We start from the raw sequence: 56,249 nt of genomic DNA, 5'->3' as shown, positions 1-56,249 counted from the left end.
GCGCAAGCGGAAGCAGCTCATGCGGCTCAGCACCTCGCATCTTTACCTGCAAGATTATTTCATCACCCGCCGCGTGATGGGGCCTAACACAAGCTACGATCCGTACCGAGCCGACGACTGCGTCGACGAGCTCCGTCAGCAGCCCGCGGTCAGATGGCACGAGGCGCTCTGCGTTGTCGAGCCGCAGCACAATGGGGTGACCTACGGCCCGACTGAAGTCTGCAGCAATATCACACAATTCTTTCGCACGATTAAGAACTCGGATTGATGCTAGTTGATCATCACAGCCCAGAATGCCACCTTTGGAGACGTCACCGAGCACCTTCTTACCGATGTCAATGACTTCCTTTCCGAGCTTCGATTCGGCATAAGTAAGAGCACGAGCGAGAATCGCGCCACCAATCTCACCGCCGGTAACCGTCGTCGCCCGATTCGCGATTGACTTCACGACGGTCCAAGCGGTACCCAGGTCGGGCGCTTCGGTCAGGTACTGCGACATGCAATCACTGATTGCGTCGGCGAGAGCCGTTTGTAAGGAACCTTCTACCGACTTCAGGACGATTGGACTCGATACTAAAGGGGCATCGGGCCAGACGGTCAAGCTCGAGAGGAAACTTGACTTTCCGATACCGGAATCACCCACGACGAGCACGAAACCAGCAGGCGTAGACACGACAGCGTCTCGGTCGTTTTCGCGGCCGTGTATGGCGATCTCATTCATGCCTCGTATTGTCCCCTGACCACGTTGAGAAGCACCATGATGGGCATCCACTCGTGGATGTGTCCGAGCGCGTCGAGTGTGACCCGGGTGAGGATCCCTAACAACCCTTCTCGCATGCTGTGCCCTTGACGCTTCTGCGCGCCCACCTCATTGAGGCGGAGGACTTCAGATTGCTTGCGGTGTCAGCACGGGCGCCGACCCGCTCATACTTGTATTCGTGATCAGCGACATCCCATGGGGAGAATTTCTCAGCGACCTAGTAGCTCCATCCGTGGCAGTGCTCGCGGCACTGGTGGGGCTTGTCGTGACTCTTAGTCAGCTCACGGCTGGAGGAAGACTCCGGAAAGAAGCCGACTTTTGGAAGCAGGAGGCTGTAGACGCTGAACTTGCTCAAGATAAAGCCGTGTACCAAAGCCTTCACCGGCTCGCGGTCGGGAAGCTTGTAGCAAGAAACGGTGTACCACTCCGACGCATAACGATGGTTCTAGGGGCACTTGTACCCGGCCAGCTCCTTCTCATCACTGGAAGCCAGCAGTTGGTACTGCATCCAGGTCTTGCATCTAGCGTCCTGCTTGCCCTGGGAGCAGTCGCTGGAGTCGCAGGCATGTTTATTGCACTTGGGGAGTATTCTGTCTTAAATTTCGCTCGACGCGATGTGCTCCTTTCTTTCCTAGACGGGCGCAAGATGGTTGCCGACTTCGATGTATGGCCTGATCGGACGCGCGCGGTTGCGGTACTCGGCCGGCGAGGAGTGGTGGAGGTTCTACTTGTCTCCGTGTCGACATCCGCAGTAGTGCTCGTGGTGACGGCATCCCTCGTTGAACTGTTGAACGAGGCTGCTGTCATCCCGCCCTGGCTTGATACGTTAGGCATGCTGGCTTACATATCGATCGTGTACCTTCTCTTTGCAATTGCTGGCTCAGAAAGTTTCAAGCGATCAGAGGCGTGGATACACCCACGCCCGTTAACAGCGGCAGCGAACGTTCCGGCCCCTCCGGCTGTTCCTACTGAGAACAAGGGCCTCCTCTAAGGCTGTACTTCCCAAGCCGCCTGCTTGCCGCAGATGACTCCGCTCTGTCCCACTGAGGGATCCTGCTGCGGACGCGTGGAGTGGTGGCCAGTCGACTAACCACCACTCCACGCGTCCGCAGCAGGATCCTCCACCGGGCACCGTTGGATTGTGCTGTGGTCGTCGTCCCGTGGACGGGGCTCGGCACGTAAGTTGGTGTGATGCGCGCGATAAATGTGGACGAGCGAGATTCGGCCTGGGAGCGGGACGATGCTCGCTATCGCGTGTACGTATTCGAGGGAGCCGGCAACGCAGTCACCACTGTCGACATTTTGGACGCGACGGTTGAAGAAGCGTTGGAGACTGCCACCGCGATGTCGAATGATGATGAACAGTGACCGAAGGCGGTTATGTGGGGGGCGGCATAGCGCTCCTCAGGAAACGCTCTAAACCCGCCTGATGAAGTTCGGGCACCTACTCGACCGATCGTAAGTAGGTGCCTTGTTGTTGCGGGGACAGGATTTGAACCTGTGACCTCTGGGTTATGAGCCCAGCGAGCTACCGAACTGCTCCACCCCGCGGCGCATGGATGAGATTACGCACCCCACGAGGAAGACACCAATCAGGGTCACGCTAGGACCCGGAGCGAGCGTTTGAGCTGCTTCCCGCGGAGCCGGTGGCGTCCAGGGACAGCGAAAACCTCCCTCGCCCGGAAGCGCACCTCGAGCAGAAGGTGGACCTACACGGCTTCTAAAATTAGGGGCGAGTTTCAACGCCCGTCTAGCGCGGTCTCCGGGTTCCTGGCGACTCCCGCATCCTTCAGCACCCGATGGGGTGGCTGCGATATCTGGACTACCTCGGCTCCACATCGGGACGACTGATACAGCGCCGGAGACTCTTGTGAGTGAGCACTCACTCCACTAGCCTTCCTCCTATGGAAAAGCAGGGAGTGCGTGCGAGGCCTTTGTCGGTCGAGGACAGGCAGGACATGATCATCGCCGCCGTCATACCGCTCCTTCTGGAACGCGGTCGTGACGTGACCTCCAAGCAGATCGCGGAGGCGGCCGGAATCGCAGAGGGCACGATCTTCCGCGCTTTCGGCGACAAGGAGAGTCTCATCGCCGCCGCTGTGGATCGTTACTTCGATCCACTCGAGCTGCACGAGGCGTTGCGCGGGATAGATCCTGCGCTGCCACTCGAGGACAAGCTACGCGCGATACTCCTGCTGATGACGGAACGCTTCCAGGGCGCCATCAGGATGATGGCGGCGATCGGCGGGGAACGCCCGGCAACCGCCGGGGACGAGCGCCACGAGTTCGCGCAGCTCATCGGGCAGCTGTTGGAGCTCCACGACGACCAGCTGAACATCCCGCCGGAGCGCGTCGCGCACTTCATCCGGCTCATCGCCTTCGCCACGGCGATCCCGCAGTTCAGCGAGAGCCTGGACTTCTCGGTCGACGAGCTCGTGATGCTGCTCAAGCAGGGTATCGCCGGACGCGCGACGGCCGAAAGGAACTGATGATGCTCGCCAAGCTCATCGGCCGATACCTCCGGCCGCACCGGAATCTGATCATCGCCGTGGTCGTGTTCCAGCTCGTGCAGTCGATCGCCTCGCTCTACCTCCCGAGCCTCAACGCCGACATCATCGACAACGGCATCGCCGCGGGCGACACCGGCTACATTCTCACGATCGGCTCCGTGATGCTGGGGATAACCCTCCTGCAGGTCGCGGCCGCCATCATCGCCGTCTATTTCGGGGCCAAGGCCGCGATGCGGTTCGGCCGCGATCTGCGCGAGGCGATCTTCGTGCACGTCGGTGGGTTCTCCGAGCGTGAAGTCGCGCGCATCGGGGCACCCTCGCTCATCACCCGGACGACCAACGACGTGCAGCAGGTACAGATTCTCGTCCTCACAACCTGCACTCTTCTCGTATCCGCACCGATCCTCGCGGTGGGCGGCGTGATCATGGCCCTGCAGCAGGATGTCGAGCTGTCGTGGCTCATGGCCATCGCGATCCCGGTCCTGCTCGTGTCGATCGGCCTGATCGTCGTGCGCATGGTGCCCCTGTTCAGCCAGCTGCAGGTGCGCATCGACACCGTGAACCGGGTGCTGCGCGAGCAACTCACCGGCATCAGGGTCGTGCGCGCCTTCGTCCGTGAAGACCTTGAGACGGCACGCTTCGAACGGGCGAACGCGGATGTGACGCGCACGGCGCTCAGGGCGGGACGCCTGTTCGCCCTGGTGTTCCCCGTCGTGATGCTCATCATGAACGTCGCGAGCGTCGCGGTGCTGTGGTTCGGCTCCTTCCGCGTCGACAACGGAGACATGCAGATCGGAGCTCTCACGGCGTTCCTGAGCTACCTCATCCAGATCCTGATGGCGGTCATGATGGCCACCTTCATGGCGGTCATGATCCCCCGAGCCGCCGTGTCGGCGGTCCGTATCTCCGAGGTGCTGGACACTCCCACCTCGGTCGTACTGCCCGAACGGCCGGTCACCCAGTTGCATGGCACCGGCCTCGTCGAGCTGCGCGACGTCGAATTCAGCTACCCCGGCGCCGAGCAGCCCGTGCTGCACAACCTCAGTTTCCAGGCCCGGCCCGGTGAGACCACCGCGATCATCGGCAGCACCGGCGCGGGCAAGACGACGCTCGTGAACCTCTTGCCACGGCTCTTCGACGCCACGGGCGGTGCGGTCCTCATCGACGGGGTCGACGTGCGCGACCTCGACCCCGATCTCTTGTGGGGCCGCATCGGCCTCGTTCCACAGCGCGCCTACCTCTTCTCGGGAACCGTGGAGAGCAACCTGCGGTACGGCAACCCGGCCGCCACGGACGAGGAGCTCTGGGCCGCCCTCGAGACCGCCCAGGCCGCGGAGTTCGTGCGCCAGATGCCGGAAGGCCTCGGAGCACCGATCTCCCAGGGCGGCACCAACGTCTCGGGCGGCCAGCGCCAGCGCCTCGCCATCGCCCGCGCCCTCGTGAAGAAGAGTGAGATCTACGTGTTCGACGATTCCTTCTCCGCCCTGGACACGGCGACGGATTCCAGGCTCCGCCAGGCACTCGCCCGGTCGGAGCGATCCGCCACCAAGATCATCGTCGCCCAGCGCGTCTCAACCATCGTGGACGCCGACCAGATCCTCGTGATCGAGGACGGCGAGATCGTCGGCCGCGGCACTCACGACGAACTGCTGGAGACATCCGAGACCTACCGGGAGATCGTCGACAGCCAACTCCGAGCGGAGGAAGCAGCATGACCGTCCGAGAGACCCAGGGCAGGGCGGAGACCCCGATGCGACCTCCCGTGCGCCGGGGGCCCGGTGGTGGAGGCCCCTTCGGCGGCATGGGGATGCCCGTCGAGAAATCGATGAACTTCGGGCCGTCAGCCAAACGGCTGGTCGGACGGCTGCGCCCGCACCGTGCGAGCGTCATCGGCGTCATCGGCCTCTCCATCGCGAGCGTGACCCTCAGCGTGATCGGCCCCCGGATGCTCGGGCATGCGACCAATATCATCTTCGAGGGCATCATCTCGAAGCAGTTGCCGGACGGTCTGACGCAGCAACAGGTCATCGACCAGCTCCGGGCATCCGGTGACAACCAGCGGGCCGACATGCTGAGTGGGATGAACCTGGATCCCGGACATGGGATCGACTTCGATGCCCTCCAGTCGGTTCTCGGTATCGTGCTGCTGCTGTACGTGTTCGCCTCCGCGTTCTCCTGGCTGCAGGGCTACATCCTCAACGCGATCGTGCAGAAGACGGTCTACAAGCTCCGGGAGGATGTCGAGACCAAGGTCAACGCCCTGCCCCTGACGTACTTCGACAAAGTGCCCCGCGGAGAACTGCTCAGCCGGGTCACCAACGACGTCGACAACATCGGGCAGAGCATGCAGCAGACGCTGGCGCAGCTGATCACGAGCCTGCTCACCGTCATCGGGGTGCTGTCCATGATGTTCCTGATCTCACCGGCCCTCGCACTCATAGCCCTCGTCACCATCCCCCTCACCCTGCTGATCACCACCGCCATCGCCAAGCGCTCGCAGAAGCTCTTCGTGGCGCAGTGGACGCACACCGGCGCCCTCAACGCACAGGTGGAGGAGGCGTACTCCGGCCACGCGCTCGTGAAGGTCTTCGGCAGGCACCGCGAGGTCGAACAGCGCTTCCGCGCCAAGAACGAGGAACTGTTCACCGCCAGCTTCGGTGCCCAGTTCATCAGCGGCATCATCATGCCCGCCATGATGTTCGTCGGCAATCTCGTCTACGTCGCGATCGCCGTCGTCGGTGGCCTGTTCGTCGCCAGCGGCTCGATGTCCCTCGGGGACGTCCAGGCCTTCATCCAGTACTCCCGGCAATTCACGCAGCCGCTCAGCCAGCTCGGCTCGATGGCGAACCTGCTGCAATCCGGCGTCGCCTCGGCCGAGCGCGTGTTCGAACTCCTCGACGCCGACGAGCAGCGCCCTGACCCGCAGCCGGCGATGACGCCGGGGACCACCTCGGGCCGCCTCACGTTCGACGACGTCTCCTTCCGCTACGAGGAGGACCAACCACTCATCGAGAATCTGTCGCTCGTCGCCGAACCCGGCCAGACCATCGCGATCGTCGGCCCGACAGGGGCAGGGAAGACGACGCTCGTGAACCTCATGATGCGCTTCTACGAGATCGACTCCGGACGGATCACTCTCGACGGCACCGACATCGCGACGATGGCCCGTAAGGACCTGCGCTCACGCATGGGCATGGTGTTGCAGGACACCTGGCTGTTCGCCGGCACCATCCGCGACAACATCCTCTACGGCCGCCCGGACGCGACCGAGGAGGACATGCTCGATGCCACCCGCGCCACCTACGTGGACCGCTTCGTGCGCTCCCTTCCCGACGGCTACGACACCGTCCTGGACGACGAAGGCGGCAACGTCAGCGCCGGGGAGAAGCAGCTACTCACGATCGCCCGCGCGTTCCTCGCCAGACCCAGCGTGCTCATCCTGGACGAAGCGACGAGTTCGGTGGACACCAGGACCGAGGTGCTCGTACAGCACGCCATGAAAGCGCTGCGCCGTGACCGGACGAGCTTCGTGATCGCCCACAGGCTCTCCACGATCCGTGATGCTGACCTGATCCTCGTCATGGAGGCGGGTGCGATCGTCGAGCAGGGAACGCACGCTGAGCTACTGGGCGCGGGAGGCGCATACTTCGCGCTCTACAACTCCCAGTTCGCGGCCGCCACGGAGGAGGCCTAGAGCTCAGCCCCGTGCGCCGGTACTCTCCCGCACCACGAGCCGTGTCGGCACGAGCTCCCGCCCCGGCTCCGTCGAGTTCTCCCGCATCTGCTTGAGCACCTTGTCCACGCAGCGCCGGCCCACCTCCGCGAAGTCCTGGTGCACCGTGGTCAGGGGCGGGCTAAAGGAGGTGCTGTCGGGGATGTCGTCGAAGCCCACGATGCTGACGTCCTGCGGCACCCGGATGCCCTTCTCGTGGAAGGCCCGCAGCACCCCCAGCGCCATCTGGTCGTTCCCCACGAACACCGCGGTGCAGTCGGAGGACGCCAGCTTGAGTCCTGCGAGGTAGCCCGAGTCCGCCGACCAGTCCCCACGCAGCAGCGGCGGCTCCGAGCGACCCCGCGCGGCCAGCGTGGTCCGCCACGCGTTGACCCGCCGCTCGGAGGCGAAGGACGCCGACGGGCCCGCAACATGCCACACCGTCGGATGCCCCAGGTCCAGCAGGTGCTCCACGGCCTTCCGGGCGCCGTCGGCCTGGTCCGTGTCGATCACGCTGTACCCGTCGCTCGCATCGGAATCCACCACCACGGCGTGGACGCCCGGCGGCAGGGACACGGTGGCGGCGTCGAGCAGGTGGACCTCCATGATCACGATGATCGCGTCCACCGCCAGCTCGTTCAGCCGTGAGAAGGCCCCCCGCACACCGGCCTGCGTCGGCGCGGAGACGGGGATCAGCGTGATGGCGTAGTCCTCCTCCGCGGCGCGGGCGGCGATGGCCTCGAGGGTGCGGACGTTCCCGGTGGTGGAGAGCGTGAACAGGATGACGCCGAGCGTCCGGAAACTCCCCCGCTTCAGGGCCCGTGCAGCGCTGTTAGGCCGGTACCCGAGCTCGTCCATGGCCTTGATGACCTGCTGCCGCGTGGACTCGATGACGCCCGGGCTGCCGTTGGACACCCGCGACACCGTCTGGGCCGAGACACCGGCCAGGCGTGCGACGTCGGACATCGAGACGCGCCGGTCCTCACGGGTGAGGTGTTGACGCGGTGGTGAGGACATGTGACCATCGTAACAACAATGTTTGCGTAAACATCGAGCTTCCAGCCCTGCTATGTTTACGCAAACATCAGTCCCCAGTCAGAAGGATCCACCCATGACGACGGCGTCTCCCCCACCGGCCGTGCTCGGCACGCAGCCGAAGCCCGCCAAGCGAGCGCAGAAGCGCCCCCAGAAGCGTTCCTGGTCCGGCTGGCTGTTCATCGGCCCGTTCATGGCGGTCTTCGCGCTCGTCTTCCTGGCGCCGATCGCGTACTCGATCTTCCTCAGCTTCTTCCGCAACCAGCTCGTGGGCGGCAACGGCTTCGTGGGCTTCGCGAACTACTCGCAGGCCCTGCAGGACCCCCAGTTCTGGTCCTCGCTCTTCCGCGTGACCCTGTTCCTCGCGGTGCAGGTGCCGGTGATGCTGCTGATCGCCCTCCTGGTCGCCCTGGCACTGGACAGCGGCCGGCTCTACGGGAAGTCCTTCTTCCGCATCTCGATCTTCCTGCCGTACGCGGTGCCCGCCGTCGTCGCCAGCCTCATGTGGGGCTTCATGTACGGCACGCGCTTCGGCCTGGTGGGCAACATCAACAGCGCTCTCGGCATCAACCTGCCCAACCCGCTCTCCCCCGAGCTGATCCTCGCCTCGATCGGCAACATCGTCACGTGGGAGTTCATCGGCTACAACATGCTGATCTTCTACTCCGCCCTCCGCGTGATCCCGAAGTCCCTGTACGAGGCCGCGGAGATCGACGGCGCCAGCCAGTTCCGCCTCGTCACCGCCATCAAGCTACCCGCCATCCGCGGAGCCCTCGTGGTGGCCGGCATCTTCTCCGTGATCGGCAGCTTCCAGCTCTTCAACGAGCCCGCCATCCTGCAGAGCCTCGCGCCGAACTCCATCTCCACGTTCTTCACCCCGAACCTGTACGCCTACTCGCTGAGCTTCTCCGGCCAGCAGTACAACTACTCCGCCACCGTGGCCATCATCATGGGCATCATCACCATGGTCATCGCCTACGCCGTGCAGCTGCGCGGCATGCGGAAGGAAAGCTGACCATGAGCGTCGCCGTCGAACCCACCCGCACGGACAAGCACGGGACCAGGCAGAAGACGAAGCCCGGCTACGTGCGCATGAAGAGCACGCGCCGCGGCGTCGACAACCCGCGCCGCAGCGTCCTGCTGACCGTCCTCACCGGGATCGTCCTCGTCTACAGCCTCATCCCGCTCGTCTGGCTGTTCATCAACTCGTCCAAAACCCAGGCCGATCTCTTCACCTCGTTCGGCCTCTGGTTCTCGGGCGACTTCGCCCTCTTCGGCAACATCGGCGACACCCTCGCCTACGACGACGGCATCTTCGGCCGCTGGTTCCTCAACACGGTGCTGTACGTGGTGCTCGGCGCCGGCGGGGCCACGTTCCTCGCCGTCCTCGGCGGGTACGCCCTCGCGAAGTTCAGCTTCCCGGGCAAGAAGGCCGTGTTCGCCGTCGTCATCGGCGCGGTCGCCGTCCCCGGCACCGCCCTGGCGGTCCCCACATTCCTCATGTTCAGCGAGATGGGCCTCACCAACACCCCGTGGTCGGTGATCATCCCGTCCCTCATCTCGCCGTTCGGCCTGTACCTGATGTGGACGTTCGCCTCGGAGGCCATCCCCACCGAACTGCTGGAATCGGCCCGCATGGACGGCGCCGGCGAGTTCCGCACGTTCTTCCAGATCTGCCTGCCACTGCTGGGACCGGGCATCGTCACGGTGCTCCTGTTCACCATGGTGGCCACGTGGAACAACTACTTCCTGCCGCTGATCATGCTCAAGGACCCCGCCTGGTACCCGCTGACCCTCGGCCTGAACGCCTGGAACGCGCAGGCCTCCACGGCCGGCGGCGAGGCCATCTTCAACCTCGTCATCACCGGCTCGCTCCTCACCATCCTCCCGCTGATCGCAGCGTTCCTGCTGCTGCAGCGCTACTGGCAGTCCGGCCTCAGCGCCGGCGCCGTCAAAGAGTAGACCCCCTCCCGAACACCCCCTTCCGAAAAACGATGAAGTGAAAAGGAACCCCATGAAGAGCAAAATCTCCCCGGCGGTGCTGCGCGGTTCGGCACTGGCCCTCGCGGCAGCCCTCGCCCTCACCGCCTGCGGTGGCGGCGGGAACGACGCCGGCGGCTCAGCACCCGCGGAGGTCAGCGCCGACGACGTCCAGGCGGCCCTCGACAAGGGTGGCGACCTCACCGTCTGGGCCTGGGAGCCCACGCTGGAGAAGGTCGTCGAGGACTTCGAGGCCGAGCACCCGAACGTGAACATCGACCTCGTGAACGCCGGCACCGGCAACGACCAGTACACGGCGCTGCAGAACGCGATCGCCGCCGGCTCGGGCGTGCCCGACGTCGCGCAGGTCGAGTACTACGCGCTCCCCCAGTTCGCCCTGGCCGAATCCGTGCAGGACCTCACCGGCTACGGTGCCGGCGACCTGCAGGACACCTTCAGCCCCGGCCCGTGGAGCTCCGTCCAGGCGAACGAGGGCATCTACGGCCTCCCCATGGACTCCGGGCCCATGGCCCTGTTCTACAACACGGAGGTCTTCGAGAAGTACGGCGTCGAGGTCCCCACCACGTGGGACGAGTACGTCGAAGCGGCCCGCGCACTCCACAAGGCCGACCCCAACGTGTACATCGCCAACGACACGGGCGACGCCGGCTTCGCCACCAGCCTCATCTGGCAGGCCGGCGGCAAGCCCTACACGGTGGACGGCACCGACGTGAAGGTCGACTTCTCCGACGAGGGCTCCACCAAGTTCGCCGAGACGTGGCAGCAGCTGCTCGACGAGGACCTCCTGGCCCCCATCAGCTCCTGGAGCGACGAGTGGTACCAGGGCCTCGGCACCGGCACCATCGCCACCCTCGCCACCGGCGCCTGGATGCCCGGCAACTTCACCTCCGGTGTCCCCGCGGCCGCCGGCAAGTGGCGTGCGGCACCGCTCCCCCAGTGGGAAGAGGGCGGCACCGCGAGCGCCGAGAACGGTGGCAGCTCGCTGACCATCCCGGCCGCCAGCGAGCAGGGCGCCCTCGCGTACGCCTTCCTCGACTACGCCAACGTGGGCGACGGCGTCCAGACCCGCATCGACGGCGGCGCGTTCCCCGCGACGTCCGCGGCCCTCGAGTCCGACGAGTTCCTGAACTCCGAGTTCGAGTACTTCGGCGGCCAGAAGGCCAACGAGATCTTCGCGGAGTCCGCGCAGAACGTCCCCGAAGGCTGGTCCTACCTGCCCTTCCAGGTCTACGCGAACAGCATCTTCAACGACACCGTGGGCCAGGCCTACGTCTCGGACACCCCGCTCAAGGACGGGCTGAAGAGCTGGCAGGACGCGAGCATCAAGTACGGCACCGAGCAGGGCTTCACCGTCTCGGAGTAGTACCACCAGACCCGGACCGGGCGGGAGCTCGCGCGCATCCGCCCGGTCCGTTCCACTTCCCGCTGTACCCCTTTTCCGCTGTACCCCTTTTCCGCTGTACCCGCCGTCTTCCGCCCTGCCCACCGGCAGGCCCCGGACGGCGCCGGACGCACCATCGGTGCCCCAGGAAACACCCCAAGGAGCTGTCCCGTGTCTATCCCCACCACCCACCGCTGGCTGCGCTGGCCGTCCGAGCCGAACCGCCGGCGCATGGCCTTCGGCGCCGACTACAACCCCGAGCAGTGGCCGCGCGAGACGTGGGACGAGGACGTGCGCCTCATGCGCGAGGCCGGCGTCAACGTGGTGTCGCTCGCGATCTTCTCCTGGGCCCGCCTGCAGCCCGAGCGGGACACCTGGAACTTCGCCTGGCTGGACGAGATCATTGACCTCCTGCACGCCAACGGCATCGCCGTCGACCTCGCCACCGCCACCGCCTCCCCGCCGCCGTGGCTCGCTACCGAGCACCCCGAGATCCTGCCCGTCACGGCCGACGGCGGCATCCTCTGGCCCGGCGCGCGCCAGCACTGGCGCCCCACCAGCCCCGTCTTCCGCGAGCACGCCCTGAAGCTCGTCACCACGATGGCCGAGCGCTACAGGGACCACCCCGCCGTGTGCGCCTGGCACATCTCCAACGAGCTCGGCTGCCACAACATCTACGACTACTCCGACGACGCCGCCCGCGCCTTCCGCACCTGGCTCACCGACCGGTACGGCAGCATCGACGCCCTCAACGACGCCTGGGGCACCGACTTCTGGGCCCAGCGCTACACGCGCTTCGAGCAGATCCTGCCCCCGCGCCAGGCCGCCTCGCACCCCAACCCCACGCAGCAGCTCGACTTCAAGCGGTTCTCCTCGGACGCCCTCAAGCAGTACCTGCGCGAGGAACGCGACATCCTCAACAGCATCACCCCGGACATCCCCGTCACCACGAACTTCATGGTCATGGGCGAGACCAAGGGCATGGACTACGCCGACTGGGCCTCCGAGGTGGACTTCGTCGCCAATGACCACTACTTCGTGCCCGGCCCGCAGGCCGTCGACGAGCTCTCCTTCTCCGCCAACCTCACCGGCAACATCGCCGGCGGCAGGCCCTGGTTCCTCATGGAGCACTCCACGAGCGCGGTGAACTGGCAGCCCGTCAACACCCCGAAGAAGTCCGGCGCCCTGCGCCGCGACTCCCTCACCCACGTGGCCCACGGCGCGGACGCCGTCTGCTACTTCCAGTGGCGGCAGTCCAAGGCCGGTGCCGAGAAGTTCCACTCCGCGATGGTCCCCCACGCCGGCGAGGACAGCCCAATCTTCCGCGACGTCGTGGCCCTCGGCCGCGAACTCGGCGAGCTCTCCGCCGTCGTCGGGTCCCGCCGCAGCGCAGCCCCTGCCGCGATCCTCTTCGACTGGGACTCCTGGTGGGCCTCCGAACAGGACTCCCACCCGTCCGACCGCCTGCGCTACAAGCAGGAGGCCCTCGACTGGTACTCGGCGTTCCTGGCCCTCGGCATCCGTGCCGACGTCGTCCCCTCCGCCGCCGACCTCACCGGCTACGGCCTCGTCGTCGCGCCCATCCTGCACACCGTCCCCGCCGCACTGAAGACGCGCCTGGAGGAGTACGTGGGCGACGGCGGGCATCTTGTGGCGAGCTACTTCAGCGGCATCACGGACGAGAACGACCACATCTGGCTCGGCGGCTACCCGGGCGCCCTCGCGGACCTGCTCGGCGTGCGCGTCGACGAGTTCGGCCCCCTGCTCGACGGCGTGGACGTCCAGCTGGACAACGGCACCACCGCGACCCTCTGGGCCGACCGCGTGCAGCCCCGCGCCGACGGCGTCGAGGTCCTCGCCCGCTACACCACGGGCGAGCACTCCGGCGACGCCGCCGTCACGCGCCGCACGGTCGGGTCCGGCAGCGCCGCCTACGTGGGAGCGCGGCTCGGCGCGGAAGGCCTCGAGCCCGTCCTCGCGGACCTCGCCGCCCGCGCCGGCATCGCCAGCGAGCTGCCCGCCGAACTGCGCGGCGCCGTGGAGCAGGTGCTGCGCACCGGTGACGACGCCGACTACGTCTTCCTCATCAACCGCACCGACGCGCCCGTGGACATCACCGGCGTCGACGGCGACACCCTCACCGGCGAGGAGTCCAAGCTGGCTCCCCGCTCCGTCGCCGTCCTCACGAGGAAGGCCCGCACCACCGTCTCGTAGTTCAACCCTTGCTGGAAGGAACCCGTTCAATGACGAATCGATCCAGGCGTGCCACTCAGGCCGCCGCCACGGGGGTGGCCGCCGTCCTGGCCGCCGCCTCCCTGATCGGGGGTGCGGCACAGGCCGCGCCCCCGGCTCCGCCCGCAGCGCCCGCCGTGCCCGACGGCGCCCTCACCCTCACGCCCGACCCCTCCTACCAGGGCGAGGAGTTCGAGGGCTGGGGCACGAGCCTCGTCTGGTTCGCGAACGCCACCGGCGACTACCCCGACGAGATCCGGAACCGCCTCGCGGAGCTGGTCTTCGGCCCCGAGGGCCTGAACCTCAACATCGCCCGGTACAACATCGGCGGCGGCAACGCCCCCGACGTGAAGGACTACCTGCGCCCGGGCGGCGCCGTCGAGGGCTGGTGGAACGCCCCCGAGGGCACCACGCGTGAGGACACCGACTGGTTCGACCCCGAGGACCCCGCCGACTGGAACTTCGAGGCGGATGCCACGCAGCGCTGGTGGATCGACCGCATCAAGCAGGACATCACCCACTGGGAGGCCTTCAGCAACTCGCCGCCCTGGTTCCAGACCGTCAGCGGCTACGTCTCCGGCGGCTTCGACGCGAACAAGGACCAGCTGAAGACCGAGAGCATCGACGACTTCACCTCCTACCTGGTGCGCGTGGTCGAGGAGCTCGAGGACGCCCACGGCATCACGGTGGACACGCTCGACCCGTTCAACGAGCCCAACACCAACTACTGGAGCACGCGCCTGAACGCTGGTGGAGAGCCGGTCGGCGGGCGGCAGGAGGGCGCGCACATCAGCCCGCAGCTCCAGCAGCAGGTCATCAGGGACCTCGCCCCGAAGCTCGACGCCGCCAGTACGGATGCCACCATCTCCGCGATGGACGAGACCAACCCGGGCACGTTCGCCACCAACTGGAACACATACCCCGCGGAGGTCCGCGACCTCGTGGACCAGCTCAACGTCCACACCTACGGCACCGGCCAGCGCACCACCGTCCGGGACATCGCCAAGGGCGAGGACAAGCCTCTGTGGATGAGCGAGGTCGAAGGCTCCTGGGGCAACGGCCAGAGCTTCACCAGCATGGAACCGGGCCTCGGCATGGCCAAGCGCATCACGGACGACCTCCGTGAGCTGGAGCCCAGCGCCTGGGTGTTCTGGCAGCCCGTGGAGGACTACGACAACATGAAGCCCGGCGGCGAGTCCGCGGCCGGCGCCAACTGGGGCAGCATCCAGATGCCGTTCGACTGCACCGACGCCGACACGCTCGAGAGCTGCCCCATCTACACGAACACCAAGTTCGACACCGTGCGGAACTACACGCACTACATCCAGCCCGGCGACCGCCTGGTGCAGGTGAACGACGACGACACCACCGCGGCCATCACCGGCACCGGTGCCGCCGTGGTCCACATCAACGAGTCCACGGACGCGAAGCCCGTGGTCCTCGACTTCTCGAAGTTCGGGTCCGTCGCCAAGGGCGCCACGGTCACCCCCGTGGTCAGCGACGTCAACGGCGCGCTCGTGGAGGGTGCGCCGGTCGCGATCGAGGGCGGCTCCGCCGTCGTCACAGCACCCGCCGAGTCCGTCACCACCTTCGTGGTCGAGGGCGTCTCCGGCATCGCGGAGGACGCGGCAGCCCTCCAGGACGGCAACGTGTACCGCCTCCAGGGCGTGCAGAGCGGCACGTCGATCGAGAGCCGCGGCGGCACCGCCGTCATCAGCGCCACCGACCCCGCCGACGCTGGCCAGCTGTTCCGCTTCACCAGCCTCGGCGAGGACAACACCAACCGCGAGCGCTACTCCATCACCACGCTCGACGGCGCCTCGCAGCTCGCCGACGAGGGCGGCGCCGCCGTCCTCACCCCCGCAGGAGCGAACCCGCGCGCCGAATGGATCGCCTCGACCACCGGCGACGGCACGTACACCTTCGTGAACGCCGCGACGAACCTGCTGCTCGAGGTGGGCGGCGGATCGACCGCCGAGGGCGCCCCCGTGACCCTCTACCTCGCGAACTCCGGCGCCAACCAGCGCTGGACGCTGATCGACGAGACAGTCCTCTCGGTGCAGGCCGCCACGGCGTTCACCGTCCCCGGCACAGCCCCCGTGCTGCCGGAGACCGTCACGCCGGTGTACCGCGACGGCGCCCGCGGAGCGATCCCGGTGGAGTGGAAGATCCCGAACGACAACCGCTGGAAGAAGCCCGGCACCGTGAAGGTCAAGGGCACCGCGACCGACGTCACCGGCACGCAGTTCCCCGTGGAACTCACGGTCACCGTGGACACCCTCGTGTCCACGCAGCCGGCCCGCGCCAAGGCCGTCGTCAACGGGCTGCCGGGCCTGCCCGCCACCGTGACCGCCGTCGGCAGCCAGGGCGGCACGGTCGAGCGTCCGGTCACGTGGAGCGCCCCGGTCGGCTACCCCGCCCCCGGCGTGTACGAGCTGTCCGGCACCGCCGACGCCGGGAACGGCAGCACGCTCCCGGCGACCGTCCGCATCCAGGTCACCGAGGGCACGCTGGACAACGTGGCCGACGACGGCGGCACCACTGCGAGCGCCACGTTCACCGAGCCGGGCTACGGCACGGCCGGACTGTTCAACGGCGACACCCGCGACAAGGCGTGGTCCAACTGGCGCTCCAGCGCCAAGAACGCGGCCGACACCCTGACCGTGACGCTACCCGAGGCACACACGCTGGGCGGTGTCGTGGTGCACTTCTTCCGCGACGGGTCCTCGGACAGCTATGCGCAGACCCTGCAGTTGCAGGTGCAGGGTGCGGACGGCGCCTGGAGCAACGCCGGCGGTGCTGTCGGCGTCCCGGCCGGCTCGCCCGCGCCGGCGGTGACCCTGCCGCTGGACGGCGTCACGGCGTCGAGCGTCCGCGTGGTCATGACGGCCCGCCCGAACACCCACATGGTGGTCAGCGAGATCGAGGTCCTCGGCGCCGTTCCCGCGGAGTCCTCGGATGCGGCCCTCGCCGGCATCAGCGTGGGCGGCACGCCGGTCGCCGGGTTCGATCCCGCGGTCACGAGCTACGCGGTGCCGATCAAGGGCAAGACGCCCGTCGTCTCCGCCCTCCCGTCGGATCCCTACGCCACCGTGTCCGTGACGCAGCCCTCCGGCAGCAACCGGACCGCCGTGCTCACCGTGACGAGCGAGGACGGGTCGGCCACGGCCACCTACCGCGTGGACCTCACCCGGTAGCACGTCCGCACGAAGCACGAACGGGGCGTCCGCAGCAGCGGGCGCCCCGTCGTCGTCCTACCCCTCACCTCTCACGGATCGGGCTGGGACCCCGTCCCGGCGTCGTGCTCCACCGGACGGTGACCGGCGACAGCGGCACGGAGGTCGCCCTCCTCGTGGCCGCCTTTCGCGCCGAACGGCAGCATCGCCAGGAGGGGGTGGACGATCGCCAGGACGACGAGGCCCCACGCGAGGCCGAGGACGGCGGAGCAGAGGGTGTTCACGAGCCAGGCCAGGAAACCGCCCACCACCGGGATGCCGGCGAAAGGATGCTCGAGGACGTGGACCAGGTCATAGGGTGCGTGCCACCCGAGGTCGTAGGCCCCCTGGAGCATGATGTGGCCGCCCACCCACAGCATGGCGACGGTCCCGACGAGGGTGATCGCGGCCAGGACACCGGGCATCGCCGTGACGAGCAGCGCACCGAACCGCTGGGAGCCCTCCGACTCCTTGGTGGTCAAATGCAGGCCGATGTCGTCCATCTTCACGATCAGGGCGACGGCGCCGTACACGAGCACCGTGATCGCGATCGCCACGGCGATGAGGATGAGCGCCCGGGACACCAGTGACTCGTCGGCCACCTCGTTCATCGAGATGACCATGATCTCGCAGGAGAGGATGAAGTCGGTGGTGATGGCGCCCTTGGTGACCTTGGCCTCGGCCTCCGGGCCGCGTTCCACGGCCGGCGCCTTCTCGGCCGCGTGGTGGCCGCGCAGCTTGTGCCAGACCTTCTCGGCGCCCTCGTAGCAGAGGTAGGTGCCGCCCAGCATGAGGATGAACGGGATGATCCCCGGGATGAAAGCGCTGACGAGCAGCAGCGCCGGCAGGATGATCACCAGCTTGTTCCGCAGCGAGCCCCAGAAGATCCGCTTGATCATCGGCAGCTCACGGGACGGATGCGCCCCCGCCACGTACTGGGGGGTCACGGCGGCGTCGTCGATCACCACGCCGGCAGCCTTCGCGCCCGCCTTCGCGGCACCGGCGGCGACGTCGTCGATGGAGGCGGCCGCGATGCGGGCCAGTGCCGCGACATCGTCCAGCAGGGCGACGAGACCGCCGCTCACAGCTCGCTCCAGCGGTGCTCGGGACGCGGATGCGGGGCGGGGATGCCTTGACCAAGGCGCGGAATCGGCATGCTGGGAGTATACGGGCCGGACTCAGCTGACCGCCTTCGCCACTAGGCGGCGCAACTCCTCCTCCACGTCGCCGTTCCACGCGGTGATCGCGAAGGCGTTGGGCCAGAACACGCCGTCGTCCAGGTTCGCGGCGTCGTTGAAACCGATCGTCGAGTAGTGCGAATCGAACTTCGCCCCGGCCTGGAAGAACGTCACCACCTTCCCGTCGCGGGCGTAGGCCGGCATGCCGTACCAGGTCTTGGGCTCGAGCTCCGGGGCGACGGCGGACACCAGCGCGTGGAACTTCCCGGCGATCTCACGCTCCGGTTCCGGCATCTCGGCGATCTTGTCCTGGATCGCCTGCTCGCCCGCGGCGCGGTTCTTGCCGCGCTTGGCCTCCGCCCGCAGCTCGGCGGTCCGCGCCTTCATGGCCGCTCGCTCCTGCTCGGTGAACCCCTCGGTCGCGTCGGTCTGACGTGCCATGGCCTGCCTCCCTCGATGGTGTCCGCGGGTCGATGCCCGACGATGCTCCCACCCTAGGGACGACGTCCGCCCGTGGGTAGGGCCTGCGGTACCCGACCGGCGGACGGGTACCGCAGGCCGATAGCGCCCCGGGCACCGCTGCGCAACACGGCCGCGGTTCCCCGCGCGACGCAGCCCCTCGAGGGCTGATGCACAGTAGGCTTACGATGCCGGATGCGATGAGCGGGCGAGGCTTCACCCGAAGCGGCCGCCCCGTCGTCCCGGCAGGTCTCACCGTCCTTTCGGACGCACCGCTCTATCGGCCGCTGACGATTCCTGCGCAGCGCCGATGCACCGCACACCTATTGGGAGAACATTCATGACCACGTCCACCACGCCCCACGCGGGCGCACGCACCAATGTCCAGAAAGCAGCCCTCGCCGTCGGCGCGGTCTTCCTGCTCGTCGGGATCCTCGGCTTCATCCCCGGCATCACCTCGGACTACAGCACGATGATGTTCGCCGGCCACGAGTCGGAGGCGAAGCTCCTCGGCCTGTTCCAGGTGTCGATCCTGCACAACATCGTCCACCTGCTCTTCGGCGCGGCCGGCCTCGCCATGGCCCGCACCATCAGCGGCGCCCGCTCGTACCTGCTGTACGGCGGCATCATCTACCTCGTCCTGTGGATCTACGGCCTGGTCATCGACCAGAACTCCGCCGGCAACTTCGTGCCCCTCAACGGCGCGGACAACTGGCTGCACTTCCTCCTGGGCGTCGGCATGATCGCCCTGGCCCTGCTGCTGACCCGCGACAACACCCGCAAGACCGCACGCGCATAACCCTCCCGCCGGCACTCCGGCCGGACGCCCCGCCGCACGCCGGCGGGCAGCACGATGAGAGAGGCCCCGGACCCCGCGCCCGGGGCCTTTCCCGTGCTTCCACCGCGTCATCGAATTAGGACACGCGGTTATGACCTTATTTCTTGCACTGCTGGTTAGGAGAACCTAACCTAAGAGAGTGCCCCCGACGATCCCCGCCTCCGCGCCAGCCCTCTCCGTCGCGGACCTGGGCGTCTCCTACGGGAGCCGGCGGGTCATCGGATCCGTCTCCTTCGATCTTCTACCCGGCACGGTCACGGCCCTCATCGGCCCCAACGGCAGCGGGAAGTCCACGCTGCTCCGCACCATCGCACGCCTGCACGCCCCCGACGCCGGGACGGTGATGCTCGACGACGGCGCCGACCTCCTCGCGCTCTCGCCCCGCGAGTTCGCCCGCACCATCACCCTGCTGGCCCAGAGCCGACCCGTGCCCGGCGGACTCACCGTCCGGGAGGTGGTCGGCTTCGGCCGCCATCCCCACCGCAGCCGCTGGACGGGACAGGACCCGCAGGGCACCGCCGCCGTGGAGAAGGCCCTCGACCTCACCCGCACCGCCGGGCTCGCGGACCGCCCCGTCGCGGCACTCTCCGGCGGGCAGGTGCAGCGCGTCTGGCTGGCGAGCTGCCTCGCCCAGGACACCGGGGTGCTGCTCCTCGATGAGCCGACGACCTACCTCGACCTCCGCTACCAGGTGGAGATCCTCGACGTCATCCGCGACCTCGCCACCGATCACGGGGTGACCGTCGGCGTCGTCCTGCACGACCTCGACCAGGCGGCCGCCATCGCCGACCAGGTTGTGCTGCTCGAGGACGGGGCCATCATGGCGCGCGGCACCCCCGTGGAGGTGCTCACCTCCGAGAACCTGTCCCGCGCCTACGGCGTGCGCGTCGACGTCACGGTCTCCGGTAACACGGTCTCCACCCGCGCCGTCGGGCGCCACAACGCGGCCCCGGTTCCCGCCGCCTCCTGATCCCCCCGCGCACCCCGCGCTCCCGAGAGAAATGAAGACGATGATACAACCGAAGATCCTCGCTGCCCTCGCAGCGGTGGCCCTGCTCTCCCTGACCGCGTGCGGCACCACGGAGGAGGCCACCGGCAGCACGCCCACCGAGGACGCCGCGGCCGGCGGGAGCATCACCGTCACGGATGCCCGCGGCAAGGAGGTCACCCTCGACGGCCCGGCCGAGCGCGTGGTCGCCACGGAGTGGAACGCCGCCGAGAACCTCGTCTCGCTCGGCGTCATGCCGGTCGGAGCAGCGGACGTGGAGGGCTACGCCCAGTGGGTCAGCGCCGAGCCGCTCGACGAGTCCGTCACCGACATCGGCGTGCGCGGTGAGCCCAGCATCGACACCCTCGTGTCCCTCACACCCGACGTCGTCATCGTCACCGACCAGCTCGCCGAGGGCGCGATCGAGCAGATCGAGAAGACCGTGCCGGTCGTCGTCGTACCCGGCGGTGACGCCACCGACAACATCGGCCAGATGTTCGAGAACCTCGAGCTGATCGCCACGGTCACCGGCACCGAGGACCAGGCCGCCGAGCTGAAGTCCGGCTTCGAGGCCCGGATCGCCGAGGGCAAGGCCTCCATCGAGGAGGCCGGCGGTGCAGGCACCCCCGTGGCCTTCTCGGATGCGTACGTCGACGCCGGCAGCGTCTCCATCCGCCCCTTCACCGAGGGCTCGCTCGTCGGCAACGTCTTCGCGCAGCTCGGCCTCGCCAACGCGTGGACCCAGGAGGGCGACCCCGCCTACGGCCTCGCGCAGACCGACGTCGAGGGCCTCACCGCCCTGCCGGAGGACACCGCCTTCTGGTACATCGCCAACGACGCCTTCGGTGACCCCTACCAGGAGCAGCTGAAGGACAACGCCGTGTGGAAGTCCCTCCCCTTCGTCGAGGCCGGCCACGTGACGCGCTTCCCCGACGCCCTCTGGACGTTCGGCGGCCCCAGCTCCATGGAGCAGTTCGTGGACGCGGCGGTCGACGCCGTCACCGCACAGGCAGCGAAGTAGCCGACGTGCCGTCGGCGACGCTGACCAGGCCCGCTCCGCGTCCGGCCCGGGCCGACAGCCCGCGCCCCGGCGCACGCCTGGCCGTCGCCGGCGGCCTCCTGGCCGTCGCCACCGTGATCCTCGCCCTCGTGCACCTCACGCAGGGCACCTCGAGCGTCGGCCCCGCGGACATCCTCGGCCTGCTCGTCGGGGACGACGACGGGACCACCGGGGCGGTCGTCGCCGCCAGCCGCATCCCCCGGCTGGCGGCCGGCCTGCTCGTGGGAGCCGCGCTCGGAGCGGCCGGCGCCGTGATGCAGTCCGTCTCCCGCAACGCCCTCGCCTCCCCCGACACCCTCGCGGTCAATGCGGGCGCCCACCTCGCCGTCGTCGCCGTCGCGGCCCTCGGCCTGCAGGTCCCCCTCCTCGGTTCCGTGGGCGTGGCCTTCCTCGGCGGCCTCGGTGCCGCGGCCCTCGTCCTCGCGCTCTCCGGCGCCGGGCAGTCCTCGAGCGTGCGCCTGGTGCTCGCCGGCTCGGCCATCGCCCTCGCGTTCCACGCCCTGACCAGCACCCTCCTGCTGCTGTTCTCCCAGGAGACCCGCGGCCTCTTCGCCTGGGGCTCGGGATCGCTCGGCCAGAGCGGGCTCGAGAAGTTCGTCCTGCTCGCACCCCTCGCCGCGGCCGCCCTGCTCGTGCTGCTCGTGAAATCACGCTCCCTGGACCTGCTGACGCTCGGCGACGACCAGGCACGCGTGCTCGGCATCAACGTCCGCGGCACCCAGGTCCTCGCGATCGTCCTCGCCGTGCTGCTCTCCGCCGCGGCCGTCACCGTCGCCGGCCCCATCGGCTTCGTGGGCCTCGCCGCGCCCGCCCTCGTGCGGCTCGCGGCCCCGCACATCCCCGGGCTGCACCGGCACATCGCCCTGATCCCCGCGGCGGCGCTGATGGGCGTCTTCCTCGTGCTCGGGGCGGACGTGCTGCTGCGGGCCGCCGTCGGCGCCGAGAGTGCCGTCGAGGTGCCCACCGGCGTCGTGACCACGGTCTTCGGTGCCGTCTTCCTCGTGGCCCTCGCCCACCGCATGCGCTCGGACGGCCCCACCCGGGAAGCCCGCACCGTCTCCCTGCGCACCGTCGGAGCGGCCCGCAGCACGGGGGTCCTCGTGGTGCTCGCGGTGCTGCTCGTCGCCGTGACGATCGCCGGGTTCCTGCTGGGGGACGCGAAACTCCTCCTCGGCGACATCCTCAACTGGGTGTCCGGCCAGGCCGGGCCGGTGGTGTCGAGCGTGATGGACACCCGGGCGCCGCGCGTGGGGGCGGCGCTCCTGGCGGGTGCCTCCCTCGCCCTGGCCGGGACCGCCATCCAGGCGGTGACCCGGAACCCCCTCGCGGAGCCGGCGATCATCGGCGTCTCGGGCGGAGCGGGCGTGGGTGCGATCCTCGTGATCACCCTCGTGCCGCTGGCCGGGTTCTGGACCGTCAGTGCGGCGGCCGGCGTCGGTGCCGCCGTCGTCTCCCTGATCGTGTTCGGGCTGTCCTTCCGCGGTGGCATGCAGACCGACCGGCTGGTCCTCATCGGCATCGGGGTCTCCGCGGCGGCGACCGCCGTGATCACGCTGCTGATCGTGCTCACCGACCCGTGGAACGAGGCGAAGGCGCTGACCTGGCTGTCCGGGTCCACGTACGGGCGGTCGGTGCAGCACCTCGTGCCCATGGCCGTGGCCCTGCTCGTCGCCCTGCCCGTGGTCGCGTCCCACCACCGCTCGCAGGACCTGCTGGCCCTCGACGAGGACACCCCGCGCCTGCTCGGCCTGTGGGTCCCGCGGACGCGGGTGATCCTGCTCGCCGCCGCGGTGCTGCTGACGGCGTCGTCGGTGGCCGGCATCGGGGTGGTCGGCTTCGTGGGCCTCGTGGCGCCGCATGCCGCGCGGGCACTCGTGGGAGCCTCGCACCGGCTCATCATCCCCACCGCCCTGCTGCTCGGCGCGATCCTCGTCTGCCTCGGCGACCTCATCGGCCGGACGGCGATCGCCCCGGCGCAACTACCGGCGGGGCTCCTCACGGCCCTGCTCGGTGCGCCCTACTTTCTCCACCTGCTGTTCCGGAGCCGGCTCGACCGCTGAGACGGGCAGCGCTCCCCCGTCATCCCGACCGGGAACATGGACGGCACCGGCGGGCAGCTCTCGCCCCTGCCCTGCGGACAGGCATGGCCGGGCCCGGATCCCGGCACATGCGGACAGGACCTGTCCGGCGGCCAGGTGCGTGCGGGGCGACCCAGGACCATACTCGGCGCATGACACTGCGCTGGTACTCCACCGTCATCGAATCCTCCGACCATCGCGCCCTGGCACGCTGGTGGTCCGATGCGCTCGGCTGGGAGGTGATGTTCGAGGACGACGAAGAGGCGGTCGTCGTCCCTCCGTGGGCCCGTGAGCTGGAGCCGAGGCTCTCCTTCGAGCAGGTCCCGCCCGGTCTCGTGTTCGTCGCCGTGGAGCACGAGAAGCAGGGCAAGAACCGCCTGCACCTCGACTTCGCGCCGCACAGCACAGACGACCGCGACGCCGAGATCGAGCGCCTGGTCACGCTCGGCGCGCGCCGCATCGATGTCGGGCAGGGGCCGGACGTCAGCTGGGAGGTCCTGGCGGACCCGGACGGCAACGAGTTCTGCATCCTGTCCGCCCGCGACCACTAGCGCCCGGCCGGCCGCCTACAGCTCGACGCGCTCCGTGTCGATGACCTCCTTGCGCACCTGGCCGCCGACGGTCTCGTCGTGGGTGCGGGCCTCGCGGCGCACCCGCACGCGCTCGATCGGCACCACGTCCATCTCCACGCGGGGCTTCTCCTCGTACAGGATGACCTCCGTCGTGTCCCCGTTGAAGGCCGTCTCGACGGCGGAGTACAGGCGCTCCCGCTCGGCCTCGGTGAAGGAGCCCTCGCCGTCGTCGAAGAAGGGCTTGCCGTCCTTGATGGGCACACGCTCGACGACGAGCTCCTCACGGCGGATCTGCACCGTCATGGTGACGTCCTCGGTGACCACGCGCTTCACGAGGCGGACGCGCTCGGTCTCGTGGATCTCGGTACCGACGCGCAACTGCTCCTCGGACCGCGTCATGGAGTAGTCGCCCTCGGGGCGTGAGGTCTGCGTGCGGTCGCGGTCGGTATCGGACCGGCCGGACCTGCCGGAGGTGTCGGACATGTCCGCCACGCCGGCGGCGGCCGCCTGATCGGTGGCGACGTCGTCCTTCTCCGCCATGAGGCCGTAGTAACGCAGCAGGTGCTGCTCCTCCTCGGGGCTCAGGTGGCCGTCCTGCGACATCTTCGGGGAGTCGTACACCTTGGCGTGCGAGTAGGGCAGGCGGACATCCCGGCCCGTGAGCTTCGCCCCGCGCAGCGGCGCGAAGGACTCGGGGTTGCCCATGGAGTGGGTGGCGACGGTGACCCAGCTGGGCTCGCCCGTGGCGTCGTCGACGTAGAGCTGGCCCATGGGGCCGAGGACGGCGCCGTCCTCGCTCAGCACGTTCGCGCCGGCGTTCATGGCATCCTTCATCTGTTCGAGCGTGATCATGATGACCCTTTCGCGGAGGTTGCTTTCCTTCACCGTAGGTCCCGACCGAATCGATAGCAAGCATGCTTACTACTCGGCTGTCGAATTCATGACGCACGAACCCTCGGCGATCGGGCCCCGCGGCCCTAAACTCGTGCGCATGCAGCTCCAGCGGAGATCCATCCGGGCGGCGCGCGTCTCCGACGAATCGCACCGCGTCACCACGTTCGAGCTCTTCTTCGACCTCGTCTTCGTGTTCGCGTTCACGCAGGTCACCGGCTTCATGGCGCACGAGCACTCCTTCCCCGGCGTGCTGCAGGGACTGATCATCCTCGGCCTCCTCTGGTGGTCGTGGGTGTCCTACTCCTGGCTGGGCAACCAGACGCACGTGGACGAGGGCATCATGCGCCTCGGCCTGTCCGCCGTCATGGTCGCCATGTTCATCGCCGCGCTCGCCATCCCCGAGGCCTTCACCGATCTCGAGGGCGGCCTCAGCGGTCCCCTCGTCCTCGCACTGGCGTACTTCATCGTGCGCCTGCTGCACCTGGTGCTCTACCTGTACGCGGCGATGGACGACAAGCCGCTCCAGCGGCAGGTCGTCAAGACGTCGGTGGCCATGTTCTCGGGCGCGACCCTCATCATCGCGGGTGCGGTGATCGGAGGGTCCGCGCAGACGTGGTTCTGGCTCGCCGGACTCGCCCTCGACATCGTCCTGACCTATCTCACCTCCGCGGGCGGGAACTGGCGCGTGCACTCCGCGGCCCACTGGACCGAACGTCACGGGCTCGTCATCATCCTGGCGCTCGGCGAGTCGATCGTCGCCATCGGCGTGGGCGCGTCCCAGGAACCCGTGAGCATCCCGATCCTCCTCGGCGCCGTGCTGGGGATCGGCCTCTCGGTCAGCCTGTGGTGGCTCTACTTCGACGTGACGGCGATCGCCACCGAACACCGCTTCGCGTCCCTGCAGGGGAACGACCGCACGGCGGCCGCCGTCGAGGGCTACACCTACCTGCACCTGCCGCTCGTCGCGGGCATCGTGCTGTCGGCCTTCGGCGTCGAGGACGTCCTGGCGTACATCGACGAGTCCGAGGGCTTCGGCGCGCTCGGGGCGTTCGCCCTGTTCGGGGGCACCGCCCTCTACCTGCTGGGCAGTGCCGCGTTCTGGCGGCGCATGAGCGGCTCCTGGAAGAAGTGGCGGCTCGGCGGAGCAGCCACCCTGCTGCTGCTCCTGCCCGTGGGCGCGCAGCTGGCCCCACTCGGAGCCCTGGCCGTCACGGCCGTGGTGACGGGGCTCCTCGTCGGCGCGGAGAGCCTGCTGTACCCCGAGGCACGCTCCAGGATCCGCGCCGGCTAGTCGGCACGACGGCGGCGGAGCCGCCGCCTCACTGCCGGGAATAGGCGGAGCTGGGCAGGTCGTCCGCGCTCCACTCCCCGTGCGACGCCGGCGTGATGGGTGGCGCATCCGTGTGGATGACGTGGACGAGGTAGGCGGCCAGGAGGACGATCAGGACCGGGAGGATCAGGAGGAGAGTCATGTGACGATCCTGATCCTGTCGGACCCGAAAAAAGAGTGGCAGAAACGACCCATAGCGCTCAAAAACTGCCATACTGCTGGCATGTTCACCAAGGTCGCCGTGATCGTGCTCCCGGACCTCTCCATCTTCGAGTTCGGGGTGGTCTGCGAGGTGTTCGGCGTCGACCGCTCCTCCCTCGGCGTGGGCCTCCCCGCCTTCGACTTCCGCGTCTGCACGCCCGTCCCGGGCATGGTCCGGACGTCGTCGGGCGTGTCCCTCCGGGTCGACGACGACCTCACGGGCGTCGACGACGCGGACCTCGTCATCATGGCCCCCTACTCCGCCGGTACCGCCGTCCCCGCCGCCGTCCTGGCCGCCCTCCAGGCGGCCGACCGGCGGGGCGCACGGATCTTCTCGGTGTGTTCGGGCGCCTTCGCCCTCGCCGAGGCCGGGCTGCTGGACGGCCGCTCCGCGACCACCCACTGGCGGTACACGAGGAGCCTCGCCGACGCCTACCCGGGTACCCACGTGGACGAGAACGTGCTCTACGTCGAGGACGGGAACATCCTCACGAGCGCCGGGACGGCCTCGGGCATCGATGCCAGCCTGCACCTCGTCCGGCGGGAGTTCGGGCCGCGGGCCGCGACGGCGATCGCCCGCGGGATGGTGGTACCCCCGCACCGCGACGGAGGCCAGGCACAGTTCATCGAGCGGCCCGTCCCCACCGAGTGCGGGGCGTCGATGGAGGAGCTGCTGGTGTGGCTCGCCGACCACCTGGACCAGGACATCTCCGTGGCCACGCTCGCCCAGCGCCTGCACATGAGCGAGCGGACCTTCGCCCGGCGGTTCCGTTCGGAGACGGGCACGACGCCGGCCGCCTGGCTCACCGGGCAGCGCCTGCTGCGTGCGCAGTCGCTGCTGGAGGAGACGCGGCTGACCATCGACGCCGTCGCCCGCGCTGCCGGTTTCGGCCAGGCGGTGCTGCTCCGCCACCACTTCCAGAAAGCCCTCGGCGTCAGCCCCGCCGCGTACCGCCGCACCTTCCGCGGGTCCGACAAGGGCTGCGACCTGGACCTGCACGAACTCGAGGAACAGTTCGGCGGGCGGGCCCTCAGCCGGTGAGCGCCCGGATGACGAGGAACACCACCGGCAGGTAGAGCACCCCCGCCACGGTCTGCAGGGTGATGGTGGAGGCCATGAGCCGGGCATCCCCGCCGAGGGCACGCGCCATGACGTACGCGGAGGACGCCGTGGGCAGGGACAGGAACAGGATCACCGTGGCGGCCGGCTCACCCGTGAGGCCCAGCAGCAGGCACCCGGCGATCCCGAGGCCGGGCAGCACCGCGAACTTCACCGCCGTCGCCAGCACCACGGCGCCCGGATCGCGGCCGATGCTGCGCAGGTCCAGGGCCGCGCCCACGCAGAGGAGCCCGAGCGGCAGCGACGCGCTGCCGAGGGCCCGCACGAACTCGGCGATGCCCGGCGGCAGCCCGAGGCCCGACACGTTGAGCAGGATTCCGAGGACGCAGCCGAGGATCAGGGGGTTGGTGGCGATACTCCGTACGGTGCCCGCGAGTGTCAGCCGCTCCGCCCCGTAGCGCGCGAAGGCGAGCGTGCAGAGCACGTTGACGAGCGGCACGAGGACGGTGTTCGCGATCGCGGCGAGCGCGACGCCGTCGGGCCCGAAGAGGGCGAGGGCGATGGAGAGGCCGAGGTAGTTGTTGAAGCGGATACTGCCCTGCAGCACGGAGGTGAACGCGGGTCCGTCGAGGTCCAGCCACCGCTGCGCGAGCACGAGCCCGAGCGCCGTCAGGACCACCGGCCCGGCGAGGATCGGCGCCATCAGGGCGATCGGCAGGCCCGCGAGGTCCGCCGTCGCGGTGCCGCTGATGAACAGCGCCGGCAGGAGGACGAAGTAGCAGAGCCGCTCCGCCGGCGGCCAGAAGGACGGCGACAGGAAGCTGCGTGCCCGGAGGGCGTAGCCGAGCGCGATCAGGCCGATCACCGGGCCGAGTGCCACCAGGGTCTGCAGGATCACGCGACCCTGCCCGCGGGGAGGACCGGGCCGTTCACCGCACGGGACTCCGCGGCCGCCTGCCGGATCACGGCGTGCCGCCCGCGGGCCGGGCCCGCGCGGTCACCAGCCCTGTGCCACGAGCCAGTCGGCGGCGAGGCGGCTCCACTGCTCGGCGGCGCCCGCCCCCGTCGCCAGCCCGAGCCCGTGCTCGCCCTCGGCGAAGACGTGCAGGGCGTGCGGCACGAAGTGCGCGGCGAGCGCCTGGCCGAGCAGGTACGCGTGCTCCACGGGCACGGCTTCGTCCTCGGCGGTGTGCCAGATGAAGAACGGCGGGGCGTCGGCCGTCACGAGGCGGTCCAGGGACGTCGCCGCACGGAGTTCCCCTCCGGCGTCGGGGCCGAGCAGTTCGTCCTGCGAGCCGCGGTGGGTGGCGAGCTCCATCGACACCACGGGGTAGCAGAGGACCGCGGCGTCGACGCCCTCGACGGCGTCCGCGGAGGCGGTCAGGGCAGCGTGCCCCGCGAGGTGCCCGCCCGCGGAGAAGCCGAGCAGGGCGAGCCGTTCGACGCCGGCGGCGCGGACGCGGCGGATCTCCTCACGCACGGCGTCGAGCGGGCCCGGGTGCCGGGTCTGCACGGGGTAGTAGAAGACGTCGGCCGAGAGGCCGAGCGAGCGCAGGTGCTCTGCGATGACCTCGCTCTCGGTGTCGGACAGCATGCCGTAGCCGCCTCCGGGCAGGACGATGACGTGTGAGGACTCCATGCCTCCACCGTACTGGGCGGCACGGGGGTGGGCGTGCGACCCGTCGACGCTCGACAGCGGCCGGGTGGGCGGTCATCGCGTGCAGCACCCGCCAGGGAGCGCCCACGCGGGGCTGCCCCCGGACGAAGAAAGCCCCCGGCCACAGGGCCAGGGGCTTCTCGTAGGTCCGGACGCTCGGTCAGCCCTCGCACTCGGTGCAGTACTTGTCGCCGTTCTTCTCGCGCGCAAGCTGGCTGCGGTGGTGAACCAGGAAGCAGGACATGCAGGTGAACTCGTCCTCCTGCTGCGGGATGACCTGGATCAGGAGTTCCTCGTGGGAGAGGTCGGCCCCGGGAAGGTCGATGCCTTCGGCGGTTTCGCCGTCCTCGACATCGATCAGCGCGGTCTGCGTGGTCGCGCTGCGCTGTGCCTGGATAGCCTCGAGGGACTCGTTGGCCGGCTGGTCTTCCGGACGGACGCGTGGTTCGTCGTAGTCGGTTGCCATGGGGGTAGATCTCCTTCTGTGGGCGGGAATACGCCCAGATGCCACTCTCAACCTCGGCAGAGGCGGAAGTATTCCATATACCGGGAGCAATATACCTGCTGCAACTGGAACTTTTCTCCACGCCCGGAACGCACACCCATGTGACGGAACCACGGTGGGCGTGCTATGCGCATCGGGGTCCGCGCCACCGTCGTAGGGTTGGTTCCAGTCCCTCCCCCGACCGCCCCAGGAGCTCCCATGGCAGTGGCAATCGACCTCAGCGGCAAGACGGCACTCGTGACCGGATCCACGCAGGGCATCGGCATGGCCATCGCGGCGGGACTCGCGGCCGCGGGCGCGCGCGTCGGGGTGAACGGCCGCAGCAACCGCGGTGTCGCCCGTGCCCTGGAGACCATCCGGGTGGACGTGCCCGACGCCGATCTCGTCGCCGTCCCGGCCGACGTCACCACCGACGACGGCGTCGCCGCAGCGCTCGGCATCCTGCCCGCCGTGGACATCCTCGTCAACAATCTCGGGATCTTCGGCGCGCAGCCCGCCCTGGAGATCGACGACTCCGAGTGGCGCCGCTACTTCGAGGTCAACGTCCTCACCGCCATCCGCCTCACGCGCTCCTATCTGCCCGGCATGATCGACGCCGGCTGGGGCCGCGTCCAGTACATCGCGAGTGATTCCGCGGTCGTCATCCCCGCCGAGATGATCCACTACGGCGTCTCCAAGACCGCCCTGCTCGGCGTCTCGCGCGGCTTCGCCAAGGAGGCCGCCGGCACGGGTGTGACAGTGAACTCGATCATCGCCGGCCCCACCCACACCGGCGGGGTCGAGGACTTCGTCTACCAGCTGGTCGACAAGGACCTCGCATGGGAGGACGCGCAGCGGCAGTTCATGAAGGACCACCGTCCGCAGTCGCTGCTGGAGCGCCTGATCGAACCGCGCGAGATCGCGAACATGGTCACCTACCTCGCCTCCCCCCTCGCCTCGGCCACCACCGGCGCGGCGGTCCGCGTGGACGGCGGATACGTGGACGCCATCCTCCCGTGAGCCGCACGGCTGTCCTCACCCCACGCGGCGCGCTCGACGCCGGCCCCCTGGCGGCGATCCTCGCGAACCACGCCATCCCGGGCTGCGAGATCGCCGGCACGGGCGTGTCCGGCCGCTCCCACACCCGCCTGCTCGCGACGCCGGGCGGCCCCCGCCGCGTCACGGTCACCGTCCGGCCCGACGACGTCGAGCTCACCGCGGACACGGACGTCGACGCCGAGTTCGCGTGCCTCGTGCGCACCACGCGCTCCTGGCTGGACCTCGACACGGACGTCGCCGCCGTGGCCCGCGCGTTCGACGGCGACTCCCTCCTCGGCCCGCTGGTGCGCCGGCGCCCCGGCCTCCGGGCCGTCGGGTATCCGGACGCCTTCGAGGCCGCGATCATGACGGTCCTCGGACAGCAGGTGTCCGTGGCCGCGGGCGGCACGTTCGGCGGGCGCCTCGCGGCCGCCTACGGGACGCCGACCGACTCGGGTCTCACCCTGTTCCCCACCCCGCAGGCCATCGCCGCAGCACCGCACGAGGAGCTGCGCGCCGCCGTCGGCGTGACCCGCGCTCGTGCCGCGACGGTGCAGAACGTGGCACGCGCCGTCGCCGCGGGGCTGTCCCTCGACCCCGCCGGTGACCACGCCGCGCTGCGGAAGGAGCTGCTCGCCATCCCCGGGATCGGCCCGTGGTCCGCGGACTACCTCGCCGTGCGCGTCCTGCGGGATCCCGACGCCTTCACGCCCGGCGACCTCGTGGCGCGCCGTGCGATGGGGAACCCGGACATCCGGGATGCCGGGCGGCGGTCGGAGGCGTGGCGCCCCTACCGGGCCTACGCCCTGTTCCACCTCTGGACCGCCGCGACCTACAGCGGTCCCTAGGCCGGGACCCTGTTCTCGCTGCGCAGCGCGATCTCCAGCTCGAAGCGCGCCTTCGGGTCCCTGAGGTCGTCGCCGAACAGCTCGCGCAGCTGCTGGACGCGGTAGCCGACCGTCTGTCCGTGGATGCCGAGCTCCTCGGCGATCGGGGCCCGCTGCCCCCAGTGCCGCAGCCAGGCCAGCAGGGTCTCCTCGAGCTTGGCCCGCTGGCTGTCGGGCAGGCCGGCCAGCGGGGCGAGCCTGCGGCGGGCCAGTTCCCCGACGGCCGACGGTTCGGCCGCGAGGACCACCTCCGTCATGTGCTCGTCCGCCCAGACCGGCGGTTCGTCCGGGCTTTCGCGCGGCGGCAGCATGGAGGCGGCCAGGACCGCCAGGCGGAGCGACTGGGCCACCTGCTCCAGGCCGCCGGCGGGACCGATGGCCGCTCCCCTGCCGGTGAGTGCGCGGTCCAGTTCCGCCCGGTGCCGCGGTCCACGCTCGGGCACCAGGGCGACGGCGTCCGTCTCGCGCTCGACGACGATGACGCCCGGCCCGAGGCGCTGCCGGATCCCCTCCGCGTGTTCCAGCGGCAGCGTCACCACGGCCACCTGCGCGGGCACCACCCAGTCCGCGAGCGACGCCGCCTGGCGCAGCGCGGTCTCGTCCGCCTGCCCGAGCAGCAGCAGCTCCAGCAGTTCGGCACGGCGCCGGTCCACGGCGCCCGCACGCTCGGACTGCTCGAACGCATAGGCCTCCGCGCTCACGGCGGAGAGCTCGTCGATGTACGCCATGATCGATTCGCCCAGGTCCACCACGACGGCGGGGCCGAGGCCCTCCTCCATGGAGCGGCGCGACATCTCGCGGAAGGTGACACGCGCCCCCATGCGGTAGGCACCGAGCAGCGCGTCCATGCTGCGGCCGTGGCGGAACTCGCCCCTGCCGAGGGCGGCCACCAGCTGGCGACTCTGGTCCGAGAGGGCGGGCAGCACGGTCCCCGGGAGCTCGAGGAACCGCTCCAGCGCCGCGGCCACGCCCGTCCGCAGGCCACGCCCGAAGTTGCCCTCGAGGGGGCGGGCGTAGGCGGGGACCAGCTGCGGGACGGCTTCGATGATCGCTTCGACGAGGCTCGGGGTGAGGGGCCGCAGCCGGTCGCTGACCTCGGGCGGCAGCGCGAGCCACGGCGGCTCCGGCGGCGGTGCCAGCATCTCGTCGGAACTCACGGAACCAACCCCCATCTATCTCGTCAAAACAATTCCTCAGCCCAAACTCTACGCCCCCGATGCAGATTTTTATCAGCGGAGGCTATATGGTTGATGGGATGATCCGGTTTTCGAAGCTGGCACGCGTGACTGCCGCGCTGACCACCCCGCTCACGGCGGAAGACTTTCTGGCGCTCTTCAATCCCGTGTACTCCTCCCGCCAGCTCCGCGGCGTCGTCACGCGTGTGGTGCACGAGACCGAGGACTCCGCCACCATCTACTTCCGCCCCGGGAACGGGTGGCACGCACACCAGGCCGGACAGTGGGCGCGCATCGGCGTGGAGCTCGACGGCGTGCGCCAGTGGCGCTCCTACTCGCTGAGCAACGCCGCGGGCCACGATCCTGCGATCACCGTCAAGGACGCCGGGGCCGTGTCCCACGTCCTCGTACGGGACACCAGGCCGGGCGACGTCCTGTTCCTCGCCCCGCCCCAGGGCGACTTCGTGCTCCCCGAGCACCCGCGCTCCCTGCTCATGCTCACGGCCGGCAGCGGCATCACGCCGGTCATGTCGATGATCCGCACCCTGATCCCGCGCAGGCCGGACGCCAACGTGGTGCTCATCAACTCCAACAGCACGCCGGAGAAGAGCCTGTTCCGCGAGGAGCTGGACGAACTCGCGGACCAGTTCCCCAACCTCACGGTCCGCCACTGGTTCACCAGTGCCCGCGGCCGCCTGCAGTTCACCGCCCGGACCATCGCGGACCTCTGCCCCGACTGGCGCTCGCGTGCAGCGTACGCCTGCGGCCCGGAGGGGTTCCTCAACGACGCCGAGGACCTGTGGCAGCGGGAGGCGGCGCTCGAGCAGGCACGCACCGTACCGGACGTCACCACCGGCGCCGAGGCCTCGCGCACCGGCACGCTGACGATCGAGCGCTTCAGCACGGACCTCACGGCGGGCGCCGGACACGACGGCGGCCTCGTCACCTTCGAGCAGTCCGACCGCGAGGTGCAGGCCGACGGCGACACCCCGCTGCTCGACATCGGCGAGGACGCCGGCATCCTCATGCCGAGCGGCTGCCGGATGGGTATCTGCCACAGCTGCCTCATCCCGCTCCGCGCCGGCCAGGTCCGGGACCTGCGCACCGGCGAACTGCACAACAATCCCGGCCAGCTCATCCAGACCTGCGTGTCGGCAGCCGCCGGGCCCGTGAACCTCGACCTGTAGCCCCCTACCGAAGGAGCCTCCCTTGACCACCACTGCGACCCGCCCAGGCGCCCTCGCGGCGTCGGGCCACCCCCTGGTCCGCCCCGACGCCGCCAAGCACCTGACGGACGAGCAGGTCGAGGAACTCGGCCGCGAGCTCGACGCCGTCCGCGACGAGATCCTGGCCAAGCGCGGAGCCACCGACGCCGCCTACATCCGCCGGGTCATCAAGCTGCAGCGCTCCCTCGAGTTCGCCGGGCGGGGCACCCTCCTGTTCAGTAAGTACAAGCCCGCCTGGTTCGCCGGCACGGCCATGCTGAGCCTCGCCAAGATCCTCGAGAACATGGAGATCGGGCACAACGTGCTGCACGGCCAGTGGGACTGGATGCGCGACCCGGACATCCACTCCACCACCTGGGAGTGGGACTTCGTCACCCCGGCGCGGTCCTGGCAGCACACCCACAACGACCTGCACCACCGCTGGACCAATGTCATCGGCAAGGACAGGGACATCGGATACAACCTGCTCCGCATGGACCCCGACCAGCCGTGGCGCCCCTTCAACCTCGGCAACCCCCTGTACAACGCCATCCTGGCGCCGGTCTTCGAGTGGGGCATCGCCCTGTACGACCTCGAGATCCCCGAGTACAAGGAGGGCCTGAAGTCCAAGGAGGCCATGAACCGCGACCTCAAGGCCGTGGGCGTCAAGGTCGTCAAGCAGTTCTCGAAGGACTACGCCGCCACGCCCGCCGTCGCGATGCTGACCGGCTCCGGCAAGCAGGCCCTCTACGGCACGCTCGCCGCCAACGCCATCCGCAACTTCTGGGCGCACGCCGTGATCTTCTGCGGCCACTTCCCCGACGGGACGGACACGTTCACGGAGGAGGAGGTCGACGGCGAGACCCGCGGTGACTGGTACGTCCGCCAGATGATCGGCTCGGCGAACATCTCCGGATCGAAGCTCATGCACTTCCTGACGGGCAACCTGTCCCACCAGATCGAGCACCACTGCTTCCCCGACCTGCCGTCCAACCGGTACGCCGAAGTGGCGGTCAAGGTCCGCGAGATCTGCACCCGGTACAAGCTCCCCTACACCACGGGCCCCCTGCCCAAGCAGGTCGGCTCCACCTGGGCGAAGATCTTCAAGCTCGCCCTGCCGAACCGCACGCCGAAGGCCGCCACGGCGTAACGCCGACCGCGCAGAAGGCGCCGCCGCCCCTCCCCGGGACGGCGGCGCCTTCTGTCTCCGTCAGACGGCGGCGTCCTCCTCGGCGAGGAGGGAGTCCACCTGCCCCAGGGCGAGCTTCAGCCCCTCCTCCATGCCCATCTCCACCATCTGGTTCAGCTGCTCGAGCGACTCGAACCCGGTGACCAGGGTCATGCGGGTGCGGTTGCCGAGGTCCTCGAGCGTGACGACGGCATGCGTATGGCCGAGCTCGTCCATCGGTTCCCTGTTCTCGTCGGCGAAGCCGTCGTCGAACGTGAGGCGCGTGGGCGCGTCGATGCCGGTGATGACCCACCAGCCGTGCGCCTTCTCGCCGTCCGGCCCCGTCATGTAGTACGCCGCACGGCCACCGACGGCGAAGTCGTAGGAGTCGAAGGTCGCGGGCCAGGTGGGCGGGCCCCACCACCGCTCGAGCTGACGCGGATCCTCCCAGATCCGCCAGACGCGCTTCACATCGGCGTCGAACTCGGCGACGAGCCGGAAGTTGAGCTCCTGTGTGTCCTTCTCTGCACTGATGACCGCCATGATGCTGCCTTCCTAGGTGTGGTCCTCGTCTTCGGCGAGGATGTCCTCGATCCGGTCGACGCGCTGCCGCCAGATCCTCTCGTAGTCGTCGAGCAGGCGGCGGGCCCTCTGCACGCCGTCGACCTCTCCCCGCACGATCTGCTCCCGTCCGCGCTTCTCCTTCGTGACGAGCGATGCCCGCTCGAGCACGGCCACGTGTTTCTGCACGGCGGCGAAACTCATGGCGTACTGCTCGGCGAGTCCGGATACCGAATACTCGGCGACCAGGACGCGCGCCACGATGTCCCGCCGTGTCGCGTCGGCGAGCGCCTGGAACAGGCGGTCCACCGCGTCGTCCTGCATCTGATCTACAACCATGTGGTTGTACGTTACGCGCGGCGCGCCCGGTCGTCAAGACCCCGGGGTGTCCTCTGGCAGCCGGGAGGACGGGATCAGCGGCGGGATGCGTCCGACGGCGGCCGCCCGGGCCGTCCGGGACCGCGGCAGGGCCGGCCCGCGGCGTGATGCCCGTTATGGCGGCCCTCCCGTGACCCTGCAAGACTGGGCCCATGACCCGCGGAATCTATGTGAGCGCCATGACCAACGGCTCCGGCAAGGCCCTGATCTCCTTGGGCCTGGCCGACATGCTGCACCGGCACGCCGACCGCGTCGGCTTCTTCCGGCCCATCGTCGAGGGCAGCGATCCTGCCGCGGATCCGATGGTGGGCCTCATGCAGCGCGCCTTCGATCTCCCGCCGAGCCGCGCACGCGGCGGCCTGACGCGGGCCGAGGCGCGAGCCCTGCTCGTCGCCGGCGACCGGGCCGAGATCGATGCCCGCTGCGTCGCCATCTACAGCGAGATCGCCGCGGAATGCGACGTCGTCATCGTCGAGGGCACGGACCTCTCGGGCAACGACGCCGCCGTCGAGTTCGACCTGAACGCGCGCCTCGCCAACAACCTCGGCGCCATGGTGCTCGCCGTCGTCAGCGCCAAGGACATGACCGTGGACGAGGCCGCCGACGCCGTCGACGTCGCCCGCCGCGAGCTCGACGCCGCCAAGGTGTCCCTCCTCGCCATGATGGTCAACCGCGCGGCGGACGACGCCGTCACGGCCATCAGCGAGCACGTGCGGCCGGGCAGGTCCGGGCGCCCCGTCTACGTGATCCCGGAACTCGCCGAGATCTCCCAGCCCACCGTCTCCGAGGTGTCCCGAGCGCTCGGCGCGCGGCAGATCGCCGGCAACTCCAACCTCGAGCGCGACGTCACGAGCGTCCGCGTCGCCGCCATGAACGTGGGCAACTTCCTGCACCTGCTGAAGGACGGCGCCCTCGTGATCGTGCCCGGCGATCGCGCCGATGTGCTCGTGGCGACCCTCGCGTCGTCGTTCTCCCCCGAGTTCCCCGTGCCCTCGGGCATGATGCTGACGGGCGGGCTGGCCCCTGAACCCAGCATCCTGGCCCTCCTCGCCCAGGCGCCGTTCCCCGTGTTCATGCTCGACGACGACACCTACACCGCCGCACGCCGCGTCAGCGAGGTGCGGGGCGAGATCGCGAGCGGACTGCGCCGCAAGGCCGCCGCGGCCCTGGGCGCCTGGTCGCGGCAGGTGGACGAGCACGAGCTGCTGGAGCGCCTCGAGCTCCCCCGCCCGGTCAGCATGACGCCGCTGCGCTTCCTGCACGAACTCATCCAGCGCGCGCGGGCCGAGCGCCGGCACATCGTGCTCCCCGAAGGCGAGGACGTCCGCATCCTGAAGGCCGCCGAGATCCTGCACCGCCGCGATGTCTGCGACCTCACGATCCTCGGCCCCGAGGCACGGGTCCGCGAGCTCGCCACCGGGCAGGGCATCGACCTCACCGGCATCACGCTGATCGATCCGGCCACCTCCGAGCTGCGCGACGAGTTCGCGGCGGAGTACGCCCGGCTCCGCGCCCACAAGAACGTCTCGCTCGACCAGGCCCGCGAACGCATGCTCGAAGGGGCATACTTCGGCACCATGATGGTGCAGCTCGGGAGGGTGGACGGCATGGTCTCGGGTGCGGCCCACACCACCGCGAACACCATCCGGCCCGCCCTCGAGTTCGTGAAGACGAGGGACGGCGCGAAGATCGTCTCCTCCGTGTTCCTGATGCTCCTCCAGGACCGCGTGCTCGTGTACGGGGACTGCGCCGTGAACCCCGACCCCGATGACGAGCAGCTCGCGGACATCGCCGTCGCCTCCGCGGAGACGGCCGCGCAGTTCGGGGTGGAACCCCGCATCGCGATGCTCTCCTACTCCACGGGCGAGTCGGGCTCCGGCGGCGCCGTGGACGAGGTGCGCCGCGCCACGGAGATCGTCCGGCAGCAGCGGCCCGATCTCGCCGTCGAGGGGCCCATCCAGTACGACGCCGCCGTCGACGCCTCCGTCGCGGCCTCCAAGCTCCCCGGCTCCACGGTGGCCGGGCAGGCGACGGTGTTCATCTTCCCGGACCTCAACACCGGCAACAACACCTACAAGGCGGTGCAGCAGTCGGCGGGCGCGGTCGCCGTCGGGCCCGTCCTCCAGGGACTGCGCAAGCCGGTCAACGACCTCTCGCGCGGCTGCACCGTGGAGGACATCGTGAACACGGTGGCCATCACCGCCGTCCAGGCCCAGCAGCCCGCCTCCTGATCACCCACCCGACTCCCGACAGGACCCCATGATCATCCTCGTCATCAACTCCGGCTCATCCTCGCTCAAGTACCAGGTCCGCGAGGGCGACGACGTCCTGGCGGAAGGACTGGTGGAGCGCATCGGCGAGGGCGAGGTGCCCGACCACGCGGCCGCCCTGGACCGCGTGGACGGCGAGGTGTCCGCGGCACTCGGTGGCCGCGGGATCGACGCCGTGGGGCACCGCGTGGTGCATGGCGGCGAGCGGTTCAGCGAACCCGTGCTCATCGACAATGAGATCACGCGCGCCATCGAGCGCCTCAACCCGCTCGCACCCCTGCACAACCCGGCGGCCGTCACCGGTATCCGGGCGATCACCGAGAAGTGGCCGGACATGCCGCAGGTGGCCGTGTTCGACACGGCGTTCCACCGGACCCTGCCCGAGCACGCCTGGCGCTACGCCGTCCCGGACGAGCTGTACCGCAGGTTCGGCATCCGCCGCTACGGCTTCCACGGGACCTCGCACGCCTACGTGGCCCGCGGAGCGGCAGGACTGCTCGGCGAGGACACGTTCACGGGCGTGATCGCGCACCTCGGCAACGGCGCCTCGGTCACGGCCGTGCGGAACGGCGAGAGCATCGATACCTCGATGGGGTTCACGCCCCTCGAGGGCCTGGTCATGGGGACCCGCTCGGGCGACATCGATCCGTCCATCCTGCTGTTCCTGCTGCGGGAGGGGTACTCGGAACAGGACCTCGACACCCTCCTGAACCGCAACAGCGGCCTGAAGGGCCTCGCCGGCACGAACGACATGCGCTCCGTCGCGGAGGCCGCGGACGGGGGCGGGCAGCGCGCCAGGATGGCCATCGAGGTGGCGTCCTACCGCCTCGCGAAGTACGTGGGCGCGTACCACGTGGCGGTCGGCGGAGCGCGGGCGCTCGTCTTCACGGCGGGTATCGGCGAGAACGCGGCGGCCTTCCGCAGCGCCGTCGTCTCGAAACTCGGCGCCCTGGGCCTGGAGCTCGACGAGCAGAGGAACGGCGAGCGCAGCAGGGAGGCACGCGCCATCAGCACCGAGGCGTCCGCCTTCCCCGTCCTCGTGGTCCCGACCGACGAGGAGGCGGCGATCGCGGAGGCCACGGCCGCCGTCGTCGGCGCCGCCTAGCCCGCGCTGCCCCGCCTGCGGCTCCGGCAGACTGGAGCCATGACGATCCTGCGCATCGCCCTCCTGTTCGTGCTCGCCGCCGTCGCGGAGATCGGCGGGGCCTGGCTCATCTGGCAGGCCGTGCGCGAGGGGAGGCCCTGGTGGTGGGCGGGACTCGGCATCATGGCTCTCGGTGCCTACGGGTTCGTCGCCACGCTGCAGCCGGACGCGCACTTCGGGCGGATCCTCGCGGCCTACGGAGGGATCTTCGTGGCGGGGTCGCTCGCGTGGGGCGTGGTCGTCGACGGGTTCCGGCCCGACCGCTGGGACGTCCTCGGCTCGGTGGTCTGCCTGGTCGGCGTCGCGCTGATCGTGCTCGTGCCGCGCCCGGCGGCCTGAGCGGCAGGCAACCACCGGAGCCAGCCTCCTATGCGGCCCCGAGCCGCCTCCTACGCGGCCCCGAGCAACCGCGCAAGCCCGGCCGCGAGCGCACCCACCGCGACCACGACGAGGAACGGCGCCCGCAGCCAGAGGGCCACGGCGGCGGCCGCGAGGGCCGCGACGCGGGCGTCGACGACGAGCGCCTGCCCGGACGCGAAGGTGTTGACGGCCGTCAGCGCGGCGAGCAGGCCGATGGTCAGGGACCCCGCGACGCGCAGCATCCTCGGGTTGTCGAGCAGCTTCGCGGGCACGAGGTACCCGGCGAACTTCGTGGCGATCGACACCGCGCACGCCAGCAGGATCCACCCCCAGAGGCTCATGCGTCCCCCCGCGGGGAGCCGGCCGGGCCGGTGGGGTAGGGCTCGACGTCGGGCTCCAGCCCCTCGGTGACCGGGCCGAGACCCGCGAGGCCCAGGGCGGCGGCCACCACGGCCGCGATGAGGATGGGGACGCCCGCGGGGACGAGCGGCACGGCGACGAGCGTCACCGCGGCGCAGACGACGGCGATCGCGGCGGGTTCCCTCGTCCGGATCCGGGGCCAGAGCAGCCCGAGGAACGCCGCGACGGCGGCGCCGTCGAGGCCCCACCGGGCGGGATCGCCCATGGCGTTGCCGGCGAGTGCGCCGACGAGCGTGAACAGGTTCCACAGCACGAACACGCCGATCCCGGCAGCCCAGAAGCCGCGGCGCTGCTCGTCCGGGTCGGTCTGGCCCGTGGCCGTGGCGACGGACTCGTCGATGGTGAGGTGGGCGGCCGGCAGTTTCCGCCAGCGGGCCGGGCGCAGCAGGACGTTGATCTGCATCCCGTAGACGCCGTTGCGGATGCCGAGGAGGGCGGCGGCCGACATCGCCGAGATCCCGCTTCCCCCGCCGGCGATCACGCCGACGAAGGCGAACTGGGAGCCGCCGCTGAACAGCAGCAGGCTCAGGGCCATCGTCTGCAGGAGATCGAGGCCCGCGGCCACGGACAGGGCGCCGAACGACAGCCCGTAGAGCCCGGTGGCGATGGCCACGGACAGGGCGACGCGCACGGCGGGAGATCGGGAGGGCAGCACTGTTCAAGGCTAGGTGACGCGCGGACCCGCTTCCCATTCATGTCGAAGGGGTGAATAGTAGGAAAGGAAAGCCTACTTACTACCCCGAGGAGCACGGCATGAAGGCAGTGACATGGCAGGGCAAGCGCAACGTCAGCGTGGAGAACGTGCCCGACCCCACCATCCAGGAGCCCACGGACGCGATCGTCAGGATCACCTCGACGGCGATCTGCGGTTCCGACCTGCATCTCTACGAGGTCCTCGGTCCCTACATGCACAAGGGCGACGTGCTCGGGCACGAACCGATGGGCATCGTCGAGGAAGTGGGCGCCGGTGTCACCAACCTCAAGGTCGGCGACCGCGTCGTCGTGCCGTTCAACATCTCCTGCGGCTACTGCTTCATGTGCAAGCGGGGCCTGCAGTCGCAGTGCGAGACCACGCAGGTCCACTCGGCAGGCTCCGGCTGCGCGATCTACGGCTACTCGGAGCTCTACGGCTCCGTCCCCGGGGGCCAGGCCGAGTTCCTGCGCGTGCCCTTCGCCGACTACGGGCCGGTCAAGGTGGGCTCGGAACTGCCCGACGAGCGCTACCTCTACCTCTCGGACATCCTCCCCACGGCCTGGCAGGGCGTGCAGTACGCCGACGTCCCGAAGGACGGCGTCCTCGCGGTCTACGGCCTCGGGCCCGTGGGCCAGTTCGCCGCCCGCATCGGCAAGTACCTCGGCCACCGCGTGATCGGCGTCGAGCCCGTCCCGGAACGCCGCGCCATGGCCAGGCGCCACGGGATCGAGACGGTCGACTTCACGAAGGACACCGCCGAGGAACTGCGCAGCATGACCAACGGCCGCGGACCCGACGCCATCGTCGATGCCGCCGGCATGGAGGCGCACGGCTCCCCGGTCGGGGCGTTCGCGCAGCACGCCGTCGGGGTCCTCCCCGACAAGCTGGCCCAGAAGGTCATGGAGACCGGCGGCACCGACCGCCTCTCGGCGCTGCACTCGGCGATCGATGCCGTCCGCCGCGGCGGCACCATCTCCCTGAGCGGCGTGTACGGCGGCACGGCCAGCCCCATGCCCCTGCTCAACATGTTCGACAAGCAGCTCCAGTTCCGCATGGGCCAGTGCAACGTGCGCCGCTGGACGGACGAGCTCCTGCCGCTCGTCGAGGAGCCCTCGGATCCCCTGGGCGTCACCGACCTCATGACGCACGAGGTCTCGATCGACGAGGCGCCGGCCGCGTACAAGAACTTCCAGAAGAAGACGGACGGCACCATCAAGGTGGTCCTGAAGCCGCAGGGCGTCACCGTCTGATCCTGGAACGCGACGAACCGCAGTCGATGGTCCGGGCTACTCCCGGGCCATCGACTCGTGGGCCCCGGTCTCGCCGCGGGCCATCTCGAGGGCGTCGGCGGCCCGCACCAGCGCCAGGTGGGAGAACGCCTGCGGGAAGTTGCCCGCCATGCGGCCGTTCTCGGCGTCGTACTCCTCGGACAGGAGTCCGAGCTCGTTGCAGTAGCCCACCAGCTGGTCCATGAGCCGTGTGGCATCGTCCTGGCGGCCGCTGTGCGCGTACTGCTCGACCAGCCAGAAGGAGCATGCGAGGAACGGGTGCTCGCCGGGCTCGAGGCCGTCGTCGGACTTCGCGGTGCGGTAGCGCAGCAGCAGCCCCTCCGCGTTCACGAGATCCTGCTCCAGGCGGGCGACGGTGCCGAGCATCATGGGGTCGTCGTAGTCGAGGAAGCCCACCTGCGGGAGCACCAGCAGGGAGGCATCCACCTCGGTCCCGTCGTAGACCTGCGTGAACGTGTTCAGCTCCCGGTTGAACCCGTGCGTCAGGATCTCCTCCCGCAGCCGGTCCCGGAGCCCCATCCAGTGCTTCAGCGGCCCGTGGAGCCCGTGGTCGCGGACCGCGCGCACGGCACAGTCGAACGCGGCCCACATCATCACGCGGGAATGCGTGAAGGACTGCGGCCGGCCACGCATCTCCCAGATGCCGTGGTCGAGCTCGTCGAGGTGCTTCTCCGCGAAGCCGAGCAGCGACCGCTGCAGGGGCCAGGAGAAGCTGTCCTCCGTCACGCCGTGGCCGCGCATCTTCTCCAGCGCCACCATGACCTCGCCGACGACGTCGGCCTGGTACTGGTCCACGGCGCCATTCCCGATCCGGACGGGCACCGAATCCGCGTAGCCCGGCAGGTGGTCGAGCTCCCGCTCGGGCAGGTGCCGCTCGCCCGCAACCCCGTACATGATCTGCAGGTCCTCGGGGTCCCCGGCGACCGCCCGCAGCAGCCAGTTGCGCCAGCCCAGCGCCTCTCCGGCGAAGCCGTGGGTCATCATGGCCTCGAGGGTCAGTGCGGCGTCACGGAGCCAGCAGAACCGGTAGTCCCAGTTGCGGGCGCCACCGAACTGTTCGGGCAGCGACGTCGTCGGCGCCGCCACGATGCCGTCGGTGTCCTCGTGGGTGAGGGCCCGCAGCACGAGCAGGGAGCGCTGCACGGCGTCGGAGTACCTGCCGTCGCCCTTGCTGTTGGCTCCCCAGGCACGCCAGTAGGTGATGGTGGTGTCGAGCGCCTCCTCGACGTCGAGTGCGTCCGGGGTGTCTCGGTGCGACGGGAACCAGAGCAGTTCCAGGTCGACGACGGCGCCCTCGGTCACCTCGAAGGTGCCTTCGTGGCGGTGGTCCGTGGCACGCAGCCGGGGTCCGCGCAGCAGCAGTGCGTCCGGTCCCGCGATGGCAAGGAGGGCCGGGCTGCCGCCGTCCGTGCCCTGGGTGACCCACGGGACCACGTCGCCGTAGCCGAAGCGGATCTCCAGTTCCTGATGGACCGTGACCGTGCCGCGCAGGCCCTGGACACGCCGCACCACGTTGGCCCTGCGATCGGTGACCGGCATGAAGTCCGTGACGAGCACCTCGCCGTCGGGGGTCCGCCAGTGGGTCTGGAGCACGAAGGTCGAGTCGATGTAGCTGCGGTCCACCACCTCGGCGGCCGCGTCCAGCGGAGCGACGAGCCAGCGGCCGTGCTCCGGCGTGCCGAGCAGGGCCCCGAACACCGAGTCGGAGTCGAACCGGGGGAAGCAGAGCCAGTCCACGCTGCCGCCCCGGGAGATCAGGGCACCGGTGTGGAGGTCGGAGAGGAGCGCGTAATCCTCGATCGGCGATTGCATCCTCCCACTCAACCACAGCGGCCCGGGGAGTCGGTGCGGCTACTTCCCGTTGCCGTCGAGGGCGAGCCGGATGCGCGCCGGATAGTCCGAGGTCATCTCCTGGACACCGAGGCCGGCGAGGAACAGGGCGTCCTCCTCGGTGTTCACCGTCCAGACGCGCACGCGCATCCCCTCCTGGATCCAGCGCCGGACCCGCTCCGGGTGGTCGCGGACGTACTCCACGCCCGGGCCTGCGATGCCGACCTCCTGCCCGTCGATCAGCTCCTCACCCTCCTTCAGCGCCCTCTGCAGGACGCCGATCAGCGCTCCCTCGGCGAGGGACCCGAACCGCAGGGCGTCGCGGACCTCCTGGGGCTCCACGTCCGCGACCAGCTGGCACAGCATGTGGCTCGGCGCCGACTCGGCGAGCTGTCGCATGGAGTCCGGGTTGAAGCTCATGAAGCTGATCTCGACGGTGCCCAGCATCGAGGACTCCGGATCCCACCCCTCGTCCATGAGGAAGGCGATCAGGGCGTCCTCCAGGCGCAGCCCGAAGGGACTCGGGTGCTTCAGCTCGATGGCCAGCCGGACCGGGCGGCCGGCACCCCCCAGCAGGGCCAACAGGTCGGCGAGGGTGAGGAACTGGTCACCGGTGCCGCCGAAGGCGGGCGGGACGGCCGCGCCCTTCCAGGCGGACACATCGAGCGTCCGCAGTTCGGCGAGGGTGCGGTCCGCCACGTCACCGGAACCGTTCGTCGTGCGGTCCAGCGTGGTGTCGTGGATGCACACCAGGTGTCCGTCTCGGCTCAGGTGGACGTCGCACTCCACGCCGTCGGCGCCGTCGGCGAGCGCCTGCAGGTAGGCGGCACGCGTGTGCTCGGCGTACGTGCCGCTGCTGCCGCGGTGGGCGAAGATCACAGGGGGCACGGGCCATCCCTTCCGTCGTCGGTGGTTCGCTCCTCACGGTACGTGACCCCGTGGGCCGCGCACCATCGGCCCGTCCGGCCTTGCTCCTCCTCGGACGGGAGGGCGGCCTCGATAGACTCGGGAGCGTGAATGCTCAGATGACCGGTGTGGACGCCGAGCGGGCCGAGGCCCTCCGCCGCATGAAACTGCTGGCGACGGGGCTGCTCGCGGTGATGGCCGCCATCTTCCTGGTCGCATTCGCCCTGCAGGACGCCTATCCCTGGCTCGAGTACGTCCGGGCCGCGGCGGAGGGCGGCATGGTGGGCGCGCTCGCCGACTGGTTCGCCGTGACGGCCCTGTTCAAGCACCCGATGGGGCTGAAGATCCCGCACACCGCGATCATCCCGCGCAAGAAGGACCAGATCGGGGAGTCGCTCGGCCAGTTCGTGGAGGAGAACTTCCTGTCCGAGGACGTGGTCCGGGCCAAGCTGGACTCCGCGCGGATCGCCCAGAAGGCCGGCGCGTGGCTCGAGAAGCCCGAGAGCGCGGACCGCGTGGCCGTCGAGGGTGCAGCACTGATCCGCGGCATGTTCACCGTCCTCAACGACGACGCCGTGCAGGGCGTGATCGAGTCGATGGTCCGCAAGCACCTGCTCGAGCCGCCGTGGGGGCCCCCGATCGGCAGCATCGCCGAGCGCGTCTTCGCCGAAGGGCACCACCACCGGCTCGTGGACCTGCTCGTGGACCGCGCGGCCGACTGGGTGGACGCGAACTACGCCGTGGTGACCCGCGTCGTGGCCCAACGCTCACCCACGTGGGTGCCGCGCCTCGTCGACGGCGTCGTCGGGGACCGCGTGCACGCGGAGCTGTCCAAGTTCATCCGCGCGGTGCAGGACGATCCGCGGCACGACGTGCGCCTCGCCATCGACAAGTACCTCCGGGACCTCGCACAGGACCTCCAGCACAAGCCCGAGACGATCGCGAAGGCCGAGGAGATCAAGGGGCAGCTGCTCGACGACCCGCGTGTCCGCGACCTGACGGCCCGCACGTGGGCCACCATCAAGAACGCCCTCCTCGAGGCCGTCAACGACCCGGAGAGCGAACTGACGTCGAAGTTCAAGGCGGCCGTCCGCGACTTCGGCTCCCGCCTGACGAGCGACACCGAGCTGGCCGGGAAGGTGAACCGCTGGATCGCCGACGGCGCGTCCTACGCGGTGCGGACCTACCGCAGCGAGATCGCCGGCGTCATCTCCGAGACGGTCGGCCGCTGGGACGCCGAGGAGACGTCCCGCAAGATCGAACTGCAGGTCGGCAAGGACCTGCAGTTCATCCGCATCAACGGCACCGTGGTCGGCTCGCTGGCCGGCCTGCTGATCTTCGCGCTCGCGACCGCGATCTTCGGTTAGGCCCGCTTCTGCCGCGACCCGGGGTCGGGCAGCTGCAGCACCTCGGCCAGTTCGCCTGGGATGGTCTGGGGCAGCGGCCCGAAGGCCCCCCGGGTGGTCTTGATGACGGCCTTGCCCATGAGGTGGTTGCCCGTCCCGCCGATCACGGCGCCGGCGCCGAAGGGCAGGGCGCGCCCGAGCATGAAGCCGCCCTGCTTGGCGAGGAACTTCTTCAGGAAGCGCCGCTGGATGGAACCGGTGACGGTCTTGACGAGCGAGCTCGGCGCCGACTTGTTGACCAGCTGCCCCCAGTACTGGGGCGCCCCCTGGCCGGCGGAAGCGCCCAGGATGGAGCGGATCAGGGCCGTGCCCTCCTCGCCCATGAGGATGGCCATCACCATGGCGCGGGACCGCTCGGGGTCCTGGGTGTTGACGCCGTGCAGCTCGGCCACGGATTCGGCGTACAGGGCCGTGGCCTCGAGGAATCCGACCGTCGCGGCGGCCGAGAGCCCGAGGGAGGCCATGGTGCCGACGGCGGGCACGGCGGCGGTGGCGCCGACAGCGGCGCCCGCCACCGTCGTCGCGCGCAGGTAGTCACGCTCGAGCAGGCGGGCGAGCTCTGCGGGGGATGCCTCCGGGTGGCGGCGGCGCAGGCGGTTGAGGTTGGAGAGGATCAGCGGCCGCTGCACGTCCAGGGCCCGCTCGATGCCACGGAGGATCGCGGGCTTGGGGTTGCCGTCCTTGTCGAACAGTGTCCCGTTGGCAGCCCTGACGGCTGGGTTCTCCTTGTTTCGGCCAAACATCGTGGTCCTTCCGCGGGTGGATCGGCATGCCCCCAGATCGAGTCTAGGTGGGGGGTGCCGTGTCGGGTCGGGGTTCTGCTGGTGGCGCAGAGCCGTCCGTGCTGGGTCGGTGGAACAGGAAAGGGCGCCACCGGTGCCGGTGACGCCCTTCGCAACTGGTCCCCCGATGCAGTTGCTGCCTGGAACTAGACGCGCGAGCCGCGGCGTCCGGCGATCGCACCGTAGATGACGAGGACGATCAGGGCGCCGAGGACGGCGAACAGGATCGACGGCAGCGAGAACGTGCTGCCCATGTTGACGCCGAGGATGCTTCCGCCGATGAAACCGCCCAGGAAGGCGCCGATGACGCCGAGGATCATGGTGATGATGATCCCGCCACCCTGCTTGCCCGGCAGGATCAGCTTGGCGAGGGCGCCGGCGAGAAGACCGAGGATGAGGAATGCGATGAAATTCACGTTGTGCTCCTTGGGTGATGAGCATCCATCCGGGGACGGAGTGCTGTCGAGTAATACGGTGCATCGAAGTGCAACTGGCTGCAACTGTACTTCATCAGCCTGCTTAGGGTGCAATCCTAGCACCACGCTAATCCTGCTTATCAAGACCTGGCGGGAAATCTTCCCCAAACCGATGCGGGGCGGAGCACCCCGGCGCGCTGCGCTGCGCCCCCGCGGTTTTCCGGCGATCCGGCCGTATGATGAGCGCAAGCGGGCCGCCCCGGGAGTAAGCGGCAAAGTCAGAGATACCGCTGGGGAATTCTCCCGAATCTGCCAAATAGATCCAGCCTGGAGGAGTTTCTAAATGCGAATCGGTTCATCCATCTTTCTTATTGCACTGGGTGCAATTCTTGCTTTCGCCGTTCAGGTGCAGGTCAGCTTCGTCGACCTGGCGCTCGTGGGCTACATCCTGATGGCGGTCGGCGTGGTCGGCCTCATCGCCTCCCTCGTCCTGGCTGCCCCCCGCCGCCAGGCGCGGGTGTCCGAATCGCGCTCCGTGGTCGATCCGACCACGGGCGAGACCATCACGCGCAGGGAGTCCCGCGACACCGCGCTCTGACAGCCCGGAGGGACCAGCACGACCAGGAGGGCCGGACATTCGTGTCCGGCCCTTCGTCATCTGCGATTGTTTTTGATCATGGTGCAGATGTGCTTGACGTCACAGCTAAAGCGGGGGTAGAGTCACTCAAACGAAGACAAACCCACATGCTGCGGTTCGTGCAGCAGCAGACAACGGAGTCGCCATGTTCGCGGAAGAGCGGTACCGCCAGATCAGCAGCCTCGTCTCCGCCGACGGGCGCGTCACGGTCGCCGGCCTCTCCTCCCGCTTCGGCATCACCAAGGAGACCGTCCGCCGGGACCTGGCACTGCTCGAGAACGACGGCGTGCTGCGCCGCGTGCACGGCGGCGCCATCGCGGGCGGCGGTGCGACCACCAACGAGCCGAGCCTCGTCAGCCGCTCCACCCGCCATTCCCCCGAGAAGAAGCGCATCGCCGAGGCCGCGCTGTCCCTCACCCCCGGGACCGGAGCCGTGGTGCTCGACGCCGGCAGCACCACGGGGGGCCTGGCCGAACTGCTCGCCGACGAGGCGCGCCCCGGGCTGGCGGTCGTGACCCACTCGGTCCCCGTCGCGGCGACCATGTCCGGTGCCGGCCTGAGCGTCGAACTCGTGGGCGGCAGGGTGCGGGCCCTGACGAGCGCGGCCGTGGGCAGCAGCACCGTGGCGCACTTCTCCCGCCTGCGCGCCGACATCGCCTTCATCGGTGCCAACGGCATCAGCGCGGGCTTCGGCCTCAGCACCCCCGACGTCGACGAGGCGGCCGTCAAGACCGCCATCGTCCGCTCCGCCCGGCGCGTGGTGCTCCTGGCGGACTCGTCGAAGTTCGACGAGGAGACCCTGATCAGCTTCGCCACCCTGGAGGATATCGATGCACTCATCACCGACCACGCACCACGGAACACCCTCGCGGCTGCCCTCGCCGACGCCGATGTGGAGGTGATCGTCGCGTGATCCTCACCCTCACCGCGAACCCCAGTATCGACCGCACCGTCGACCTCAGCGCACCGCTCGTGCGCGGCGCCGTCCAGCGCGCCACGCACGTGGTGCAGGAGGCGGGCGGCAAGGGCGTCAACGTCAGCCGCGCCCTCGCCATGTCCGGTACCAGCACGCTCGCCGTCCTCCCGGGCGACGACGACGACCCGGTACTCACGGGCCTGCGCGCCGTCTCCGTCCCGTTCCGGAACCTGCCGATCGGCACGGCCCTCCGGACCAACACGGCCATCACCGAACCGGACGGCACGACGACGAAGATCAACGAGCCCGGCCCCGAGCTCTCCTCCGACGACCTCGAGGATCTCCTCGCCGTCGTCGTCGCCGAGAGTGACGGCGCGGACTGGCTGGTCCTCGCCGGGTCCCTCCCCCCGGGCGTCCCGGCCACCTTCTACACCCGGATCACGGCGGCCGTCCGCGAGACCTACGGCTCCTCCGCCCCGCGCGTGGCGATCGACTCCTCCGGCGAACCCCTCATCGAGGCCGCAGCCGGCGTCCCGGCGCCGGATCTGCTGAAGCCCAACGCCGAAGAACTCAGTGAACTCACCGGCCTCGGTACCGGCGACGAGCTGGAGCAGGACTTCGAACTCGCTGCCAAGGCCTGCGCGGTGCTCATCACCGCAGGCGTGGGAGCGGTGCTGGCAACCCTTGGATCCAAGGGCGCCCTGCTCGTGACGAATGCGGGAGCGTGGCACGCCGTGCACCCGCCCGTCACGGCGCGTTCCACGGTCGGCGCGGGAGACTCCGCGCTGGCCGGCTACCTGCTGGCGCACAGTGCAGGCGAACTTCCCGAGAACTGCCTGCGCCAGGCCGTTGCCCACGGATCGGCGGCCGCAGCCCTACCCGGCTCCACCGTTCCCTCCCTCGACCAGACGACACCCGGCGTCGTCGTGGTCACGCCCCTCATGGTCACGCTGCCCGTGATCGAACCAAGCGCAACGGGGCCCGTCGCAGGGTCCCTCGCACAGGAGGAAATCTGATGTCCGACCTCATCACCCCGGAGCTTGTGACTCTGGACAAGGACCTGGGGACCGAACGGTCCTCGGTGATCCGCTACCTCGCGGAGCAGGTGGCCGCCCAGGGCCGCTCCACCGAGGTGGACGGCCTGTACGCCGACGCCCTCGCCCGGGAGAACAAGACCTCCACGGGCGTCCCCGGAGGCATCGCCATCCCGCACTGCCGCTCCACGGCGGTCTCCGACGCCACCCTCGTCATGGCGCGGCTCGCCCCGCCCGTGGACTTCGGGGCCAAGGACGGCCCCGCGGACCTCGTCTTCTTCATCGCCGCACCCGACGGCGCGGACCAGGAGCACCTCAAGCTGCTGTCCAAGCTCGCACGGTCGCTGATCAAGAAGGACTTCACGGCCGCCCTGCGTGCAGCGGCGACGCCGGCCGACGTCGTCGCGCTCGTCAACGGCGCGCTCGGCCTCGGTGACGCTCCGACGGCGGAGACCGCCGGAGCCGGAGCCCACGCCGCGGGTGCCGCGGGTGCCGCAGGTGCTGCAGGTGCCGGCGCACGGACGAGTGAGGCTGCCGCGACGCTCGGCACCGCGCCCGGCGGGACCGACACCACGGGACCTGCCGTCGAGCACGGCCGGTCCACGGACACCAAGGTGCGGCGCCTCGTCGCCGTGACCGCCTGCCCCACCGGCATCGCCCACACCTACATGGCGGCCGATTCCCTGGTCGCGGCAGCGAAGGAGCGCGGGATCGACCTCCAGGTTGAGACGCAGGGCTCCTCGGGCGCCACGCCCCTGGATCCCTCGGTCATCGCCGCGGCCGACGCCGTCATCTTCGCCGTCGACGTCGACGTCCGCGACAAGCAGCGCTTCGCCGGCCTCCCCGTGATCAGCTCGCCCGTCAAGCGCGGCATCGACGAACCGGGCGAGATGGTCGAGGAAGCCGTAGCGGCCGCCCAGAACCCGAACGCCCGCAGGGTCGCCGGCACCGCCGGAGACGACCAGTCGGACGACGACGGCGGCCGGGACAGCATCGGCGGCACGCTCAAGCGCGCCCTGCTCACCGGCGTCAGCTACATGATCCCGTTCGTCGCCGGCGGTGGCCTGCTGATCGCCCTCGGCTTCCTGCTCGGCGGGTACCTCATCACCGAGACCGCCGACACCGTGGTCCTCGAGAACAGCCTCGGGAACCTGCCGGCCGGAGGGCTCGGCGAGTACCTCGGCGCCGTGGCCTTCAAGATCGGCCAGTTGTCGCTCGGGTTCCTGGTTCCCGCGCTCGCCGGCTACATCGCCTACGCGCTGGCCGACCGTCCCGGCATCGCCCCCGGTTTCGTCGCCGGCGCCGTCGCGGGATTCATGGGTGCGGGCTTCCTCGGCGGTATCGTCGGCGGCCTGCTCGCCGGGTACGTCGCCATGATGATCGGCCGGCTCTCGGTGCCGCGCTGGCTGCGGAGCCTCATGCCCGTGGTCATCATCCCGCTCGTGGCGTCCATCGTGGCGTCCGGCCTGATGTTCCTCCTCCTCGGCGGGCCGATCGCGGCGATCACGGTGGGCCTGAACAACTGGCTCTCCGGTCTCACCGGCACCGCGGCCGTGGGCCTCGGGGTCATCCTCGGACTCATGATGGCCGTGGACCTCGGGGGCCCCGTCAACAAGGTCGCCTACTCCTTCGCGGTCGCCGGCCTCGGCGCCGGTTCCATCGACAACCAGGCACCGTGGCAGATCATGGCCGCGGTGATGGCCGCCGGCATGGTCCCGCCGCTGGCCATGGCGCTCGCCACGAGCCTGGACCGCCGTCGGTTCACGCTCGCGGAACGCGAGAACGGCAAGGCCGCCTGGCTGCTGGGCGCCGCGTTCATCTCCGAGGGAGCCATCCCGTTCGCGGCGGCGGACCCGCTGCGTGTCATCCCGGCATCCCTGCTCGGATCGGCCGTCACCGGAGCCATCGTGATGGGGACCGGCGTCACCTCGCAGGCCCCGCACGGCGGCATCTTCGTCTTCTTCGCCATCGGGAACGTCGTGATGTTCGTCGTCGCCATCCTCATCGGGATGGTCGTCTCGGCGCTCGCCGTCATCGCCCTGAAGCGCTACGCCACGAGCAAGAAGAACACCGCCGTCGCCGAGCCGGTTGCAGCCTGACCCTCCGGTCCGGTTGGCTGTACCTGAACCCATCCACGAAAAAGGAGCACAACATGGCAGAACGCAAGGCAACCGTGGCAAGTCGCGTGGGGCTGCACGCCCGTCCGGCCTCCATCTTCGCGGAGGCGGCCGGTGAGATCCCCCTGGAGGTCACCATCGCCATGGACGGTGAGCCCGCCGAGGAGGCGATGGACGCCTCGAGCATCCTCTCCCTCATGAGTCTCGGCGCCTCGCACGGCGACGTGATCGTCCTGCGTGCCGAGGGTGACGGGGCGGAGGACGCGCTCGAGAGCCTGGCGCGCATCATCGAGACGGACCACGACGCCGAGTAGTACACCGACGCAGGAAGGGCGTCATCCACCGGACACGGTGGATGACGCCCTTCGGCGTGCGAGCGCCTGAGCGCAGATAGGTGGGTCCACCCGTTCTAATGGACACACCTATCTGCCGGGTAACGATCCGCTGACCCCCCACGGAAAGCGGCAGTTACATAATCATTATTTTTGCACACGATCATGAAAGCGTGAATGCGGCCAGGACACGATTGCGTCTCGTTTATTGCGTGGGGCAAGCATCCCGGTCCGCGAACGGACGGAGCGTTCAGGCGAGTCTGTTGGCCCGCGCATGCCGCCGCTTGCCCAGCGTGTGGCTCAGCCAGATCAGGCACAGGCCCACGACGGTGAACAGGATGGCCGAGAACGGCAGGACGATGTTCCAGGCCATCAGCTCGAGGGCGGTCAGTCGCAGCAGCACGAACACCACCACGAGCGAGAAGCCGCCGCCCAGGAAGGCGCAGGCCACCCGGTGGATGGGCCGCGCTGCCCGGTCGAACACCGAGGCCACCGCGGGGATCACCAGGCACGCAGCCACGTAGCCGGGGTAGAGACGCCCCACCGCGGCGTACTGCTGCACCGCGTCCTGGTCGTCGAACGCGGACAGCCCGGTGGAACTGCCGGGAAGTTCGCTGGCCACGAAGAAGTACAGCGTCGCGGCGACGGTCACCGCGAGGATCGCCACACCGACGGGCCCCACGATGAGGCGGCGGGCCAGGGGCGAGTCGAAGGCGGCCGCCACGCGGATGCCGAGCAGCACGAACACGGTGTAGAGGGTGAGCCTGAGGAGCAGGTTCGCGATGTTGACCGCCCCGAGCAGGCCGTCGACGGCCTCGTAGATGGGCGCGATCGACAGTCCGACGGCGAGCGTCAGGAGCACGAGGGCCACGAAGATCGTCCGGCCGTGCCCTCTCCGTGCGCCGGGGATCCGCACGGCCGCCCCTGCGGCGCACAGTCCCAGTGCAACCCACTGGATGGTCGTGACGGTCATCCGAGGTTCTCCCACATGGCACGGTCCTTGCCGTCGTCGAGCTCCGCGCGCCGGATCTGTTTGCCGAGCACGTCCAGCCGGTCCCGGGCGAGGAAGACGAGGTCCAGGTCGCTCAGGGCGCACAGCGCCCGCGCCCGGCCGTCCTCGGGCCAGCCGCCCTCGGCCGGGGTGAGCAGCCCGGTCACCACGAGGCCGCTGGCCAGCGACACCCCCGCGATGCGGGCGGCCTGCACCGCGATCTCCGGGGCCAGCCGGCCGGCCGTGAGTTGCGCGGAGAGATTCTGCCGCGCGACGCCGGTACTCGCGGCGAGCTGCTGGCGGAGGTCCCCCGGGTCGATCGCCTCGATCCAGGCACGGACCGAGTTCCGGTGCGGGAAGGGCGCGAGATGCAGCTGCACGTCGGTGCAGGTGTACTCCCGGTCCTCACTGCGCGCCACGAGCAGGCGCAGGATGTCGGTGTGCGAGACCTGGCTGACGAGTTCCGCATCCGTGGGCGGCACTATCCCGGCCGGCAGATCCTCGTACCCCTCGAAGACCGCCAGTGCCTCGACGGCCGGCAGGCCGTAGCCGCGGGCGACGGCGACGACGGTGGTCACCGACACCTTGCCGCGGACGAGCTGCTGGGCAAGGGTGGAACGCTTGATGCCGGCGACCCTGCACAGATCGGAGACGGTGTCCTGCGGAGCGATTCGGGAACGCCACAGCTGGAATGCCTTGGCTGTGACGGCCATCATCACCTTTCGATTGGACTTCTCGGGCTGCTGTAGAAGTATACTGAGGTTGCTGGCTCCGATTTCTGCGATTCCCCCATACGCAGAACTCGGAGCCAGCTCCATTTAAGCCGGGATCCACCGGCCGTCGGACTCCGGGAACGCGCGCCTACCAGCGCACCTTCTTCTCCTTCTTCCCTTGCTTGCTGCTCTCATGGGCGGCCTTGATATGCGCCGCACCCGAGGCCGCCGTCGGATTCGCCGCGTGGTTCTTCTTCGCGAGCGCGGCCTGCGCGCGAGGGTCGTCCTGCAGCCTGTGGGCCTGGGACTCCTTCGCCGCGACGTTCGTCTCCGCCGCCGACTGCTGGTCGGCCGCGGACTGCTTCTTCTGGGGCGTGCTGGTCATGGTGTTCCTTTCTGGTGGTTGCACCCACGGAACCCGCCAGGCCGGCAGCGCTACGCGCGGAAAAGCCTGCGCACGCAGTGCTGGAGGGGTTCGGACAGCTTCAGTGGGCGCCCTTGGAGGGATGTCATCGACAAGTGGCGCTGGGCTCGGCGGAGGCCGGCCCGATTACTGAAAAAGAAGTGTCCTCATGCGTTCGACGGTACACCCGGCCCCCGCGGCGCGACAAGGTCAGTGGTGCCGGACGCCGTTCAGGCTGATGTCCACGTAGACCAGCCTGTGGTCGCTGGTGGGGAAGGGGAAGATCCCGGTCAGTTCCGCACCGGGCGTGCCGGCGCGGGGCCAGAACACGCCCGAGCCGGTCACCTTCAGGCTGCGGGACGGCAGCACGTAGTCGGCGCGGATGTTCCCTCCGCTCCGGTCCTCGAAGTCGGCGGTGTCGTAGGCGGGGTCGCTGCGGTGATCGGCATTCGCGCCGCCCTGGAACGCCGACGCCTCGGTGGCGCCCTGTGACGACGGCAGTGGGTCCTGGACGAGCCTGTTCCCCAGGAGCCGGCCGATCGAGCCGGGCAGGGAGTCGCCGTCGAGCGGATCGCTGTTCTGGTCGCCCATCACGACGAAGCGCTCACCGCGCCGGAGTCCGCCGGGCGTGCCGGCGTCGTCGTGGATGTAGGAGGCGCTGTCCCCGCCCGAGACGTAGTCCGACCAGAAGCGGATCTCGTCGCTGTTGCGGCGGCCGTTACGGTCCTCGGGCCCGTCGAAGACGGGCGGAGTCGGATGGCTGGCGAGGACGTGGACCGTCCTGCCGCCGACGTTCACGGGGACATCCCAGTGGGACTTGCTGGAGAGCGGCAGGACTGCGAGCTCGTCCGCGGAGTACCAGTCGTCCCGGGCGTCGGTGGCGGGGTTGTCGGGCAGGAGCGCGCCGGGCATGTCCTTCCACAGGAAGTCCTGGAAGGTCCGCACCGATGCCGTCTCGATGGGGTACTTCGAGTAGATGACCATGCCGTACTGGCCCTCGAACGTGCCGAAGCCGAGGGCGTCGTCGGCCCCGCCGACGATGCCGTCGTTGTTCAGGTCGAAGCCGCTCGGGACACCGGTGTTGGAGGGTGCCGTGTACACGTACGGGTAGTCGAGGGGCGCCTTGCCGTTCTGGCCGACGCGGAGGTAGTTCCGGTCGAACAGGTCGGCGGCCCGATTGCCGGGGACGTAGTCGAACTCGTTGAGGAGGACGACGTCGGGCCGGTTGACCTGGATCACCTCGGCGATCGCCCGGGCCTGGGCGTTGCCCGGGGTGCCGAGATCCCGCACCAGTTCGCCCGGCGCCGTCCGGTTGAGGCTTGCGTTGTAGGTCGCGAAGCGGACCTCCTGGCGGTTCGCGGGCCGGCCCTCGGGGACCACGCTCCGCGAGTCGTCCGAGGGGACGGCCAGGGCGGCCGGCGCGCCGGTGACGAGCAGGGAGGCGCCCAGCAGGACCGCACAGCAGTGCGTCAGGACACGCATGATCATCCTCCCCCGGTTGTTCGCTTCGGTAACTTAAAGCCTAGCCGCGG

Annotated in this window: 54 protein-coding genes and 1 tRNA gene (2 of these 55 cut by a window edge); 31 read left to right on the top strand and 24 right to left on the bottom strand. The window is 69.5% G+C overall.

All coding sequences use genetic code 11. The features are described from left to right. A protein-coding gene (locus QFZ50_RS16615; RefSeq protein WP_307086016.1) for a hypothetical protein crosses the window boundary here: on the bottom strand, nt 1-721 show its beginning. 2,096 nt of this gene lie to the left of the window's left edge; 721 of the gene's 2,817 nt are visible here — the first part of the coding sequence; the start codon lies at nt 719-721; its stop codon lies off the left edge, out of view. Between the two features lie 217 nt (nt 722-938). Here QFZ50_RS16615 and QFZ50_RS16610 point away from each other — a divergent pair, with 217 nt between their 5' ends. Together QFZ50_RS16610 and QFZ50_RS16605 are read left to right on the top strand one after the other, a co-directional pair. Beyond that, nucleotides 939-1,751: a hypothetical protein gene (locus tag QFZ50_RS16610; RefSeq protein WP_307086015.1), complete on the top strand. Its 813-nt coding sequence runs from the start codon at nt 939-941 to the stop codon at nt 1,749-1,751. Nucleotides 1,752-1,951: 200 nt separating this feature from the next. Next, nucleotides 1,952-2,128, top strand: coding sequence for a hypothetical protein (locus QFZ50_RS16605; protein WP_307086014.1), 177 nt, complete (start codon nt 1,952-1,954; stop codon nt 2,126-2,128). Nucleotides 2,129-2,237: 109 nt separating this feature from the next. On the opposite strand, the gene QFZ50_RS16600 is transcribed toward QFZ50_RS16605, so the two are convergent. After that, a tRNA-Met gene (locus QFZ50_RS16600) sits at nt 2,238-2,311 on the bottom strand. Nucleotides 2,312-2,718: 407 nt separating this feature from the next. Here QFZ50_RS16600 and QFZ50_RS16595 point away from each other — a divergent pair. The 3 genes from QFZ50_RS16595 to QFZ50_RS16585 are packed head-to-tail and all read left to right on the top strand — an operon-like array spanning nt 2,719 to nt 6,964. Beyond that, nucleotides 2,719-3,249, top strand: coding sequence for a TetR/AcrR family transcriptional regulator (locus QFZ50_RS16595; RefSeq protein WP_307086013.1), 531 nt, complete (start codon nt 2,719-2,721; stop codon nt 3,247-3,249). Between the two features lie 2 nt (nt 3,250-3,251). After that, nucleotides 3,252-4,985 carry an ABC transporter ATP-binding protein gene (locus QFZ50_RS16590; protein WP_307086869.1) on the top strand — a complete coding sequence of 578 codons (1,734 nt, stop codon included), beginning with the start codon at nt 3,252-3,254 and terminating at the stop codon, nt 4,983-4,985. Next, the gene (locus tag QFZ50_RS16585; protein WP_307086012.1) at nt 4,982-6,964 is read left to right on the top strand and encodes an ABC transporter ATP-binding protein; all 1,983 of its coding nucleotides are present in this window, start codon (nt 4,982-4,984) and stop codon (nt 6,962-6,964) included. The genes QFZ50_RS16590 and QFZ50_RS16585 overlap by 4 nt, the downstream gene beginning before the upstream one ends. 3 nt (nt 6,965-6,967) lie before the next feature. On the opposite strand, the gene QFZ50_RS16580 is transcribed toward QFZ50_RS16585, so the two are convergent. Beyond that, nucleotides 6,968-7,999: a LacI family DNA-binding transcriptional regulator gene (locus QFZ50_RS16580; protein WP_307086011.1), complete on the bottom strand. Its 1,032-nt coding sequence runs from the start codon at nt 7,997-7,999 to the stop codon at nt 6,968-6,970. A gap of 94 nt (nt 8,000-8,093) precedes the next feature. Between QFZ50_RS16580 and QFZ50_RS16575 the strand changes: the two genes are divergently transcribed. From QFZ50_RS16575 to QFZ50_RS16555, 5 genes are all read left to right on the top strand, one after another. Beyond that, a complete protein-coding gene (locus QFZ50_RS16575; RefSeq protein WP_307086010.1) occupies nt 8,094-9,032 on the top strand; it encodes a carbohydrate ABC transporter permease in 939 nt (312 codons plus the stop codon). Nucleotides 9,033-9,109: 77 nt separating this feature from the next. Then, nucleotides 9,110-9,979, top strand: coding sequence for a carbohydrate ABC transporter permease (locus QFZ50_RS16570; RefSeq protein WP_307086867.1), 870 nt, complete (start codon nt 9,110-9,112; stop codon nt 9,977-9,979). Between the two features lie 52 nt (nt 9,980-10,031). Continuing rightward, nucleotides 10,032-11,381 (top strand): ABC transporter substrate-binding protein, encoded by a 1,350-nt coding sequence (locus tag QFZ50_RS16565; protein ID WP_307086009.1) that lies wholly within the window; start codon nt 10,032-10,034, stop codon nt 11,379-11,381. A 189-nt stretch (nt 11,382-11,570) separates the two neighbouring features. Further along, entirely contained in the window at nt 11,571-13,613 is a 2,043-nt protein-coding gene (locus QFZ50_RS16560) for a beta-galactosidase (protein ID WP_307086008.1), read from the top strand. Between the two features lie 29 nt (nt 13,614-13,642). Then, nucleotides 13,643-16,828 (top strand): RICIN domain-containing protein, encoded by a 3,186-nt coding sequence (locus QFZ50_RS16555; RefSeq protein WP_307086006.1) that lies wholly within the window; start codon nt 13,643-13,645, stop codon nt 16,826-16,828. A gap of 71 nt (nt 16,829-16,899) precedes the next feature. On the opposite strand, the gene QFZ50_RS16550 is transcribed toward QFZ50_RS16555, so the two are convergent. Both QFZ50_RS16550 and QFZ50_RS16545 read right to left on the bottom strand, forming a co-directional pair. After that, on the bottom strand, nt 16,900-17,931 hold the full coding sequence (locus tag QFZ50_RS16550) for a DUF808 domain-containing protein (protein WP_307086005.1): 1,032 nt from the start codon (nt 17,929-17,931) through the stop codon (nt 16,900-16,902). A gap of 93 nt (nt 17,932-18,024) precedes the next feature. Continuing rightward, entirely contained in the window at nt 18,025-18,465 is a 441-nt protein-coding gene (locus QFZ50_RS16545) for an iron chaperone (RefSeq protein WP_307086003.1), read from the bottom strand. Nucleotides 18,466-18,823: 358 nt separating this feature from the next. On the opposite strand from QFZ50_RS16545, the gene QFZ50_RS16540 reads away from it, so the two are divergent. The 5 genes from QFZ50_RS16540 (at nt 18,824) to QFZ50_RS16520 (ending at nt 23,998) form a co-directional block, all read left to right on the top strand. Beyond that, nucleotides 18,824-19,282, top strand: coding sequence for a DUF4383 domain-containing protein (locus QFZ50_RS16540; RefSeq protein WP_307086002.1), 459 nt, complete (start codon nt 18,824-18,826; stop codon nt 19,280-19,282). A gap of 178 nt (nt 19,283-19,460) precedes the next feature. Next, complete coding sequence (locus tag QFZ50_RS16535) at nt 19,461-20,291, top strand: ABC transporter ATP-binding protein (RefSeq protein ID WP_307086000.1); 831 nt, start codon at nt 19,461-19,463, stop codon at nt 20,289-20,291. A gap of 31 nt (nt 20,292-20,322) precedes the next feature. Further along, a complete protein-coding gene (locus QFZ50_RS16530; RefSeq protein WP_373462288.1) occupies nt 20,323-21,330 on the top strand; it encodes an ABC transporter substrate-binding protein in 1,008 nt (335 codons plus the stop codon). A gap of 5 nt (nt 21,331-21,335) precedes the next feature. Then, nucleotides 21,336-23,429, top strand: coding sequence for an iron ABC transporter permease (locus QFZ50_RS16525; RefSeq protein ID WP_307085996.1), 2,094 nt, complete (start codon nt 21,336-21,338; stop codon nt 23,427-23,429). Between the two features lie 170 nt (nt 23,430-23,599). Continuing rightward, nucleotides 23,600-23,998: a VOC family protein gene (locus QFZ50_RS16520; protein WP_307085995.1), complete on the top strand. Its 399-nt coding sequence runs from the start codon at nt 23,600-23,602 to the stop codon at nt 23,996-23,998. Between the two features lie 15 nt (nt 23,999-24,013). Here QFZ50_RS16520 and QFZ50_RS16515 read toward each other — a convergent pair whose 3' ends face one another. Further along, nucleotides 24,014-24,871: a YsnF/AvaK domain-containing protein gene (locus QFZ50_RS16515; RefSeq protein ID WP_307085993.1), complete on the bottom strand. Its 858-nt coding sequence runs from the start codon at nt 24,869-24,871 to the stop codon at nt 24,014-24,016. 88 nt (nt 24,872-24,959) lie between these two features. On the opposite strand from QFZ50_RS16515, the gene QFZ50_RS16510 reads away from it, so the two are divergent. Beyond that, entirely contained in the window at nt 24,960-26,204 is a 1,245-nt protein-coding gene (locus QFZ50_RS16510) for a low temperature requirement protein A (protein WP_307085991.1), read from the top strand. Between the two features lie 28 nt (nt 26,205-26,232). On the opposite strand, the gene QFZ50_RS16505 is transcribed toward QFZ50_RS16510, so the two are convergent. After that, complete coding sequence (locus QFZ50_RS16505) at nt 26,233-26,385, bottom strand: hypothetical protein (RefSeq protein WP_307085989.1); 153 nt, start codon at nt 26,383-26,385, stop codon at nt 26,233-26,235. A gap of 81 nt (nt 26,386-26,466) precedes the next feature. On the opposite strand from QFZ50_RS16505, the gene QFZ50_RS16500 reads away from it, so the two are divergent. Continuing rightward, complete coding sequence (locus QFZ50_RS16500) at nt 26,467-27,486, top strand: GlxA family transcriptional regulator (RefSeq protein ID WP_307085987.1); 1,020 nt, start codon at nt 26,467-26,469, stop codon at nt 27,484-27,486. Here QFZ50_RS16500 and QFZ50_RS16495 read toward each other — a convergent pair. The 3 genes from QFZ50_RS16495 to QFZ50_RS16485 form a co-directional block, all read right to left on the bottom strand. Then, nucleotides 27,476-28,402 (bottom strand): AEC family transporter, encoded by a 927-nt coding sequence (locus QFZ50_RS16495; protein ID WP_307085983.1) that lies wholly within the window; start codon nt 28,400-28,402, stop codon nt 27,476-27,478. The two genes, QFZ50_RS16500 and QFZ50_RS16495, sit on opposite strands and share 11 nt — an antisense overlap. Nucleotides 28,403-28,501: 99 nt before the next feature. Continuing rightward, nucleotides 28,502-29,143 (bottom strand): alpha/beta hydrolase, encoded by a 642-nt coding sequence (locus QFZ50_RS16490; protein WP_307085982.1) that lies wholly within the window; start codon nt 29,141-29,143, stop codon nt 28,502-28,504. A gap of 178 nt (nt 29,144-29,321) precedes the next feature. Further along, nucleotides 29,322-29,627: a DUF4193 domain-containing protein gene (locus QFZ50_RS16485; RefSeq protein ID WP_104048589.1), complete on the bottom strand. Its 306-nt coding sequence runs from the start codon at nt 29,625-29,627 to the stop codon at nt 29,322-29,324. Between the two features lie 243 nt (nt 29,628-29,870). On the opposite strand from QFZ50_RS16485, the gene QFZ50_RS16480 reads away from it, so the two are divergent. Both QFZ50_RS16480 and QFZ50_RS16475 read left to right on the top strand, forming a co-directional pair. Beyond that, on the top strand, nt 29,871-30,665 hold the full coding sequence (locus QFZ50_RS16480; protein ID WP_307086865.1) for an SDR family NAD(P)-dependent oxidoreductase: 795 nt from the start codon (nt 29,871-29,873) through the stop codon (nt 30,663-30,665). After that, entirely contained in the window at nt 30,662-31,531 is an 870-nt protein-coding gene (locus QFZ50_RS16475) for a DNA-3-methyladenine glycosylase family protein (protein ID WP_307085979.1), read from the top strand. Before QFZ50_RS16480 ends, QFZ50_RS16475 begins: the two co-directional genes overlap by 4 nt. On the opposite strand, the gene QFZ50_RS16470 is transcribed toward QFZ50_RS16475, so the two are convergent. Beyond that, nucleotides 31,528-32,727: a PucR family transcriptional regulator gene (locus tag QFZ50_RS16470; RefSeq protein ID WP_307085977.1), complete on the bottom strand. Its 1,200-nt coding sequence runs from the start codon at nt 32,725-32,727 to the stop codon at nt 31,528-31,530. The genes QFZ50_RS16475 and QFZ50_RS16470 overlap by 4 nt on opposite strands. A 98-nt stretch (nt 32,728-32,825) precedes the next feature. Here QFZ50_RS16470 and QFZ50_RS16465 point away from each other — a divergent pair, with 98 nt between their 5' ends. Further along, nucleotides 32,826-33,932, top strand: coding sequence for a ferredoxin reductase (locus QFZ50_RS16465; protein ID WP_307085975.1), 1,107 nt, complete (start codon nt 32,826-32,828; stop codon nt 33,930-33,932). A gap of 22 nt (nt 33,933-33,954) precedes the next feature. Then, a complete protein-coding gene (locus QFZ50_RS16460) occupies nt 33,955-35,100 on the top strand; it encodes a fatty acid desaturase family protein (RefSeq protein WP_307085973.1) in 1,146 nt (381 codons plus the stop codon). A gap of 60 nt (nt 35,101-35,160) precedes the next feature. On the opposite strand, the gene QFZ50_RS16455 is transcribed toward QFZ50_RS16460, so the two are convergent. Beyond that, the gene (locus tag QFZ50_RS16455) at nt 35,161-35,661 is read right to left on the bottom strand and encodes an SRPBCC family protein (protein WP_307085971.1); all 501 of its coding nucleotides are present in this window, start codon (nt 35,659-35,661) and stop codon (nt 35,161-35,163) included. Nucleotides 35,662-35,673: 12 nt separating this feature from the next. Continuing rightward, entirely contained in the window at nt 35,674-36,018 is a 345-nt protein-coding gene (locus tag QFZ50_RS16450) for an ArsR/SmtB family transcription factor (RefSeq protein ID WP_307085969.1), read from the bottom strand. 191 nt (nt 36,019-36,209) lie between these two features. Here QFZ50_RS16450 and pta point away from each other — a divergent pair, with 191 nt between their 5' ends. Genes pta through QFZ50_RS16435 form a run of 3 tightly spaced genes read left to right on the top strand, consistent with a single transcriptional unit; the run spans nt 36,210 to nt 39,810 of the window. Further along, a complete protein-coding gene (gene pta, locus QFZ50_RS16445) occupies nt 36,210-38,288 on the top strand; it encodes a phosphate acetyltransferase (RefSeq protein WP_307085968.1) in 2,079 nt (692 codons plus the stop codon). A 28-nt stretch (nt 38,289-38,316) separates the two neighbouring features. Further along, the gene (locus tag QFZ50_RS16440; RefSeq protein WP_307085966.1) at nt 38,317-39,432 is read left to right on the top strand and encodes an acetate/propionate family kinase; all 1,116 of its coding nucleotides are present in this window, start codon (nt 38,317-38,319) and stop codon (nt 39,430-39,432) included. A 39-nt stretch (nt 39,433-39,471) separates the two neighbouring features. Then, nucleotides 39,472-39,810, top strand: a complete 339-nt coding sequence (locus tag QFZ50_RS16435; RefSeq protein ID WP_307085964.1) for a YnfA family protein — start codon at nt 39,472-39,474, stop codon at nt 39,808-39,810. Between the two features lie 50 nt (nt 39,811-39,860). Here the strand turns inward: QFZ50_RS16435 and QFZ50_RS16430 are convergent, their stop codons facing one another. Both QFZ50_RS16430 and QFZ50_RS16425 read right to left on the bottom strand, forming a co-directional pair. Continuing rightward, nucleotides 39,861-40,172: an AzlD domain-containing protein gene (locus QFZ50_RS16430; RefSeq protein ID WP_307085962.1), complete on the bottom strand. Its 312-nt coding sequence runs from the start codon at nt 40,170-40,172 to the stop codon at nt 39,861-39,863. Continuing rightward, the gene (locus QFZ50_RS16425; RefSeq protein ID WP_307085961.1) at nt 40,169-40,906 is read right to left on the bottom strand and encodes an AzlC family ABC transporter permease; all 738 of its coding nucleotides are present in this window, start codon (nt 40,904-40,906) and stop codon (nt 40,169-40,171) included. Before QFZ50_RS16425 ends, QFZ50_RS16430 begins: the two co-directional genes overlap by 4 nt. Before the next feature lie 98 nt (nt 40,907-41,004). Between QFZ50_RS16425 and QFZ50_RS16420 the strand changes: the two genes are divergently transcribed. Beyond that, nucleotides 41,005-42,195 (top strand): zinc-dependent alcohol dehydrogenase, encoded by a 1,191-nt coding sequence (locus tag QFZ50_RS16420; protein WP_307085960.1) that lies wholly within the window; start codon nt 41,005-41,007, stop codon nt 42,193-42,195. A gap of 36 nt (nt 42,196-42,231) precedes the next feature. Here QFZ50_RS16420 and QFZ50_RS16415 read toward each other — a convergent pair whose 3' ends face one another. Both QFZ50_RS16415 and QFZ50_RS16410 read right to left on the bottom strand, forming a co-directional pair. Then, nucleotides 42,232-44,046 carry a glycoside hydrolase family 15 protein gene (locus tag QFZ50_RS16415; protein WP_373462287.1) on the bottom strand — a complete coding sequence of 605 codons (1,815 nt, stop codon included), beginning with the start codon at nt 44,044-44,046 and terminating at the stop codon, nt 42,232-42,234. A gap of 39 nt (nt 44,047-44,085) precedes the next feature. Further along, nucleotides 44,086-44,952: a glycerophosphodiester phosphodiesterase gene (locus QFZ50_RS16410; protein ID WP_307085959.1), complete on the bottom strand. Its 867-nt coding sequence runs from the start codon at nt 44,950-44,952 to the stop codon at nt 44,086-44,088. Between the two features lie 137 nt (nt 44,953-45,089). On the opposite strand from QFZ50_RS16410, the gene QFZ50_RS16405 reads away from it, so the two are divergent. Continuing rightward, nucleotides 45,090-46,337: a DUF445 domain-containing protein gene (locus QFZ50_RS16405; protein ID WP_307086860.1), complete on the top strand. Its 1,248-nt coding sequence runs from the start codon at nt 45,090-45,092 to the stop codon at nt 46,335-46,337. On the opposite strand, the gene QFZ50_RS16400 is transcribed toward QFZ50_RS16405, so the two are convergent. Next, the gene (locus QFZ50_RS16400; protein WP_307085957.1) at nt 46,334-47,119 is read right to left on the bottom strand and encodes a hypothetical protein; all 786 of its coding nucleotides are present in this window, start codon (nt 47,117-47,119) and stop codon (nt 46,334-46,336) included. The genes QFZ50_RS16405 and QFZ50_RS16400 overlap by 4 nt on opposite strands. Nucleotides 47,120-47,304: 185 nt before the next feature. Next, complete coding sequence (locus tag QFZ50_RS16395) at nt 47,305-47,574, bottom strand: GlsB/YeaQ/YmgE family stress response membrane protein (RefSeq protein ID WP_307085955.1); 270 nt, start codon at nt 47,572-47,574, stop codon at nt 47,305-47,307. Between the two features lie 343 nt (nt 47,575-47,917). On the opposite strand from QFZ50_RS16395, the gene QFZ50_RS16390 reads away from it, so the two are divergent. The 5 genes from QFZ50_RS16390 (at nt 47,918) to QFZ50_RS16370 (ending at nt 52,592) form a co-directional block, all read left to right on the top strand. Then, nucleotides 47,918-48,172 carry a DUF6458 family protein gene (locus QFZ50_RS16390; protein WP_307085953.1) on the top strand — a complete coding sequence of 85 codons (255 nt, stop codon included), beginning with the start codon at nt 47,918-47,920 and terminating at the stop codon, nt 48,170-48,172. A gap of 184 nt (nt 48,173-48,356) precedes the next feature. Further along, nucleotides 48,357-49,124, top strand: coding sequence for a DeoR/GlpR family DNA-binding transcription regulator (locus QFZ50_RS16385; RefSeq protein WP_307085951.1), 768 nt, complete (start codon nt 48,357-48,359; stop codon nt 49,122-49,124). After that, the gene (locus QFZ50_RS16380) at nt 49,121-50,143 is read left to right on the top strand and encodes a 1-phosphofructokinase family hexose kinase (RefSeq protein WP_307085949.1); all 1,023 of its coding nucleotides are present in this window, start codon (nt 49,121-49,123) and stop codon (nt 50,141-50,143) included. Before QFZ50_RS16385 ends, QFZ50_RS16380 begins: the two co-directional genes overlap by 4 nt. Then, a complete protein-coding gene (locus QFZ50_RS16375) occupies nt 50,143-52,260 on the top strand; it encodes a PTS fructose transporter subunit IIABC (protein WP_307085947.1) in 2,118 nt (705 codons plus the stop codon). Before QFZ50_RS16380 ends, QFZ50_RS16375 begins: the two co-directional genes overlap by 1 nt. A gap of 53 nt (nt 52,261-52,313) precedes the next feature. Next, the gene (locus tag QFZ50_RS16370; RefSeq protein WP_307085946.1) at nt 52,314-52,592 is read left to right on the top strand and encodes an HPr family phosphocarrier protein; all 279 of its coding nucleotides are present in this window, start codon (nt 52,314-52,316) and stop codon (nt 52,590-52,592) included. Between the two features lie 268 nt (nt 52,593-52,860). On the opposite strand, the gene QFZ50_RS16365 is transcribed toward QFZ50_RS16370, so the two are convergent. The 5 genes from QFZ50_RS16365 to QFZ50_RS16345 form a co-directional block, all read right to left on the bottom strand. Further along, nucleotides 52,861-53,583, bottom strand: coding sequence for a hypothetical protein (locus QFZ50_RS16365; RefSeq protein ID WP_307085944.1), 723 nt, complete (start codon nt 53,581-53,583; stop codon nt 52,861-52,863). Then, nucleotides 53,580-54,317, bottom strand: coding sequence for a hypothetical protein (locus QFZ50_RS16360; RefSeq protein ID WP_307085942.1), 738 nt, complete (start codon nt 54,315-54,317; stop codon nt 53,580-53,582). The genes QFZ50_RS16365 and QFZ50_RS16360 overlap by 4 nt, the downstream gene beginning before the upstream one ends. Nucleotides 54,318-54,462: 145 nt before the next feature. Further along, on the bottom strand, nt 54,463-54,699 hold the full coding sequence (locus QFZ50_RS16355) for a hypothetical protein (RefSeq protein WP_307085940.1): 237 nt from the start codon (nt 54,697-54,699) through the stop codon (nt 54,463-54,465). 228 nt (nt 54,700-54,927) lie between these two features. After that, nucleotides 54,928-56,199 carry an endonuclease/exonuclease/phosphatase family protein gene (locus QFZ50_RS16350; RefSeq protein WP_373462286.1) on the bottom strand — a complete coding sequence of 424 codons (1,272 nt, stop codon included), beginning with the start codon at nt 56,197-56,199 and terminating at the stop codon, nt 54,928-54,930. Between the two features lie 40 nt (nt 56,200-56,239). Beyond that, nucleotides 56,240-56,249, bottom strand: the end of a protein-coding gene (locus tag QFZ50_RS16345) for a hypothetical protein (RefSeq protein WP_307085938.1). The gene runs 611 nt beyond the window's last position; 10 of the gene's 621 nt are visible here — the last part of the coding sequence; the start codon falls outside the window, past its right edge; its stop codon occupies nt 56,240-56,242.

It is taken from the genome of Arthrobacter agilis, from assembly GCF_030816075.1.
Lineage (GTDB): Bacteria > Actinomycetota > Actinomycetes > Actinomycetales > Micrococcaceae > Arthrobacter_D > Arthrobacter_D agilis_E.
Note: the sequence above shows the minus strand (reverse complement) of the source record. Positions and strands in the feature narration are given on the sequence as shown.

Coding starts and splice junctions, on each gene's coding strand:
- QFZ50_RS16575 (WP_307086010.1), top strand. CDS start 8,094: ATGACGACGGCGTCTCCCCCACCGGCCGTGCTCGGCACGCAGCCGAAG.
- QFZ50_RS16490 (WP_307085982.1), bottom strand. CDS start 29,143: ATGGAGTCCTCACACGTCATCGTCCTGCCCGGAGGCGGCTACGGCATG.
- QFZ50_RS16505 (WP_307085989.1), bottom strand. CDS start 26,385: ATGACTCTCCTCCTGATCCTCCCGGTCCTGATCGTCCTCCTGGCCGCC.
- QFZ50_RS16375 (WP_307085947.1), top strand. CDS start 50,143: ATGTCCGACCTCATCACCCCGGAGCTTGTGACTCTGGACAAGGACCTG.
- QFZ50_RS16360 (WP_307085942.1), bottom strand. CDS start 54,317: ATGATGGCCGTCACAGCCAAGGCATTCCAGCTGTGGCGTTCCCGAATC.
- QFZ50_RS16555 (WP_307086006.1), top strand. CDS start 13,643: ATGACGAATCGATCCAGGCGTGCCACTCAGGCCGCCGCCACGGGGGTG.
- QFZ50_RS16365 (WP_307085944.1), bottom strand. CDS start 53,583: ATGACCGTCACGACCATCCAGTGGGTTGCACTGGGACTGTGCGCCGCA.
- QFZ50_RS16415 (WP_373462287.1), bottom strand. CDS start 44,046: ATGCAATCGCCGATCGAGGATTACGCGCTCCTCTCCGACCTCCACACC.
- QFZ50_RS16595 (WP_307086013.1), top strand. CDS start 2,719: ATGATCATCGCCGCCGTCATACCGCTCCTTCTGGAACGCGGTCGTGAC.
- QFZ50_RS16385 (WP_307085951.1), top strand. CDS start 48,357: ATGTTCGCGGAAGAGCGGTACCGCCAGATCAGCAGCCTCGTCTCCGCC.
- QFZ50_RS16390 (WP_307085953.1), top strand. CDS start 47,918: ATGCGAATCGGTTCATCCATCTTTCTTATTGCACTGGGTGCAATTCTT.
- QFZ50_RS16355 (WP_307085940.1), bottom strand. CDS start 54,699: ATGACCAGCACGCCCCAGAAGAAGCAGTCCGCGGCCGACCAGCAGTCG.
- QFZ50_RS16545 (WP_307086003.1), bottom strand. CDS start 18,465: ATGGCACGTCAGACCGACGCGACCGAGGGGTTCACCGAGCAGGAGCGA.
- QFZ50_RS16500 (WP_307085987.1), top strand. CDS start 26,467: ATGTTCACCAAGGTCGCCGTGATCGTGCTCCCGGACCTCTCCATCTTC.
- QFZ50_RS16485 (WP_104048589.1), bottom strand. CDS start 29,627: ATGGCAACCGACTACGACGAACCACGCGTCCGTCCGGAAGACCAGCCG.
- QFZ50_RS16590 (WP_307086869.1), top strand. CDS start 3,252: ATGCTCGCCAAGCTCATCGGCCGATACCTCCGGCCGCACCGGAATCTG.
- QFZ50_RS16585 (WP_307086012.1), top strand. CDS start 4,982: ATGACCGTCCGAGAGACCCAGGGCAGGGCGGAGACCCCGATGCGACCT.
- QFZ50_RS16515 (WP_307085993.1), bottom strand. CDS start 24,871: ATGATCACGCTCGAACAGATGAAGGATGCCATGAACGCCGGCGCGAAC.
- QFZ50_RS16400 (WP_307085957.1), bottom strand. CDS start 47,119: ATGTTTGGCCGAAACAAGGAGAACCCAGCCGTCAGGGCTGCCAACGGG.
- QFZ50_RS16370 (WP_307085946.1), top strand. CDS start 52,314: ATGGCAGAACGCAAGGCAACCGTGGCAAGTCGCGTGGGGCTGCACGCC.
- QFZ50_RS16565 (WP_307086009.1), top strand. CDS start 10,032: ATGAAGAGCAAAATCTCCCCGGCGGTGCTGCGCGGTTCGGCACTGGCC.
- QFZ50_RS16455 (WP_307085971.1), bottom strand. CDS start 35,661: ATGGCGGTCATCAGTGCAGAGAAGGACACACAGGAGCTCAACTTCCGG.
- QFZ50_RS16450 (WP_307085969.1), bottom strand. CDS start 36,018: ATGGTTGTAGATCAGATGCAGGACGACGCGGTGGACCGCCTGTTCCAG.
- QFZ50_RS16580 (WP_307086011.1), bottom strand. CDS start 7,999: ATGTCCTCACCACCGCGTCAACACCTCACCCGTGAGGACCGGCGCGTC.
- QFZ50_RS16435 (WP_307085964.1), top strand. CDS start 39,472: ATGACGATCCTGCGCATCGCCCTCCTGTTCGTGCTCGCCGCCGTCGCG.
- QFZ50_RS16440 (WP_307085966.1), top strand. CDS start 38,317: ATGATCATCCTCGTCATCAACTCCGGCTCATCCTCGCTCAAGTACCAG.
- QFZ50_RS16430 (WP_307085962.1), bottom strand. CDS start 40,172: ATGAGCCTCTGGGGGTGGATCCTGCTGGCGTGCGCGGTGTCGATCGCC.
- QFZ50_RS16570 (WP_307086867.1), top strand. CDS start 9,110: ATGAAGAGCACGCGCCGCGGCGTCGACAACCCGCGCCGCAGCGTCCTG.
- QFZ50_RS16520 (WP_307085995.1), top strand. CDS start 23,600: ATGACACTGCGCTGGTACTCCACCGTCATCGAATCCTCCGACCATCGC.
- QFZ50_RS16530 (WP_373462288.1), top strand. CDS start 20,323: ATGAAGACGATGATACAACCGAAGATCCTCGCTGCCCTCGCAGCGGTG.
- QFZ50_RS16405 (WP_307086860.1), top strand. CDS start 45,090: ATGACCGGTGTGGACGCCGAGCGGGCCGAGGCCCTCCGCCGCATGAAA.
- QFZ50_RS16510 (WP_307085991.1), top strand. CDS start 24,960: ATGACGCACGAACCCTCGGCGATCGGGCCCCGCGGCCCTAAACTCGTG.
- QFZ50_RS16465 (WP_307085975.1), top strand. CDS start 32,826: ATGATCCGGTTTTCGAAGCTGGCACGCGTGACTGCCGCGCTGACCACC.
- QFZ50_RS16350 (WP_373462286.1), bottom strand. CDS start 56,199: ATGCGTGTCCTGACGCACTGCTGTGCGGTCCTGCTGGGCGCCTCCCTG.
- QFZ50_RS16420 (WP_307085960.1), top strand. CDS start 41,005: ATGAAGGCAGTGACATGGCAGGGCAAGCGCAACGTCAGCGTGGAGAAC.
- pta (WP_307085968.1), top strand. CDS start 36,210: ATGACCCGCGGAATCTATGTGAGCGCCATGACCAACGGCTCCGGCAAG.
- QFZ50_RS16540 (WP_307086002.1), top strand. CDS start 18,824: ATGACCACGTCCACCACGCCCCACGCGGGCGCACGCACCAATGTCCAG.
- QFZ50_RS16605 (WP_307086014.1), top strand. CDS start 1,952: ATGCGCGCGATAAATGTGGACGAGCGAGATTCGGCCTGGGAGCGGGAC.